Here is a 43995-nt window from a genome sequence, read left to right as displayed (position 1 = left end):
CGAATCATTCGACTCACGGTTCCGCAAACAAAAAAACACGCCAGATCACATAGATTCACAGCCTCTGAGGTGCGAGCCTTGCGGTGCACTTGCACCGCTCGGCGAGCCTCGAAGGATGGGCCACGGGCACTTCTCATCCTTCGAGGCGCGCAAGAGCGCGCACCTCAGGATGACGGAGACAGTGCAAGTGGATCGCCCAACCTAAACTCATCCACGCGTTAGTTGGTCAGCCGTATCGGCGACGCCGCCACAAAAAGCTTTGTGAACGCCGATTGGATCGAGGCGACGTCTGACGCCACCGTAAAATATTTGCCTGCGCACGCCGACAAGGCGATCGGAATATCGTCGACGCGGGTCGCGCCGCCGAGGCTGCCGGGCTGGCCGAGCGTCGCGTTGTAGCCCCAGTCCCAGGTCATCGGATAATAGGGCGTATTGATGATCGCAACGGTGACGCCCTTGCTCTTGAACGTGCTGCAGAAGGCGGTGTCGAACACCTTGACCTGCGACCGAAGCGATGGATTCGAGACCCAGGCACGCGTCGGATCGTTGACGCCGTCGGTGGCAATGATCACCATTTTCTGCGGACTGGACGCGGAGCTGCCGTCAACCGGCGGGGCCGACATCGCTGATGAATTTCGATATCAGGCTGTTGAAGGGCGTTGCCGCCGACTCGTCGGTGTTGGCGAGCGCAGGCGCCGGAAAATTGCTTGATACCAACGAATAGGTGTAGGTCGGAGCCGTCAGTTGCGTCAGGTTGTCGTCGAACGACCACAGCCCGACCTTGACGTGGGATTTCAGGCTGGAATTGCTGTTGAGGTGTGTCAGCAGATTCTGGACGCCCTGATTGACGACCTGGTAGCGCAGTTCGATTCCCTTCTTCTGCGCCCAGGCATATGAATCGGTGCCGTTGGCCTTGTCGTGACAGGCCAGCGCGCAGCCGCCCTGGCCGTTCATCATCTGCGTGATGCCCGCAGGGGTCGATGGCAACAGCATCGATGCGGAGATATCGATCAGGAGATAGACGTTCAGGTAAGGTTGGGCCGTCGAGCTCGACTGCGAGGCCGTTGACAATTGCGTGGTCGGATGGCCGGCCACCTTCAGGAAGGAGTTGGAAACGGTGCCTGTCGCCGTTCCCTTTCCTGCAAGCGTGAGGCCGTTCATCGTGAAGTTGGTACTGATGCTGGCCGAGATGCCCGATGTTATATTGGCGGAGAAGAAATTGGCGGCTGCGGCATTGGCTGCCGCAATCGCCGCGGTGCTGCTGGCGCCGGAATCGAGCGCTTGTTTGCCGGCGATCGAGCCGGCCAGGATCGCGGCATCGAGCGCCGATTGCATCTTGGTGCGCTGATTGTTCGCCACCGAATAGTCGACGGCGCAGCCGACGGCGGTCAGCAGGGGCACCAGGACAATCCCGAACAGCACGGCGATATTACCCGAGCTGTTTTTTCCAAAGCGGGCGACGCACTCGATCGCGCCGATCCTCGTCGAATTGGCAATGTTGGCCAGAGCCCGAAAAAATTGAACACGCACGGTTGGGCTCGCCTCGGATCTATGTCAGCCGGTAATGGTCGGTGCCGCGCTTGTTAGACGGCAAACACTAAAGTTCCATTGAACGATCCCCGCGATTTCCCGGAGGCGCTGCCTTTGGCGGCGCGCGATTTCCCGTACTTCTACTGAATTGATGCCGTTCTGCCTTCAATTTGGGCAGGCGGATCAGGCTGTCGTTAGTCCGTCCTGGTTGGCGTCCCCTGCGTGACGGCGGTCACAGTCCACGGGATCGTCACCCGGCATACTCGCTGGGTGAAGGCAAATGCCCACCCAACCATAACGGCGTCCGATAATTGACACTTCAGCTTGCAAGGCCGCCTTGGTTGGCGGCCTTTTTCATTGCCCGCGCGCTGGTTTCAATCATGAGAAACCTCACACAGTCCCCTCCGGATGGTGCATAAGGTCTCATGGCAAAAGCAAAAGTGACCTTCAAGACCGTCCGGATCGCAGATGACGACTGGACTATCCAGGCAGATTATCCGGGCAGCGAACAACGCGTGATCACCGGGCTGACCAGCAAGGCAGATGCCGACGACTGGATGAACGGAAACCGCAAGGTCGCGTGGCTCCGATCCCAGGGCTACGCCAAGTGACCCGGTAGGGCCGGGGGCCGGATCAGCCAACGGGTCCTGCGCAAGGCGCGGCCCGATATCCGAGATTCATCGACACGCAGGCGATTGCCGGCAACCAGCATGGTTTTTTGCGCACCAGCGGGGCCATCGGCTACTTGGCTGGAATGGCCGGCTCGACCGGTGCGGGGCCGGGCGGTGTCGGCTTGATCGCCGATTCAGGCCGTGTCGGACTGACCGTCGCGCCGGCGTCATTCACCGTGTTGAATGTCGTGCCGGGAGGTGTCTGGGGAGCCCGTCGGTCAACGATCAGGTTGGTGTGATCTACCAGGATGATGGTGGTAATCGAGATTGCCGCGACAATCGCGGCAATGATCACGGGTTTGCGCAGAACGGTTGCCATACATGTCAACGGCGGCCGGTACTGCGGAGTTCCGGCGCCGGAAGGCTGGGCGAGGCGCAAAACGTCGCAGCAGCGTTCAAGCTGCCGTCGTGCTTCATCCGGCTATGAAATGCTTCTGCGCAGAGCGGCATTGTCCCGTGCCGCAGTGGTCTGTTATCACCGGACAGGCCACCCGTTGAAAAGCCAGCCCAGCGAAAGATCATGAGTTTCTTCGAGCGATTGAAGACCGAAGCATCCGCCGAGTGGCGCGCCTATACCGGGCATGCCTTTACGAACGCCATGGCGGACGGCTCGCTCGCCGAGGCGGCGTTTCGTCACTATCTCGTTCAGGACTATCTGTTCCTGATCGAGTTTGCGCGCGCCTACGCGCTCGCGGTCTACAAGTCGCCTCAGCTGGCGGACATGCGCGAGGCGGCGGCCGGCCTCTCGGCGATTCTCGACGTCGAGATGGACCTGCACGTCAAACTCTGCGCCGGCTGGGGGCTGTCGCCCGGCGATCTCGAGAAAGCCGCTCCGGCGGTCGAGATGCTGGCCTATACCCGCTACGTGCTCGACGCCGGAATGCGCGGCGACCTGCTGTCGCTCAAGGTGGCGCTGGCGCCTTGCGTGATCGGCTACGCCGAGATCGCAACAAGGCTCGCCGCACACCCGAACGCGCTACTCGCAACCAACCCTTATCGCGTCTGGATCGCCGAATATGCCGGTGCGGCCTATCAGGAGGTCGCGGCGAACGCGCGGACGCATCTGGAATCCCTGGCCGATCGCTACGCGACGCCGGCCCGCGAGGCGGAGCTGATTGCGACCTTCAAGGAAGCCACAAGGCTCGAAGCCGATTTCTGGGAAATGGGCTGGCGCCTGAACAGGCGTTGAATGGTTGCTGGTTTACGATCGAACCAGCTGGCCATCGCGGGCCACGAGCTTTCCATTCTTGTAGACTGATCGCCCGCGAGGTATCGCCACCACCGCCTCCGGCACGTGCTGCGCATTCAAGGTCACGAAATCGGCCTTGTCGCCGACCTCAAGCCCATAGCCCTTAAGCCGCAGCGCTTTCGCGCCGGCCCTGGTCACGACGTCAAGGGCGATCCCCAATTCGTCGTCGGTGTTGAAGCCGGAGCGGTAGCCGATGATGTTGGCGCGGCCCAGCATGTCGCCATCGCCGTATGGCCACCAGGAGTCCCGGATATTGTCGCTGCCGCCGAATACGGTGACGCCGGCCTCACGCAGAAGCGCGACAGGCGGAAAGGGCCGGCGTCCGGGCGCGTTGGTCATGATCGCAACGTCGCTTTCCGCCAGAACGTCGGCCGTGCGTTTGGCGATGTCGAGGGCGATATCGCCAAGCGCATAGGCGTGGCTGATCGCGACAAGGCCGCCCATGCCGAGCGCGCGCGACCGCGCCGCAATCTGTTCGATCTCGAAGATTCCCAGCGTTCCGCTATCGTGCAGATGAATGTCGACGCCGACCCCGCGCTTATCCGCGATGCCGAACACGACATCGAGATGTTTTTCGACATCGCGATCGAAGCTCGCGGGATCGATGCCGCCGACGAGATCGGCGCCCATCGCCACCGCTGCATCGAGCAGTTCGGCCGTCCCGGAGCTTTGCAGGATACCGCTCTGCGGGAACGCGACGAGCTGGATATCGATGATACCCCGGTAGGCTTCGCGCACCGCCAGAATCTTCTCCAACGATCGCAGCCCGATGGTGCCGTCCACCGTGACATGGCTGCGCATATGCGTCGAACCATGGCCGATGCAAAGCTCGAGCTGATTTCGGGCGCGGACTTCCACGGGAGCCGCTTCGGCGAAATTCCGCGCCTGAAAGGCAACGCGTTCATGAACGTTGAAGCCGTTGGTATAGGGCTTGTGGGGCTTCCAGTCGTCGCCATAGAAGCTGGTGTCGAGGTGGATGTGTCCTTCGACAAATCCGGGAACGATCAGCGCGCCGCCGAGATCGCGTGTCGGCGCACCGGCCGAGATTTGGGTTCCCGCCCTCGAAACGGCGCTGATGCGTCCGTTCGCAACGGCGACATCATTGAGCGAACCGTCAGCGAATTTTGCGTTGGTGAACAGTGTATCGATCGGGCTCACGCGACGTCTCCCAGCCTGAGTAGCTACGGGAGTTCATATTGGCCCTGGGCCTTTGGCAAGGGCCTTGAACCTCGGCGCGCCCCTCCGGCACTAAAGGACTGGCACATCAGTGCCGCCGGATGAGAGGACGCTGTGACCATGAACGTGCGGGGCAAGACGGCAGGGTTTCTCGTCGCCTTCATGCTGGCGTCCGCCGCGTGTTCGGCCATAGCCGCCCCGCGCGCGACGTCCGATGACGCGCAAGCGGTCGACAAGATGCGCGCGGCGATTGCGGCCAATGCGGAGAAGGCGCTGGCCAGGCAAGGCGGCTCCAGGATTCAGTTCAAGGTCGATAGCGCCGCGTTGCGCGAAGCAGTCGTGACTGAGCTGCGCGATGATTTGTATCGGACCGTGCGGGAAGGGCGCATTCCGTTCTCCGGTCTGGCGATGCGCGACGGCGGCGTCGAGGTCCGGATTGCCGAACCCAAGGACCGGCAGCGCGTGCTTGCCAAGCTGGTGCCATCCACGAAAGACTCGCCTTCCGGCGCACAGACGATCAGCGTCACTGACAGCGGTGACGGGCTGATCCGGCTGATGCCGACGGAGGCCGGGTTCGCCGAGCGCCTGCGCGAACTGGTCAGGCAATCCGGCGAGATGATCGACCAACGCCTGCGCAACGCCGGCATCAGGGACGCCAGCGTGCAGCCCGACGGGGGCGACCGGCTTCGCGTGCTGCTGCCGGGCGTCAGGGATCCCGAGCGCGTGAGCGCGCTGCTCGGCAAGCGAGGGCGGGTGACGTTTCGCCTGGTCGATGTGTCCGTGATCGCCGCGCTGGCTCAGAAAGGTCCGGTGCCGCCGACATCCGAAATTCTTTACCACTTCAAGACCAGGGAGCCTTCTGTGGTCCTGAAGGAGGTCGCAATGGAGGGCGACGATATCATCGACGCGTCACCCTTGATCGACCCGCGGACCCAGCAGCCGATCGCGTCGTTCCGCCTGAATGCGCGCGGCGCCCGGCGCTTCGCCATCATCACGCAGGAAAATATCACAAAGCCGTTCGCGATCGTCGTTGACGACCAGGTGCTGTCGGAGTCGGTTATCAGCGAGCCGATCACGGGCGGCTCGGCGATCATATCGGGCAACTTTACGCTCGAAGACGCCAACAACGTCGCGATGCTGGTACGTTCGGGTGCGCTGCCGGGGCGCCTGAGCGTCGTCGATCAGCAGGTGGTCGAACCGGTCGCGACCGCCGGCAAACAGTAAGCCGCGTCAGGCAGCTTCGCGCCGCTTTCCGGATTCATCGAGCAGACCTGCCGCCACCAGCGCCTCGCGAATCCGCGCGATCTCCGGCTCGCTGATCTTGACCAATGGCGGCCGCACCACGGCGCGCGGCAGGCGGCCGAGAAGCACCAGCGCCTCCTTCATGCGATTATGCATATCGACAAAGGGATCGGCGTAGAACACGCCCATCAGCGGATGGATGCGATCGTTCAGCCGCCGCGCCTCGGCTAGGTCGTTGGCGGTAACCGCCCGGAACAGCCGGGCCTGCAGATCGGCGATCACGCTGCCGCTTCCCGACAGCAATCCGTTGCAGCCGAGCACCAGCGAACTCATGAGCCAGGCGCTGTTGGTAGAGAGCACGTTGACCGGCTGCTTTCGCGATTGCAGCATCCTTACATGCGCCTCGTGCTGAGGCACGCTTTGCGACCAGTCCTTGATGGCGCGGATGGTGGGGACTTCGTCGAGCAGGCGGGTCAGCGTCGCCGCGGGATAACCCTGCCCGGTCGCCAGTGGATACTGGAAAACGATCAGCGGCAGATCGGAGGCTGACGCGATCGCCTTGAAGTGCGCGAGCGCCATCTCCGCGGTCTGGCCGAGCGTGAAGGGCGCCGGCGGAAACACCAGCAGCGCCGAAGCGCCGCCGGCCTGCGCGCGCTTTGCTATCCGTCCCGCCTCGAGGCTGCCGTCCGCCCAGATGCCGTGGATCAACGGCAGGCGGTCGCCGATCTCGTCGACCGCGATGTCAAGCACCCGGCTCTGCTCATCTGAAGTGCACGAGGCCACTTCGGTCGAATGCGCATTGATCGTTACCGCCGACAGGCCCTCGACAGCCGCGACGTCACGCAGATGGCTGCGGAAGCTCGGCTCGTCGATGGTGAGATCGCCGTGGAACGGCAGCAGCACCGCGGGGATCACCCCCTGGGGTACAAAGTCCTTGAAGCGCGCCATGGCGATCTCCCGTTACGTTTCTTTTTCAAGCTTGGCCGTTTCGCCATGATTATCACGGCCGGGAGATGCGAACCAGCCGGGATCAACGACGCGGCCATGCGTCCGCGAAAGCGCCGCGGTTCTGACGCGCGATCATTGTCGCGGACGTAGAATCAGCGGGAGGTTAGGCCGCCAATGCTGGCAGCCTGTGCGTCATTTCACGTACCAGTAGGTGCCGGAGCAAGTGGAGGTCGCCCAAATCACCAGCACCTGGCCGCCGAACGGTATGCTCACTTCCATCCTGGGCGGAGCGTGGTTACAAGTCCGGCCGCCCGAGATCGTATCGAGTTCGGTTTCCCTGAGCGCGTTGGTTTCGATTTGCCCGGATTCCATATCCTTCTCCTGTCGTTGGACGAAGCGACCATCCGCATCGTCAGACAGGGCAGGCTAGGTTCGCGCGAGCGACGTGCCGTGAGGTAAGTCACGGTTTGAAGCATCGGCCTCATTCGCGCCGGTCATTCCAGCGCATGTGACGATCGTCACGGTAATCCGAGATCGGCGATCGTAGTGTCGGTCATGACAGGCAATAGCGCTCTTCACCTCATTCTCAACCGATGGAGAAATGTCATGACCAAGCGCAATACCGAAAACCGTGAACTGGCGATCGAGGAACTGGAGATCGTGGCCGGCGGCGTGATCGAAGGTGGCTGCATCCTTGACATCCTGAAGCTGTTCTTCCCGAAGCAGCCGCTGCCGAAGGTCGTCTTCCCGATCCGCTGATCGAACGTTGATTACCGAGACATCCAACTGGGGGAAAACGACATGAATAGCCGTGCGCACGAATTGGCAGAAACAGAACTCGACCAGGTTTGCGGTGGCGAGCTGTACATGATCCGTCTGCAAAGCCTGCTGTCGCAGCGGCAAATGGCCATCCAGCTGACCACCAACATGCTCCGGGCCATGAATGAATCGACAAGGACAATCGCCGGAAATATCGGCAAGTGATCGCGAGTAAGCTTGGCCCGCAGCCGGGTTCAATCGGCTGCAGGCTGGCCTCCATCGACGGCGCGGTGTAGCGTCGGGGTTTCCGGATCGGGCACGCGGGTTGTCCCAAAAGGGAACTGCGCCCGCGCAGGGTTAACCCGGCAGGGCGCAATTTTGCCGTCGAGGGAGTCCTGATGCGCATTCTGACGTTGGCGGTTTTGGCGATCGCGGCGGTTGTCGCAACACCGTCGGCGTACGCCCAGACCTACGATCCGAAATATCCCGTCTGCCTGCAGGTCTACACAGGCCGGAACGATTTTTACTTCGAATGCGGCTACACCTCGATCCCACAGTGCAACATGTCGGCATCGGGCCGCGCCGCACAATGCGTCGTCAATCCCTATTACGAGGGCGGAAAGCGACCCAGTAAAAAGCCTCGCCGCGACTATTGAGGACCGCTGGGCTCGATCCGCCCTGCGCGCGTTGAGACTCCGCTGACCAGCCATCCACGCGGCCGAAAAACAAAAGCCCGGCACACCTGCCGGGCCCTCGTAAAAATTGTTTGGTAATGAAACGCCGACATTAATATCGAACAGTGGTAAAGCGTCTGTTCAGTATAGCACACAGACGCCGCGATTTGCCCCCGTATGACTGCGGAGACCCCGTGCATGCGCATGGTCGCGCGCAACCGTGAGCATGCCCGAAATTGTTCGAGACAGGACTTCTCGAAACGAGACTGCATCGAGGGCTGTGCGGCATGAAAAAGCCGGCGGGTTGCGCCGGCTTCTCCCTTCGCTGTTTGGTGGCGGTGCCGAACGGCTCAGCCCGGGCCGGCGCCCTGGGTTGCGGTGTACACGGCGTAGAGCGACTGGCTGGCGGCCATGAACAGGCGGTTCCGCTTCGGCCCGCCGAAACAGACGTTGCCGCACACTTCGGGCAGGCGGATCCGGCCGATCAGCTTGCCGTCCGGTGACCAAATCGTCACGCCGCTGTAGCCGACGGCGCGGCCGGCATTGCTGGAAGACCAGACATTGCCGTTGACGTCGCAGCGCAGGCCGTCCGGTCCGCATTTCACGCCGTCGACCATGAAGTCGCTGAACCGCTTGTGGTTCGACAGTTTGTTGTCGGTGCCGACATCGAACACGAACATGTCGCCCTTGCCGCCCGGCCCGGTATCGCCGGGCCCCTTGCCGGTGCTGGCGACGTAGAGCTTCTTGTAATCGGGCGAGAAACAGAGGCCGTTCGGATCGGGCACCTGCTCCTCGGTCACGACCAGGTCGACGCGGCCCGAGGGGTCGATGCGGTAGCAATTGGTCGGCAGCTCGCGCTTGCCCGGCACGAAGCCGGCCGGCTGGCCGATCCGAGGGTTGAGCTTGCCGGCGGGATTGCTGGGGCCTCCCGCAACGTCCGGTTCGCCCTCATAGAGCTGGCCGCCATAGGGCGGGTCGGTGAACCAGTAGCTGCCATCGGGATGGGCGACGACGTCGTTCGGCGAGTTGAGTTTCTTGCCGCCGAAATTGTCGGCGAGCACGGTCGCGGTGCCGTCGTGCTCGTAGCGCACCACCCGGCGGGTGAGATGTTCGCAGGACAGCTGCCGGCCCTGGAAGTCGAACGAGTTGCCGTTGGAATTATTGGACGGGGTGCGGAATACGCTGACGCGGCCGTCATCCTCGGTCCATCGCATCTGGCGGTTGTTGGGAATGTCGCTCCACAGGAGATAGCGGCCCTGCGAGCTCCACGCCGGGCCTTCGGCCCACAGCAGTCCGGTATGGAGACGCTGGATTGGCGCATTGGGCTGGGCGAGGTCGTTGAACGACGGATCGACCGCGATGATATCGGGGTCCCAGAAATAGGTGGTCGGCGCGCCCCGGGGGCTGAAATCACGCGGCGGGGTGGTGACCACGGATGGCGGTCCCACCGCGCCCTGCTGGGCCAGCGCGGTGCCGGCCCCCGCCGCGGTGGCCCCGGCGGCGAGCGCCAGGCCGTGGACGAGCGTTCGTCGTGAAATCATGGACTGCGGATCGCGCTGCACGTCGCGTGTCATCACTTCCTCCCAGGATATGAGCCGGCCGGTTGATCCGGCCAAGCGGGGGCAAGGCTATGCCGGCCCGGCCTCGGTTGCGAGCATCTTTCGATGCAGCCCGGGGCTGAAGGATGCAGTGCAGGATGGCTTGAGGGCTCGATCCGCTGGAGGGTTCACTCAGGAGGTTTGGTTGCCGCGCGGTAGCGCTTCCAGTTTTCAATGGTCGCTTCGTAGCGGACCGGCTTCTTCGCCGCGGGGATCGGCTCCGGCTTTGCGGCTGCCAAACCCACGGTCTCGGCCTGTCCCGCTTTGGATACATGTGGCGCCGGCTTCGGATAATAGGCAACGAAGCCCAGCAGGACCGCGATCACCGCTCCGATTGGGATCGCGATCGCCCAATCGTAATGGGTACGTTGAGTGACATCGTGGCGCAGGACTCTTGGCATGTTTGGCTCCCACGTTGGATTGCTGTTTGTAAGTCGAGACGCGCGACGGCGATCGTGAGCTGGTTCACTATTGCTGCTCACGAAACCGTTAGAAGCGGCCGGGCGGTGGTCCCGAGCCCGCGCGCAGCCTGAACGATCGGCGCGTTTGAAAAAGTGATCCGGATCACGGAAATGCCGATGGAAATGCGCCTTTCCCGTTCGATCGCCGTTCAGCCTCCCGGCGCATTTTGCGATTGGACCGCGCCTGCTCGCATCGATCGCTTTTGAATCAATCGATTGGCGAAGCTCGTTGGTCCGCCGCGCAAGCCTCGACACGCGGCTTCACGGCCCATAACCTCCGCCGCGCAATTGGAGGAGAACCGAATTGGCCAAGAGAGTTGCGAAGAGAGTTGTGAAGCGCGCTTCGAAAAAGACGCCCGCGAAGAAATCGTCGAAAAAAACGTCTGTCCGCGCCAGCAAGGCCGCGAAGGCGGCCAGTAAGACCAGGAAAACAAAGGCCAAGAGCGCTCCTTCGCGCAAGCCGGCCACGCCCAAGGGGCCGGTTTGGCAATGGTCGGCGCTGGAGACCGCGGCCGCGATCCGGTCCGGCGCGATTTCTTCGGTCGAGGTGACGGAGGCTCACGTCGCGCGGATGCGCGCGGTCAATCCAAAGCTCAACGCAATTGTGGTCGACCTCTCCGACGAAGCGCTCAAGGCCGCCAAGGCGGCGGACCAGGCGCGGGCGAAGGGCGGCGAACTCGGCCTGCTGCATGGCGTGCCGATCACGATCAAGGAGAATGTCGACTACGAAGGCAGGCCCAATCCCAATGGCGTGCCTTCGCAAATGAACATCATCGCCCCGTCGGACGCGCCTGTGGTGCGCAACCTCCGGAAGGCCGGCGCTATTGTGCTGGGGCTGACCAATACGCCCGAATTCTCGTTCCGCGGCTTCACGGATAATCCACTGCACGGACTGACGCTCAACCCCTGGGACCCCGATATCACCTGCGGCGGGTCATCGGGCGGCGCCGGCTCGGCGGTCGCGGCCGGCATCGGCACGATCGCGCATGGCAACGACATCGGCGGCTCGCTGCGCTGGCCGGCGCATTGCAATGGCGTCGCCACCATCAAGCCGACGCAAGGCCGTATCCCGGCCTTCAATCAAAGCGCCACGGCCGAGCGGCCGATGCTCGCGCACCTGATGTCGGCGCAGGGACCGCTGGCGCGCAGCGTCGGCGACGTCAGGCTCGGCCTTGAAGTGATGTGCCAGCGCGATCCGCGCGATCCCTGGTGGGTGCCGGCGCCGCTGGCCGGTCCGAAACCGAAGGGGCCGATCAAGGTCGCGCTGGCCAAACTGCCCGCCGACATGAACGTCGATCCATCGGTGCGCGCGGCGCTGAAGCAGGCCGCCGACCATCTGGAGCGCGGCGGCTATCGCGTCAGCGAAGTCGAGGTCCCCGATATCAACGGCGTCTGGCAGACCTGGTGCGACATCATCGTCAATGAAGTCGCCGTGCTGCAGGAAGCCGGAATGCTGGCGGTGGCCTCGGAGCATTTCCACACGGCGTGGGGTGGCATCAAGCTAAAGGCGAACACGCTCGATTTAGCGGGCTGGATGCGCGCGACGGCCGCGCGCAGTGGTCATATTCGCGCCTGGCAAGCCTTCTTTGAGGATTATCCGGTCGTGCTGGCGCCGACCACGGTCATGCCGACGCCTGGGCCGCGCGCGGATACGACGAGCCTGGAGCGTGTGGCCGAGATGTTCTTCAACGATTTGCGGTTCATTTCCGCCATCAACGTGCTGGGCCTGCCGTCCGCGGTGGTGCCCGTCGCGCTGCACGAGGGCAAGCCGATCGGCGTGCAACTGATCGCGGGACGCTATCGCGAGGACCTGGCGCTCGATGCCGCGGCGTCGATCGAGAAACGCGCCGGCGTGCTGGTGCAAAAGTTGTGGCAGCAGATGGCGTGAGCAGGCGCCATTGCTCTGAGGGGTAGGCGCTAATGCTCTGAGGAGGAGGTGCTGGTCATATGGCGCGCACCCCCTCCACATCTGCATGCCCAATATCGCGCCATTGTGGCTTGACCTCTAGGCAATTGCGCTAGAAGTTGCGCCCGCCGTGGTAATTTCTTCTGAATTCATTCGAGATTCCGAACTGTTCGTTCCCGACTCGCGCCGAGCCTGGGCCCGGCTTGCCGTGGCCGTGCTGATCGGCTCGCTCGGCAGCGTCGGCATGTGGTCGGTGGTGGTCGCGCTGCCGGTGGTGCAACAGGATTTCGCCGCCACGCGAGGCACGGCGTCACTGGCCTTCACCATGATGATGCTCGGTTTCGGTTTGGGCCAGGTGATAACAGGCAAGATATCCGACCGTTACGGTATCGTCACGGCGATCGGGATTGGCATCGGACTTCTGGGCCTCGGCTATATCGTCGCCGGCATGTCATGGTCGATCTGGCCGTACATTCTCGTGCATTTTGCCATTGGGCTTTCTTCGGCGGCAACCTTCGGCCCGCTGATGGCGGAAGCCTCGCACTGGTTCGAGCGCTACCGCGGGCTGGCGGTCGCGATCGCCGCCAGCGGCAACTACATCGGCGGTGCGGTCTGGCCGTCACTGGTGAACTGGGGCATGCAGACCTATGGCTGGCGCACCACCCATATCGCGGTCGGCATCTTCACCGCCGTGGCGATGACGCTGGCGCTGATCGGCTTGCGCGTGCTGATGGGCGCAGGGGTGCGCCGCAGCCACGCCAACGCGCTGCCGCCGCGGCTTGACCTGAAGCTGTCAACCAATGCGCTCACCGTGATCCTGGGGCTCGCAAGCATCTCCTGCTGCGTGGCGATGTCGATGCCGCAGGTTCACATCGTCGCCTATTGCAACGATCTCGGCTATGGCGTGGCGCGCGGCGCCGAAATGCTGTCGCTGATGCTGGGCCTTGGCATCATCAGCCGCATCGGCTCTGGTTTCCTGGCCGACAAGATCGGCGCCATCCCGACGCTCCTGATCGGCTCGGTGGCGCAAGCTACCGCGCTGCTGTTCTATCTGTTCTTCGACGGCCTGACCTCGCTCTATTTGATCTCCGCGATGTTCGGGCTGTTCCAGGGCGGCATCGTGCCGAGCTACGCCATCATCGTCCGCGAGACGATGCCGGCTTCGGAGGCAGCGACGCGCGTCGGATTCGTGATCCTGGCCTCGGTGTTCGGCATGTCGTTCGGCGGCTGGATCTCCGGCGTGATCTTCGACGCCACCGGCTCCTACGCCGCCGCGTTCACTAACGGCGTCGCCTGGAACGTGGTCAACATCGCCATCATGGTGCTGCTGCTGATGCGCGCGCGGCAGCGGATGGCGATGGCCTAGATCGGGATGACGTTGCTTCGAACCGTCATCCCGCTCCATCTTTTTGTGTGAGCATGATCTCCGCGTTCCGGATCATGCTCGCGCCGATCATCCCTTTTCGACTTCGCCGCCGGCTTCCAGCCAGCCCTTGAAGCCGCCAAGGTTGCGGACGTTATTGTATCCCATGTCTTTCAGGGTCTTGCCGACCAGCGCCGAGCGCCCGCCGGATGCGCAGTAGGCGACCACCGTCTTGGATCGATCGAACGCCGCGTCGTGCAGCGCGGAAGCTGGATCGGCGCGAAATTCCACAAGTCCTCGCGGGATCGCGAGCGCGCCCGGGACCTTGCCGGATGCTGCGACCTCGGCCGGTTCACGGACGTCGAGAAACAGCACGTCGGCCCGGCCGACCAGTTTCTTCGCTTCATCCGGGCTGATACGCGGCACCTCGGCTTCGGCCTCGGCGAGCATCGTCTGTACTGTTTTCATTTTTGTTTCCTCCGGATCAAGACGCGGTCGCGTCCATTGGGGCGAGTAAGGCGTAAACCCCGGGCGGTTGCAATGGCAAAGGACTGCGTGCGAATTCTGATGTCGAGGCTTGGTGCGGCCCTCTGTCGCAACGTATTCTCACACCGCCTGGCCTGCCTTCAACAACGAGCAGCCCGTGATCTTGAAGCTGCCGTCGGGCTGCTGCTCCAGCGTATACAACGCCTCCCATGCCTCACCATTGGCATCGACGATGTGGACGCGCTGGGCGATCTGGCCACCCGCCGCGCGGGCTTCGCCGAATTCAAAACTCTTGTGGCGGTACACCGGCGGATAGGCCTGCCGGACCATCTGCATGAAGATATCGGCTTCCGGAAAAATCTGCTTGATCGCGGGCGCCGCGTGGAAATAGGCGGCGGCGGAATCGTCGCGGCCAAAGGCCTGCTCCTGGGCGCGGATCACGCGCTGCGCAGCGGCGACGTCGTCGGCGAAGGCCGGCGATCCAAATCCGATCAGGAAGACGACAAGCAGAGCAAGAGCGCGCATGCGGGCATTCCCTGGCTGATGCAGCAAGTTACGGCCAAGTCGGCCGAAAGTTGCATCCATCTCGCCAGCGGAGCAAGGGGCTCCAGGGGTTGAAGGGGCTACTGACCGCTCGCCAGGCGCCTCAGGCCGGACGCGGTCAAGCCGAGTTCGCCGAGCCGCCGCACTGCGTATCCGAGACCGACCAGCCGCTCCCAGTGCAGCTGTGGAATTTCACGCTGCGCATCGCCCTTGCTGACTTCGCGCAAGGAGGCGAATTCGTCGGCGCTGAGGGCAGGGTGTGGTTCGCTCACGCCGCGACCTCATCGGTCCACACCTTGAAACTCGCCAGCGTGTTCGGGCCGAAGGTCTGGGTGATCGGCACGTCGGAGGCATCGCGGCCCTGCGCAATCAGGACGCGGCCGATCCGCGGCACGTTGTTGCGCGGATCGAACATGTGCCAGCGCCCGCCGATATAGGCTTCGAACCAGCCGGCGAAGTCTCCGACGGCCCAGGGTTTAGGCGTACCGATGTCGCTGAGATAGCCGGTGCAATAGCGCGCCGGAATGTTCATGCAGCGGCAGAACGTGATGGCGAGATGAGCATAGTCGCGGCAGACGCCCTTGCCTTCGCTATAGGCCTCCCACGCCGTCTTGGTGGCGCGGGCGTGCTCGTAGCCGAACGCGATGTGGCGATGCACGAAATCGCAGATCGCCTGCACCCGCACCCAGCCCGGCGGCGTCTTCTCGAACAATTGCCAGGCGATTTCGGACAGCCGGTCGGTTTCGCAATAGCGGCTGCCGAGCAGATACACCAATGTGTCCGCAGGCAGATCCTCGACCGCATGCTGGACCGCCGAGGGGAACACCGGATCGGGCAGGCCGGAGTCGCGAACGACGCCATCGGCGGCAAGACGGAGGCGCCCCGCAGGCGCCACCATGCGGCTGCACCAATTGCCGAACATGTCGCGATAGGGCGTGATCTCGACCGCAGGCGTGGTGGTCAGGAAGTCGGGCACGATGACATCGGAGGCGCGCGTGAAATGCGTGCCCAGCACCATGATCATGGGGGTCGGCTGCGGGAAATCGTAGAGCATTTCGAATCCGACGCGCAGCTTCATTCGAAATACTTTCTTGGCTGAATACCTGCTTGAAATGGCTACGAAACCACCGAATACAAGGCTTTTGCTGCTTTATTCGACCAAATGCGCCTCTCGACAGAGAAAACGATAGCTAATTGCCGCAAAAGCGCGCACGCTGCGCCGATGTCCGAACAATCCGATGGTTCCGTGCACAGACGAGGTCTGTTGCCATGACGATGCGCTCGCGACGGGAAACGATTCATTTCAGGCACCCGTTCCGCATCAAGGGAATTGATCGCCAACTCGCGCCCGGCGCTTACGAAGTCGTCACCGATGAGGAGATGATCGAAGGGCTGTCGTTCCCGTGCTTCCGGCGTGTCGCCACCATGATCATGGTCCCTGCAGCGGCGCCGCACCGATCTTCAATGGAAATGATTTCGATTAGTTCGGTCGATCTGTCCGATGCGCAGCGCATCGACGCGAGCGCGCCTCGTGACTGAAACTCCGATCGAGCTCGACAAGCATCGCGGCATGGCGGCGCAGAAGGCAACCGATATCCGCCGCGTGCTGGCCGACGTCGAGGCCAACGCCAAGCTGCTGCGCGACAAGCAGGGCGAGCTCGAAATCCAGCTACTGGCCGTACCGGCCGCCTCGTGGTCCGAGGCGGTGGCCAAGGCGCGTTACGTGCTCAATCTCTATTCGGCCAGCCTCGCGCCATCGGACACGCATCACCGCGACCTCGTTAGCGCGGTGCTTGCCGATCTCACCCGGCTCGCCGGCGATGATGCCTGAACAAGACGAACAAGAGGCTTCGACCAACCAAGACTTTATCCAGCGTGTTCGATGCAAGATCGAACGGCCAAACTGAAAGTTCTTATCTGATGAAGAATCTCTCGCCCCGTCACGTCAAGACAGAAGAATCGCTTCGCCTCGGTGTCGTGTCCGGCTGGTACTCGACCAAGGTCAGCGGCACCTTCGTTTCGGGCCCGCATGATTCCGAAGCCGACTGCCTGCGCAGGATTGCCGAAATCAATCCCCCGCCGGCCAAGAAGAAGATGGTGGTGGGTTAAGTGGGAGAAATCGATGGTACGGTTGTTCCGGCCTTTGAGAACCGCCCGATGACGCTCGCGCGTGGCAGCATCGGGGGTTACGAATATGATCGCATGGTGCTGAAGTTTTCCATGATGGACGACGGCAGGGAAGTCCCCTGCGCCGTCAGCGCGTCGGCGATGGACGACCTTGAGCGTGTTTCGCGGACGGCGCCGGAACGGCGTGAAGAGCAGTTCGTCCGGTTGCGCGATCGGATCGAACAATGCGCCTCGCGCAAGTTTCAGGCGAGGGAGTTCGAGGGCACGCCTCCCGGCATCATCCTGCGCAGCATCGACTTTCGCGGCTGACGGCCGAGGCGGCGGCGCGGGCTATAATTGACAACGCCGCTGCGCGAGCCGGTATTGACACTTGCCTTCATTGGCAAGTGGCGATGCAAATATAAGTCGTCGTTGCGGAACTCTGCATCCGCAGCGCCGTTGCCAACTGATCCCCAAGCGCAGCGGGATTGGCGATCCGCCACAGTCAGCAGCCCAAAATGATCAAATCTATCTCGGCGTTCGCGATATTCGCGCTGCTAGGAGCGTCGGTAATTGCGCTGCCCGGCTTCGCACACGTCGTCAAAGCAGACGAGACCATTGCTTTTGCCAAGGCAGACCGGCTGGCCGTCCATGCGGTCGCTGGAAATTGCGCCAGCGAGAACTGGCCGAACATCTCCTCATCCTGCCTGCGCGACACAGAATCGGGTGCGGCCGTTCGCGAGGTGCGCGTGGTCACGGCGCGCCGTTGAGCCGTATATGATGCCCCTGGATCATTCCCTCCTTCCGCTCGTCGTGCTCGTCGTTGAAGACGAGATGATGTTGCGCATGCGCGTGGTCGATATGGTGGAAGACGCCGGCTACGTCCCGGTCGAGGCCGTGGACGCGGACGAAGCCATGACCATCCTCCGTTCCCGATCCGATATCGCGCTGATGCTTACCGACGTTCAGATGCCCGGCAGCATGAACGGGCTGCAACTGGCGCACGCGGTCCGCGAGAACTGGCCGCCCATCAAGATCATCTTGGCGTCCGGACAGCTGAATTTGTCCGACAGCGACATTCCGCTGGACAGCCGATTTTTCGGGAAACCGCTGCAATCCGACGAAATCATCGCGGAAATGCGCGAAATGCTCGGCCCGGCCTGAAATTGGCAGGAGACGGACATCCGATGGCTCTGCACCGTAAAGGTCAGACGGCTGAATCATTGGCATAAAGAAATGTCCGGAACCGGACAGATGGTGGTACTCGTTGTCGATGTTCAGAACAGCTCCTGATCCGTATGCCTCCCTCGATGCGTCGGATCCGACGTCACCGCAGGAGGAGCTGGCGGCCGAAAACGTCAGCCTCCGGCTGCTGCTGACACAGGCCAAGCTCAGCGCCGAGACGCTGCTTGAGCAGGCCGGCATCGACGCCAAGGAGCGCGAAGCCGCCGACAAGCTGCAAAAACTGATCCTCGAAGAGCTTCATCACCGCATCAAGAACACGCTGGCAACCGTTGGCGCCATCGCTTCGCAAAGTCTTCGCAACGCGCCGAGCACGCAGCATGCGCAGCAAGCGATCGAAGGCCGTCTGCTGGCGCTCGGGCGGGCCCATGATCTGCTGTTGCAGGCTCGCTGGACCGGTGCGGAGCTGCGAAAGATTGTCCAGGGGGCGACCGAGCCGTTCGACAATCCGGACAAGCCCCGGTTTTCGATTGCCGGATCCGACGTGCAGATCGCATCGGGCGCGGTTATTGCGATCGCGATGACCCTCAACGAGCTCTGCACCAACACCACGAAATTTGGCGCATTGTCGGTGCCCGCCGGTCACGTGGCAATCAGCTGGGCGATGGATGCGCCGGCATCGCGGCTGTATTTCACCTGGAAAGAACAGGATGGCCCGGCGGTTGCGGCCCCGACGCGTCAGAGTTTTGGCACGCGCCTGATCGAGACGCTCGGCCGGCAACTCAAAGGCAATGTCAAATTGACCTATGAGCCGAGCGGGTTCGTCTATTTTCTCGATATCCCGTTGCTCTCGCTTGAGTCCTGAGCGGCTAAATTAGCTCATCGGATCGAGCTGCTCATGTTGCCGATGTCGGGTGAGGGGCGGGCGGGAAAGAGCCGCGCGGACGATCCAGACTTTTCGCACGACAGCGTTTCTTTCGATTGTCGCGTTACGCCTCCGCGACCGCCTCACTCCATGGCTGGAACACCTCGGTGGCGCCGCTGTTGGTGGCGCCGTCGCGCAGCACGACGCTCGGGCAGGCGAACTTCATCGGCGTGGTCTGGATCCGCGCTTCCTCGTAATCGAACCGCGCACGCAGACTCTCCCGCGTCGATTTCGGCAAGCGCACGTCGCCTATCACGATGGCGCCTTCGCTGGCGTCGATGCGCGGCTGGTGGATCGCTGCGTCCAGATCCATGCCGTAATCCATCACGAACGACAGAAGCTGCGTCACCGCGGGCAGGATGCGCCGGCCGCCGGAGGCGCCGATGGCGGTGCGGCGGCCGTCGGACGGTTGCGCCACCACCGGCGTGTAATTGGTGAGGCAGCGCTTGCCGGGCGCCAGCGAATTTGGCGTGCCCGGCGTCGGGTCGAACCACATGATGCCGTTGTTCATGGTGATGCCGGTTTGCGGGCAGACGAATTTGGAGCCGAACGATGACAGCAGGGTTTGCGTCACGGCGGCCATGTTTCCGTCGCGGTCGACGGCCGAGAAATGCGTGGTGCAGGCCGGCGCCAGCGTTTCGGCGCCGAGCGCGCGGCGGCCGTCGGCGTCGCCCATGTCCTTCAGGCGTTCGCGGTAGGCCGTTTGCAGCGCTTCGGCATAGGCCGTGTAGGTCGCGGCGTCAGGTCCGCTTTTCGCGGGCTGCAGGTTTCGCTGCAGCAGGTCCAGCGTACGCGCCAGTGTCGGCCCGGCGGTCAGTTCCGGCGTCGCAAACACCTTGCCGCCGCGATAGGGGATCGCCAGCGGTTCGCGCAGAAAAGCCTTGAACGGGATGAGATCTTCGACCGACAGCGCGCCGCCGGCGCTCCGCACATCGGCGGCGAGGCTGCGCGCCAGATCGCCTTCGTAGAAGTCGCGCGGGCCTTGGGCGGCGAGATGCGCCATCGTGGCCTTGAGCTTGTCCTGCGGCAGGCGAACCCTGGTCTTGATCCCCCATGGTGCATTCGGCGGCAATCCATCGACGAGATAGGCGGCGGCGCTGGCGGGATAGCGCCTGAGATCAAGCGCCGCACTCGCAATCATCAGCGTGGTCCACCAGTCCACCGCAAGGCCTTCACCGGCGAGCGCGACGCTGGGCGCGAGCAATTCCTGCCACGGCATTTTGGCGTGGCGGCGATGCGCTTCCTCCATGCCGGCGACCACGCCGGGCACCGCGATCGAGCCGGGGCCATGGATGTTGCGGTCGTCCTTGACCCGCGCCCATGGAAACAGATCGGATGCCGCACCGCCGCTCAGCGGATAATCCTCCAGACGAAGGCTGAGCGGCGCCCGCATGCCGTAGTCGATCACTTCATAACGGTCCTCGCGGGCGCGGTAGAGCACCATCGCGCCGCCGCCGCCGAGCCCGCTCATCCAGGGCTCCAGCACGCCCAGCGCAAACGTGGTCGCGATCACGGCATCGACGCAATCGCCGCCCGCCGCCAGCACCTCGGCGCCGACGGCTGCCGCCTTGCCCGATTGCGCGGCGACGATGCCGCCCTTGGCGGTGACCGCGGGTTTGCGGATCTGCTGGGTGTTGGTGAACTGGTCGCGCATGCTGCTGCCTTTGCTACTTGTCTGGATTAATTGTCACACGATCGCGGCTGCTATTTCCACCAGGGATACTGGCTCGGCATATCCTGCGAAACTTTCCCTGGAAATTCCGGCGGCCGCTTTTCGAGGAAGGCCTTGACGCCTTCGCGCACGTCGGCGTGGCCACCGCGTTCGATCGACATCGGCTTGTCGATGTCGAGCAGCTCGAAGGGAGCGGGGGCGCCGGAGAAGCGCCACAACATCTGCCGCGTCAATGCGACCGAGACGGCTGATGTCCCTTCGGTCATTTCGCGCGCGATTTCCCTGGCGCGCGGCAGCAATTCTGCGGGATCGACCACCTCACTGACGAGGCCGCCTTGTAGCGCTTCATCCGCGTCGAACATCCGGCCCGACAGGCACCAGCGCAGCGCCTGCGGCAGGCCGACGAGCTTTGGCAGGAACCAGGCGCTGCCGGCTTCCGGGACGAGACCGCGGCGCGCAAAGATGAAACCGATTTTCGCGCCCCTGGCCGCAATCCTGACATCCATCGGCAACGTCATCGTGATGCCGACACCCACCGCAGGTCCGTTGATGACAGCGATCGAGGGCTTTCGGCAATTGAAGATCGCCTCGACAAAGCGGCCGCCGCCGGGATTCGGACTGGCAAACACACCGGCGCCGTGGCTGCCGGAGGTGTCGAAACTCGCCGCACCTCCCGACACGTCGGCGCCGGCGCAGAAGGCGCGGCCGGCGCCCGTGACGATGATGGCCCGAACACCGTCATCGGTGTCGGCGCGCTCAAAGGCGTCGGCGATTTCGGCGCCCATCTGGCCGGTATAGGCGTTCAACTTTTCCGGCCGGTTGAGGGTGACGATCATCAAGGGACCGTCGAGGTCGCATGTGATGTGCTGGTAGCTCATGGGCCCCCTCGACTGTTCCCGCCAGACGCAACCATCCCAGATGCATTTTGGTTGTGCAATCAGGCTTCGTGCATGGGTGGAAGATGATTGCAGGGCGAAACTGCAGGGCACGGGAAATCGCAGCAACCGCAAATAGCGGTTCGATTTCAAACAATGTTTCACGGCGGAATCCCGCGGCGCAACACCGGCATCCTGACGCAAGTGCGTTGCCGCGGATTATTGCTATAGTGACGGACAAAAGCGCCGTCATTGCCAAGAACAACAAAGACCGGGTGGAAAATGACCGAAGGGACCAAGGCTCCCCGCGACAAGTCGCATTACGAAGTGATCGTGATTGGCGCGGGTGTGGCCGGCATCTATCAGATCAAGCGTCTGGCCGATCTCGGGGTGGATGCCACGGTGCTGGACGGCTCCCCCGACCTCGGCGGGACCTGGTACCGGAACCGCTATCCGGGCGCACGTTTCGACTCCGAGAGCTACACCTATGGTTATTCCTTCTCGCGGGAATTGCTCGACGAGTGGCACTGGAAGGAACGCTTCTCGGGTCAGCCCGAAAATCTGCGTTACCTCAACCACGTCGCCGACAAGTTCGATTTGCGCAAATACATGCAGTTCAACGCCAAGGTGGAGGCGGCCGCGTTCGACGAGGCGCAGCACATCTGGCGGCTCAGGATCGACGATGGCCGCGAGTTGACCTGCCGGTTCGTCATTCTGGCGATCGGCCTGCTCTCGACGCCGACCTTGCCGCGGCTGGAGGGCGTGGAATCCTTCAAGGGCCGCTCGTTCCACACCTTCTACTGGCCGCACGAGCCGGTCGAGATGGCGGGCAAGAAGGTCGCGATCATCGGCACCGGCGCCACCGCGATCCAGATCATCGGCGAGATTGCCGACAAGGTCGGCGAACTGACCGTGTTCCAGCGGCGGCCGAACTGGGCGGCACCCCTCAACAACGGACCGATCTCGGACGAGGAGATGGCCGATATCAGGTCGCGCTATGACGACATCTTCGCGGCCTGTGCCCGCAGCCCTGGCGGGTTCGAGCACGAGCCCGACCGGCGCGGCTTCTACGAGGTGACACGCGAGGAACGGCTGGCGCTGTGGGACAAGCTCTACGATGAGCCGGGATTCGGGATCTGGCTCAGCAATTTCCGCGAGATCTTTACCGACGAGGTGGCGAACGCCGAGTTCTCAGCCTACATCGCCGACCGTATCCGCCGGCGCGTCAAGGATCCGGTCACTGCGGAGAAACTGATCCCGAAGGACCACGGCTTTGGTGTGCAGCGCGTGCCGCTGGAGACGAATTATTTCGAGGCTTATAACCGCGACAACGTACATCTCGTCGATATCAGCGAGACGCCGCTCGAACGCGTGACCGAAACCGGCCTGCGCACGTCGGCGCGCGAATACGATTTCGACATCATCATCTATTCGACCGGCTTCGACGCCATCACCGGCGCGTATGACCAGATCGACATCACCGGCATCGATGGCGAGAAGCTATACGACAAATGGAAGGACGGCCCGTCGACCTTCCTCGGCATGCTCGTCCACGGTTTTCCAAATTTGTTGATGCCGACCGGGCCACAGAGCGGCTCGGCTTCGACCAATTTTCCGCGCGGCATCGAGACCGGCGTCAACTGGTGCATGGGCTTGCTCGAGCACATCTGGGATCGCGGCTACACCAGCGCCGATCCAACTTTGGCGGCGCAGGAGCGCTGGAGCGCGCATGTGAATAAGATGTACGCGATCATGCTGATGCGAGAGGCCAAGTCGTGGTTCACCGGCTACAATTCCAACGTGCCCGGCCACGAGCACGGCAAGTACCGCTACTTCGTCTACAATGGCGGCACGCCGAAATACGTCGCCGCCATCAGCGATGCCGTCGCCAAGGGCTATGAAGACATTGTCTTCGCATCCGGCGCGCGGCCTTCTGTGCGGCCAAGCGTCAGATCGATCGCTGCGGAGTAAGCAAAGAGAGTGTGGCTTTCGTTCAACACCACAAGCGCGCATGCAGCGAGGGTTGACGTTGATGAAATCTGATCGCTAGAGAAAAATGTTCCAAATCGCGACGCGTGCTTCGCGCAGCTGTTCATTAGTATCGAATTCCAAGCTTACCATCCACTGCTTGTATCCGAGTACGTTGGGAGACATCGTCCCACATGTGATCGGACCGGCCATGCCCTGACAACCAAGCTTTTCCCTGCGAAGCACGGCAATCGCTGCCTCCCTGCTTGTTCCCAGCGGGACCATCGTCAACAGTGCTTCGCGTGCCAGCGCTGAATCGTTCGTGCTGTCCTGTTGTACAGCACGAAGTTCGCCGAGAAGTCGATTCTCTCGATAAAAACTCTCAACTTCAGCGGTCTTGTACCAGAACCAGAGCGATAGCGATGCGAACAGGGCGGCGGGAACAGCCGCTATCGCCAAGCAGACAATCAGTACTCTTCTGAGGAATTTGCGCATAGGGCTACCAAGTCCAAGGCCGCGCGTTGCCAGCAATGGCTAACATGCATCGGCTGGTTGCTGCGGAAAATTGCCTGCTGTGGCTAAGAAAGTGTTTCGAGCATTTCGGCTCGCGCGCGAACGCGGCCGTCGATACGGCCAAGCGTCAGATCGAGCGCTGCGGAGTAAAGCGCACCGGCAGTTTGCGGATGGCATGAACAAAGTTGTTCGGCGCCATTTCGATGCCGCCGGCATACTCGATATCCGGCAGGCGGGTCAGCAGCTGGCGGTAGACTTCCTCGAGCTGCAGTTGCGCCACGCGCTTGCCGATGCAGACGTGCGGGCCGAAGCCGAAGGCGATGTTCTTCGACGCATTGGCGCGGCGGATGTCGAGCCTGTCAGGATCCGGAAAGATCGCGGGATCGCGATTGGCGGCGCCGTAATACATGATGACCTTCTCGCCGGCCGCGATCTTCTGTGCCCCGATCTCGGTATCTTCCGTTGCCGTGCGGCGCATATAGATGACAGGGCTGATCATGCGGATCAGCTCATCCACGGCGTTGGGCAGCAGCGAGAGATCATTCATCAGCGCGCGCTTCTGATCCGGGAACTCCGTCAGCAGCTTCATCGAGCCGGAAATCGAATTGCGCGTGGTGTCGTTGCCGGCGAACACGATCAGCAGCCATGAGCCGTCAAGATATTCGTCGCGCAGCAGCTCGCCGTCGATGGTGGCGCGCGCGATCGCGCTCATCAGATCGGGCTTCGGATCGGCGCGGCGCTTCTGCAGCATGTGCTGGCCATAGGCGAACATCTCGGCGACGTTCTCGTTGAACGCCTTGACGAACGCTGTGAATTCGGGCGTCGGCTGCGGGTTCTTGCGCTGCTGCGCCGAAACATGGCCGGCCACTTCGAGATAGTGCATCCAGTCGAGGAATTTCGGCCGGTCGGCTTCGGGCACGCCGAGGATTTCGCACAGCGTGAACAGCGGCAGCCGCGACGACAGCGTCTCGACCAGGTCGCATTCGCCAAGGCCGGCCATGTCGTCGATCAGCCGCGTGGTCTCGGCAGCCACTTTCTCCCGGATGCCCGTGAGATAGCCAGGTGTGAAATAGGGCATGTGCTCCTTGCGGAGCTGCAGATGCCAGGGCGCATCCATGTTGATCATGGCGTCGACGGAGGCGCGGAACAGCAGCGGATGCCGCGTTTCGGGGGGACCATAGGCCATCAGGATGCCGCCCTTCTGCGACGAGAAGGTTTTGGGATCGCCATCGACGCGCATCACGTCGTTATATTGGGTCAGTGCCCAGAAGCCCGGGCCGTTACTGCCCTCGCGCTGCCACGCTACCGGGGCCTCAGTGCGCAGCCGGGCATAAATGTCGAACGGCTGACCCTGCAGGAACAGTTCGACATTGGACAGCGCGTCGGGCTCGACCTCGGGCCAGGCTCTTGGGAATACGGGTCCGGCGGGCAAGCCCAAGGGGAAGTCTTCACTCAGGAGACGCATCGGCTGAATTCTCCGGTCAGATCGCCGACTTTACAAGGACGCGTGCGCGCCGTCTTGCGCCATCAGGCTATGCCGCCGAGATAGAGCCGCTTGACGATGTCGTTACCCTTCAATTCGTCGACGGAACCGGCCGCGACGACGATCTCGCCGTGGACGATGATGTAGCCGCGGTTGGCGATGCGGATCGCCTGGTTGAAGTTCTGCTCGGCCATCAGCACAGTGAGGCCGAGGCGCTGATTGAGGTCGCCAATCTTGGTGATGGTTTGCGACACCAATAGGGGCGACAGCCCGACCGACGGCTCGTCGACCAAGAGCAGGCGCGGCGAGGACATCAGCGCGCGCGCGATCGCGAGCATCTGCTGCTGGCCGCCGGACATGGTGCCGGCGAGCTGCTTCTGCAGGTCCTTCAGCACCGGAAAGGTTTCGAAGGCCTGTGCCAGATTCCTGTCGATGTCGCGCCGGGCCGCCTTGCGGAAGGCGCCGAGCATCAGGTTTTCCAGCACCGTCAGTTTGGGAAACAACCGCCGGCCCTCCGGCACCATCGCGACGCCGAGATCGACGATGGCTTCCGGCGACAGTTTGGTGAGGTCATGCGCGGTGCCGTCGATCGTCAGCTGCATGGTTCCGCGTTGCGGCCGCACCAGTCCGGCGACGCACTTCATCAGCGTGCTCTTGCCGTTGCCGTTGGTGCCGAGCAGGGCGACGGTTTCGCCGGCCTGGACATCGAGCGAGACGCCGCGCAGCGCCTTGACGGCACCGTAACCGGCATCGAGGCCAGAGATCGCGAGGCTAAGTGCCAAGATAGGCCTCCTGCACCCGCTGGTTGGCCATGACTTCGTTCGGCGCGCCGATCGCGATGATCTTGCCGGCGTCGAGGCACATCACACGCTGCGAAAAACGCATCACCGCCTGCATGATGTGCTCGATCATGATGACGGTGATGTCCTGGTCCGCAAGGCTCATCAGGAGATCGAGCACCTCGTCGACTTCCGAAGAGGAAAGACCGGCCATCGCCTCGTCTGATATCAGCAGCTTCGGCCGCGTCGCCATCGCGCGGGCGAGCTCCATCTTGCGCAGTTCGACCTGACTCAGCGTGGTCGCCGATGCGTCGGCCTTGGAGGCGAGACCCATCCCCGACAGGATCGACATCGCGGTCTCGTGCCGGTGCGCAGCCGAGACCAGCGGATCCGTGGCCACCGCGAAATCAAGCGCCACCATCAGGTTCTCGACCACCGTCATGCTTCTGAAGGGCCGCGGGATCTGGAAGCTGCGGGCGATGCCGCGGCGGGTGCGGACATGCGCCGGCAATTGCGTGATGTCCTCGCCGCGGAACACCACCGTGCGGGCCTCGGTGCGGAACGCGCCGGAGATACAGTTGATCAGCGTGGTCTTGCCCGAGCCGTTCGGGCCGATCAGGCCGAACCGCTCGCCGGGGCGGATGTCGACGCTGACATTGTCGAGCGCGGTAAAGCCGCCGAAGCGCTTTGTAAGCCCCGATATCTGCAGCAGGGGTGCGCTGGTATCGGGGGGCGTCATTGCTTGCCCTCCCTGCGCTTGTCGCGAACCCGGCGCAACAGGCCGATCAGCCCTTCGGGGGCAGCCACCACGAACAGCACCAGCATGACGCCGAGCACCAGCACGTTCACTTCCGACGAGATGGTCACGGTCAGCAATTGCTGCGTGGTGCCCAGCAGGATGGCGCCGACGATCGGGCCGGCCCAATGCGCGGTACCGCCGATCAGCGACATCGCGAGCGTCGAGACCGAATAGTTGAGGTTGAACGCGGAGGAGGGGTCGGCATATTGCAGATACATCGCGGCGGGCGCGCCGGCCGCGCACATCAGCGCGCCGGAGACGACGCAGGCCAGCACTTTCAGCCGCAAGGTCGGCACACCCGTGCATTCCGCGGCGAGTTCGTCGTCCCGCAGCGCCTGCAAGCCGCGGCCGATCCACGAATTCTGGATGTAGCGCGAAACCACAACCGCCAGCACCACGAGCACCGCCTGGACAAAGAACAGCATCTGGACATAGCCGGAGAACGGCCACGTCACCGGCGGGCGTTGCAACTGGATGCCGGCCGCGCCGCCGACATAGCGCCAGTTGGTGATCGAGGTCTCGATCACGATGGTCAGAGCGATCGTTGCAATCGAGAAGAAGATGCCCTGCATGCGCAGGGTCAACAGGCCCAGCGCGAAGCCCATCAGTGCGCCGACGGCAGCGGCGGCGGCGATCTGCACGAGGAGCGGCGCGCCGGCCACCTTGAACAGGAATACCGCCGTGTAGACGCCCATGCCGAAAAACGCGCTGGTGCCGAAATTCACGTAGCCGGCATGGCCGCCGAGGATGCTCCAGGCCACCGCGAGCACGATGAATTGCAGGATCACATAGCCGGCGAAGAACGGGTATTCGTTGGTGATGAGCTTTGTCATCAGCGCAATGGCGATCAGAAAGACCGCCGCGCCAACCCAGAAAAAGACGCCGTTGCGCTTCATGATCGCCTGCCAAACAGGCCCTGCGGCCGCACGGCGAGAACGCCGAGCAGCATCGCGAAGGAAATCGCCGGCGCCCAGGAGGCGCCGAACAGGGTCAGGACAATGGTCTCGGCGATGCCGAGGATGATGGCGGCGACCAGCGTGCCGCTCATACTGCCGAGTCCGGCCATGACGACGACGCAGAAGGTCCGCCCGATATAGGTCCGGTCAAGCGTCGGCTCGACGGGTGCCACGATGATGAGCAGGGCGCCGGTGATTCCGAGCACCGCGGTCGCAATACCGAACGCCCATTGCTTGATCCTGATCGGGTCGGCGCCCATCAGCCGCAGCGCCTCCTGGTCCTGCGCGACCGCGCGGATCGCGCGTCCCATAAAGGTTCGCGACAGGTACAGGGTTAGCAGGATCGTCAGCGCGGCGGCAACCATGAACGCCACAATCAGGCGGAACGGAATTCTCATGTCGCCGATCCGCCAGGCTTTGCCGACATAGGTCGCGGTGACCGAGCGCTGGTCGACGCCGAACTGCAGGATGATCAGCACTTCGATGATGAAGGCAATGCCGAAGAAAAACGCGATGCCGCGCACGCCGGCATCGCTGCCGCGCTTTTCGAAGGTTTCGTAGTACAGGCGGTAAGCGAGCAGGCCGAACAGAAAAAACAGCGGCGTGATCAGGAGGCCCGCCACCAGCGGATCGATTCCGTAATGTTCGTTGAGGAAGAACACCGCGTAGGCCGCGAGCACCAGAAAGGCCGGGTGCGCGACGTGGGGTACGTCGAGCAGGCCGAACGAAATCGACAGCCCAAGACTGACCGCCGCATAGAAACAGCCGAGCAATACGCCGATCACCACCGCATCGAGCAGCAGTTCAAATGAAAACACCTAGCATCCCCCTTGGCCCGTCCTTGAGCCGCCGCCCGGTTCGCGCACGCCGTCCATCCCATTCCGCTTTTTGAAGAGGCAGGTGCGCTGATCCCCTGTCAGCGCACCATGATCCGGTGAAAAGCCGGGAAGCTTACTTTCGGGCGGCCTCAAAGGGAGTGACGAGAGTGCCCGACTTCATTTTGTCCGGGAAAAGGACCACCTGTTTGCCTGAGCTGCGGAACTGTTCCATGTTCTTGTCAGCGATCCCGCGGAACTGGGCCTGCACGACGCCGCTTTCCTTCCACTCGCCGTCCGCCGCGAACGTAATCGGCCCGACGATGGTCTTGTGGGTGTTCTCTCGCAGATACTTCGCCAGCGCCTTCTGGTCGAGCGAACCCACGGCCTTGATGGCCTGCTCGATCATTTGACCGCTGGCGTAGCCGTAGGGCGCCAGATAATAGCCGAGCGGATCGACCTTGGCTTCCACGGCGCGTTTCGTATAGGTCTCGAAGAACGCCTTGGTGCCCTCGTGGTACATGCTCGGTTCCGGCAGCCATGTATTGTAGTTGACGACGCCGTTAAGCAGCGAGCCCAGGTTTTCCATGACCGCGCCGAATTGCAGGCCGACCATGCCGCCGCCGAAAAGCTTGACGTTGTCGCCGATCCCGATCTCGTTCACGCCACGCAGAATACCGGCCGAATCCGGCGGATAGGACGCCACATAGACGATGTCGGGCTTGGCAGCTTTCAGCGCGCGAAGAATGCCGGAGAACTCCACGGTGCTCGGCGGGTAGGCCTGATCGAACACGATCTTCATGCCGAGCTTGGTCGCGACCTCCCTGGCGGTCTTGGCCAGATTTTGGGCGAATTCCTGGTCCGCCGCGAGCAGTGCAATGGTCTTGCCGCCGGCCTTCTGGCCAAGATCGAGGAAGGACGACGCCCAGCTGTCGGCCGGTCCCCACGGCGCATTGTTGAACCACATGTCGTGGCCAACCTTGCTGTTCACCTGGAACGAGAAGTTGCCCATCAGCAACATGCCGCGCTGCTTGACCAATGGCATCAAGGGCGCTGTCGGCACGGTCGCATAGGGGGCGAACAGGATATCGACCTTGTCGACGTCCAGCAGTTTCGAGTAAATCGCAGGCGTTTCCGAAGCGCTCGATTTGTCGTCATAGACGATGAGTTCGACCTTGCGGCCGAGCAGGCCGCCTCTGGCGTTGACGTCGTCTCGCCAGACCTCGATGCCGAGCTGCGAGGCCTTGCCGCCGCCGGCGAGACCGCCGGTTTGCGCCATCGACATACCGATCTTGATGGGGGGTTGTTGGGCGAATGCGGCTGAGGTGAGCCCAAAAGTTAGGCCAAGCACGGCGGCGGTGATCGTTCCGCCGAGAAGCGTCCTGCGTTCCATTGATCCTCCCAAAGATACTGTTTTTGTTTGGTTCTTGTTGCCTGTCCGCGCTCTATGGCGCCCTTGCTGCAAGGTTAGAACTAAAGCCCGCCCGGCCACAAGCCACAATGGAACGCGGATGCAACCTTTGGGACCGTACGTTCGGGGGATCATCCGAAAATGACGCGGCCGCAACCGCTGGTGGCGCAGGCCCGCCGCCGGCGCAGATAGGGGAGATCGCCCATTCCCGGCGGCCGGTTGGAGGGCGGTTGGGGATTTGCCAGCAATGTTATTTCGCTAAGCGCCTTTGCCTCGCTCGGCCGAGCGGCTCTCCGCACCGGCGGCCGGCCGTCGGGGCGAAATCCAACGTGAAGCGAAGGAAGCTCGTCCGGCGTGGTGTGAGCATCTTCCAGGGCCTACTATTGGGCGCAAAAAGGAAAGCTGCTACACGACAACCATCGCGAGCCGAAAATCACGTCGCTCATGTCAGGCTCATTCCGCAGCAGCCACGTTACCCGTCACGGGAGCAGGGCCCGTTCTTGACCGACCACTGGAGGTATCCGCCATGGCAAAGATCAGGGTCGGTCTGGCCGGCTGCGGCTTTGTGTCCGAGCTGCATATGTATGCGTACAAGCGCGTCTACGGCCTGGATGTCGAGGTCCGGGCCGTCGCGGCGAGGGGCGATCATGTCCTTGAGTTCGCCCGCCGGCACCAGATCCCGACGGCGTATCGCAGTTTTCGCGATTTGATCGCCGATGGCGAGCTCGATGTCATCGACATCTGCACGCCGCCCAATCTGCACGCCTCGATGATTGTCGAGGCGATGCAGGCCGGCAAACATGTCGTCTGCGAAAAGCCGTTCGCGGGCTATTTCGGGCAGGACGGCGACAAGGCGCCCATCGGCAAGCATGTGCCGAAAGCGTTGATGTACAAGCGCGTGCTGGAGGAAATGGAGCGCACGCGCGCGGCGATCGAGAAGACCGGCAAGCTCTTCATGTATGCGGAGGATTGGATCTATGCGCCCGCGGTGACCAAGACCGTGGAGATCCTCCGTGCCACAGGGGATAAGATCCTGTTCATGAAAGGCGAGGAGAGCCACTCTGGCTCGCATGCGGCGCATGCCGCGCAATGGGCGATGACCGGAGGCGGTTCGCTGATCCGGATGGGATGTCACCCGCTTTCGGCGGTGCTCTATCTGAAGCAGGTCGAGGCGAAGGCACGGGGTGAGGTAGTCAGCGTCGCCAGCGTGACCTGCGACGTCGGCAACGTCGCGGCATGCCTGCGGTCGAACGAACGCGGCGTCATCAAGTCCAATCCGGTCGACGTCGAGGACTGGGGTACGCTGACCACTACTTTTTCCGACGGCACCAAGGCGACGATATTTTCCGGCGACATGATCGCGGGCGGCGTGCGCAATTTGATCGAGACCTATACCAGCGGCGGCGCCCTGTTCGCCAACATCACGCCGAACAACCACATGATGAGCTACCAGACATCCGAGGAAAAGCTCGCCAGCGTCTACATCACCGAAAAGGTCGATCGCAAGACCGGCTGGCAATATGTCTGCCTCGAGGAAGAATGGACGCGCGGCTACCTGCAGGAAATCCAGGATTTCATGGAATGCGTCGCGACGGGAAGGCAGCCACTGTCAGATCTCGCGCTGGCCTTTGAGACGATCAAGGTCAACTACGCCGGCTATTGGGCCGCCGAAGAGGGCCGGAGAGTGACGCTGTAGGCTGATCTCCCACGCCCCGCTTCCTGCGGGCTGCCAGGAGGTTCCGATGACGAATCTGATGAGGCTGCTGGTCCTGTTTATCTCTTGGATGTGGGGCGCGGGCGCTGCATATGCATGTTCCTGCGATCCCGTCTCTCCCGAAGCCGGCTTCGACCGCGCCCAATATGTGTTTGCCGGCAAGGTCGTCCGCGCGGACCAGCACGCATGGCTCATCGAGGTCGAGCGCGCGTGGAAAGGCGGTGAAAGGCTCGCTCGCACCATCAAGTTGATGGACGTCTACGCAACGCTGGAGTGCGAGTTCTTTTTTCAGCCTGGGCAGCGCTATGTTTTCTTCGCCATCCTGGCGAAGGGTGGTCGCGAGGTGTTCTATCACCCGCAAGCCTGCAACTGGACGAGACCCCTGCAGTCGACGCGCGTTCCCGTCGAGGGCAATGAACCGCTATGGCTCGAGGATTTCATCGCGCGCGAGCACGGCCCGGGACAGCAACCCCGCGCCGACGCCCTTGATCGGACAAGCCCCCGATAGAATACGCTACGAAGCGTAGACCGACGATTTCGGCAGCGGGAACACCGGGTCCTGCGTCCTGATATTGGTCGGCCAAACCACCGAGATGTGCTCACCGGCATTCTGCATCACGACCGGGGTCGAACGCTCGTTCTGTCCGGACATCGGCGTGCCCGGCTTGAAGAATTTCACGCCATAGCCCTGGATCGTGCCGCCTGGCGGGATGTCGACGTCGAGCGCCGCCTTGCGAATCGCATCGGGATCGAAGCCGCCGTATTTGTCCTTGGCGACGGGCAGCACGCTGTTGAGCAGGATCCAGGTCTGGTTGAAGCCCATCGAGCAGTGCGGCGGCACGTCGGTCGCGTTGGTCTTCTCTTTATAGCGTGTCACCATTGTCTTGGTGAGATCACCGATGCCGGGCGCCAGTTTGGTGGCGTCGAGCAGTTGCGCCGGCACCGGATCGATGTTGCAGAAATTGTCGATGTCCGCGGCGAAGGTAGCGCGCAGCTTGTCGAGCTGGCTGTAGCCCGCGCCGGCGCCGAACAGCATCTTGAACTTGAGGCCGCTCTCGCGCGCCTGGCGCAGGAACAGCGTGATATCAGGATTGTATCCCGCGTGAGAGATCACGTCGGGCCTCGCACGCTTGAGTTTGGTCACCAGCACCGAAAGGTCGGGCGCGGATGCCGAATAACCCTCGCGGAGCACGATCTGAAGGCCGGCCTCCTTGGAATAGGCCTCGTCGGCGGCGGCGACCCCGACACCATAGGGGCCATCCTCGTGGATCAGCGCGACCTTGACGTCCTTGGGCTCCATCCCGAGCTTTGCTTTGGCATGCTCGGCGATGAAGCCGGCGAAGGCCTGGCCGTACTGATCGGAATGAATCTGGGCGCGGAAGACGTATTGCAGGTTCTTGTCCTTGAACACAGCGGTCGAGACCGCGGTCGTGATCCAGAGGATCTTTTTCTGCTGCTCGACCTTGGCCGAGAGCGGCACCGCATGCGAGCTCGCATAGACGCCGTTGATGATGTCGATCTTCTCCTGGTCGATCAGGCGCACCGCCTCATTGATCGCGACCTCCGGCTTGCTCTGGGAATCGGCGGCGACGGCGGCGACCTTGTACTTGCCGCCGATGCCGCCCTTTTCGTTGACGAGATCGATGGCGATCTGCGCGCCGATCGAGGAGGCAACCGATCCACCGGCTGCAAAGGGGCCGGTCAAGTCGTAGATCAGGCCGATGCGTACCGTTTCGGCTTGCGCCTGGGCACGTGTCCAATCGAAGCTGAATGCGGCGGCCGCAGCCGCAGAAGTCTTCAGCAGTGTTCTGCGTGAAGTGGGCATCGTGTCCTCCCATCGATTTTTCTTTATTATAGCCGAGTATTTTGACAATGCGCTGGAATGTCAACGGCTTTGCCGGGCGGTTGATCGCGATAGCAGCGTTCGCGGCCGCAATTGCTGCGTCGCCGCGTGATGTTCGCAGCTCGAGCCCGCCTCCCTTGACGCGTCGCAGGGAGCGGGCCGGGAAAGGCATCAGTGCCGATAGCTGTGCCCGCACTTTAGATGCAGGCGGCCAGATGACTTTGCTTTCCCCGCCTTGTTGATGTTGGGACCTCGAAACCGGCATTCACGAGCATGCTCGCAAGTTGCTTGCGCGCGTAAAACATTCGGCTCTTCACGGTGGCAAGAGGAATATCGAGCATCTCGCTCACTTCGGCAGGCGAATTCTCGCGCTCGTAGACCATGTCGATGATTTCGCGATGGGCAGGAGACAGCCTGGCGATGCATGCGCGCAAAATGCTGTTGGTTTGCTTTCGATCGAGCGCGATTTCCGGCGTGTCACCGGCATCTGCGATTCCGTGCACATCGTCCTGATCGATGCTCTCGTGAATGCGCTCTCGGAGCGAGTTGATCGCCTTGAACCGGGCTATCGAGAGCAGCCATGTGGAAACCCGCGCGCGATATTCGAACCTATTTGCGGAGCGCCAGACGTCGAGGAATACCTGGCTGACGAGATCCTCGGCAATGCCCGGATTACGGACCGTCCGCTTGATGAAGTGAAGTACTCTGGCGCGGTGACGGGCGAACATGATGTGCATCGCGGTCTTGTCACCCTCCGCAACGCTCTTGAGAAGCATCTCGTCGGAGATGCTTTCCTCCGCCTCCGTCGCATGGCAGGTGGCATAGGCCAGCCTGCCATCGTTGATCGCATCGGATTGCCCGGCCAGGCACTTGCGGTTCTTGCCGATGAAGTCAGGCAGGATCGCGGCCGGAGAAGTCGGCAGGGAGCCGTGAAAAGGGACTTCGTCCCGGCACCGATCAGGCAATGAAACAGGCTTCTCCGCTGCTTGCCGCCACTCGCTTACCTGCATCGTCCTCTCCATTTTCTTGACGCGATGGCGCTGAGGATGCGTCGCATGGAGTCGTTTGCGCTACCCTACGAGGGGTGCGTGCTTCTAATCCCCTGGTCTAGGGTGAATGAGCCTGTGCAGTGGGGATGGGGCGCAGGATCGGACAATAGATGGTCGCTTTGGGAAAGACGCCCGATATGCACAGCGCCTAAAATGCGCTCCGAGTGCTCAAACCCAGGGTCCCGCCGTGGTCCAGTTCCCAGCCGGCGCGGCCACACCCGCGTCCATCGTCGACGCCCTGAACGCGCTAGCCGGTCATCCGCCAAGGGTACGCTCAAGGGTACGCGCGAGCTTTGGTGAGGGCCGATGCGTTCGCGGCACCTATATTCCGTCGGACCATGCGCCGGAAGTAACGAGATCGCAAAGCTTCACAAAGCCATCACGCGTGCTGGCGCGCTTCTCGGTGAGCGGCGGCGATCCCAAAGTAGCGGAACTCGACAGCGGCGTGCTGCGCGGCTTCAGCTTCAGGCTCGGCGGCCAAGATCATCGCTCGGACATGCTCCTGCAAAGCGCTCCGGTGCATTTTGCGAGGACGCTCGACCAGATGCTGGCTTACCTCAAGGCGCGCATGCCGGGACCAAGCGGCAAGCCGAACATGAGGAAGCTCAAGGCATTCTCCGCCGCCAATCCCGAAACGCTGCATCAGGCCAACTACATCGCCGCGCTTCCGCTGTCCGGAAGTTTTTCCGGCACGACCTATTGGGGCGTGCACGCCTTTCCCGCGACGAGTTCGAGCGGCGAGACGCGGTTTATCAAGTTCAAGGTCGCGCCAGTCGGCGGAGACGTCACGCTGACCGGGGACGAGGCGAGGGTGAAGTCGGCCGATTTCCTTTACGACGATCTCAAGAACCGGATCGCCAAAGGCGGTGTCCGGCTCAATGTGATGGCGCTGCTCGACCGTCCCGGCGATCCCGTCATGGACGTGACCAGCCGATGGCCGAATGAGGATGCCCGCGAATCGGTGCGGCTGGGTACGATCGTTATCACCGGTGTTGAAGCCGACGAGGCGTGCGACGCCTCCGTCTTCAATCCGGCAACTCTCGCCGAAGGCATCGCTCATCCGCCCGACGAGATCTTTGCGGCGCGCCGCGCCGCCTACGTCATCTCACTGGGGAAGCGTCGCTGATCCGCTACGCCTGGCATTGGCCTGGATCAATTCTCGCTTTCCGGGGCATTTTGCGCTTCGCGGCGCCACGCTCCCGGGCTGACGCCGACCACGTCGGAAAACACCCGCGTAAAGTGGCTCTGATTGGCAAACCCGGCCGATATCGCAATCTCGGACAGCGACAGGTCGGGGACGGTCATCAACTGCTTGGCCGCCTTCACCCGTTGGCGAAGCAGCCATTGGTGCGGCGGCAGGCCGGTGGAACTGCGAAAAGCCCGTGAAAAATGGCTGACCGACAGATCGAACTCGGCCGCGATTTGCTGCAATGAAATCTTCCCGCCAAGATCGGACTCGATCCTTTCGCAGGCGCGCCTCATTTGCCACGGCGCCAGACCGCCGCGGGTCGGCTTGGCGTCGGGACGCAGTCCGCCATACGCCTGCGCGACGTGTGCGGCGAGGGCGAGCATCATGTGATCGACGAAAAGCTGATTGGTCTCGCCCGGCCGGCGCAAGCCTTCCTGCAGCGTGGCGCCGATGTGACGGACGACCACGTCATCATGGGCGACACCAAGATCGCAGGCGAGCTCACCGACGCGGGGCGTGCGGGCCTGTTCGGTGAGGCTGTCGAGCGCGGAGCGCGGCAGATAGAAAAACAGGGAGTGGAATGGCTTGTCGATCACATAGCGGGGATCGCGCTTGAGATCGTAAAGATATGTCGTCCCCGCCGGGACATCCGCCTTCATCACGCACTTGCCATTCTCCCAGAGTTCGCAGTCCGGGAAATCGTGAAGTTTCAGGCTGACGAGAAAAGCATCCTCAAGCGCGAACGAGCCGGAAAGACCCGGCACGGGGTCGTCATTTCGGGTTTCGGTGAATGCGAGCTGCACACCGCGCAGTGACCGCGTCATCAGCGACGGCGGCGCATCCTGCAAATGCAGGATCTGCCCGAGCCTTTGCCCGAAGGCGCCCGTCTGTATCATCTGGTTTGGTCTCATGCGCGGAATTGGACCAGGCAGGTCATCATCGTATCGCGAGGTCGCGCCGGATTATCTGACATCAGCGAACGACCGTCTAGACGTGCTCGTAAAACGCGAAGCTGCTGCGACATCAACCGGCTCGATCGCGGGAAGACGATTTCCGGAGCGAATTCAATGATTTTCCGGCTTGATCACCAGGTCGCGTGTCTGCGGCGTCTCAGCCATTAGTATCACGATTGCGCGCTTGGAGCAGGTTCCGACAAAGGACGGCGGCTTTAGGAAAGACGCCGTACTTGTACGGAGTTTAGAACACGGCCCGAACGGTCGACTCAAGTTGAACGACCGCGACAGGCAACGGGGCAGTAGCGATTAGGAGACTAAGCAATGCTTGCCACCACCGCACTTGCCCGCTCATCCGCCCTACCAACCTTACCCCGATTACCCATGAGCATGGCTGCCGAAAAGACGGATCGTCCACTCGTCCTGATCGTGGACGACGACGAGGACGTCCGGTTCGCAATTCGAGAACTTCTGCTGTCGGTGGGAATCGACGCATGTTGCTTCGGATCGACACAGGAACTGTTGCAGGCGGACCTTCCGGAGCGGCCGGGCTGCCTGATCCTCGATGTTCGCATGCCTGGCGCAAGCGGCCTCGATCTACAACATCATCTCGCCTTGAACGGTCATACGAGACCGATCATTTTCCTCACCGGTCATGGCGACATCGCGATGACCGTGCAGGCGATGAAGGCGGGAGCCATGGACTTCCTTACAAAGCCCGTCCGGGACCAGACGCTGCTCGACGCCGTCACGGCCGGAATCGAGAAGGATATTTCGCTACGGACCGCCGCCCGGCACGTCAAGCTGCACGTCGACCGCTACGCGAAGTTGACGCCGCGCGAACGCGAGGTCATGCGCGAAGTGGCAAAGGGCCGCCTCAACAAACAGATCGCGTTCGATCTCGGCATCAGTGAGATCACCGTCAAGCTCCACCGCGGCAACGTGACGAAGAAGATGCAGGCCGCGTCCGTCGGGCAGCTCATTCGCATCTGGGAATTGCTGCCTGCGGAGATCCGGGAGCAAAAATCACCCTAGACCAAAGGATGGTTACGACCCGGCCAGCAATGGGCGAGACGAGAGCGTGGTCAGCTGGCCACGCTAGCGAAGGTTATCGGCTTGCCCAAAGCGCCCCTGGTCGCAATCGTAGATGACGACGAAGCTGTTCGGGAGGCCCTTTCCGACCTCCTGATGGTGCTGGATCTATCGTGTCGCACTTTCGATCGAGCGGAGGCCTTCATGGCGGAATATGTCCCGGACCGGTTCGCTTGCCTGATGACCGACGTGAGCATGCCGGGCCATAGCGGGCTTGACCTGCTGCAGCATTTGCGGAGTCTCGGTTCCGCGATGCCGGTCATCATCGTCACGGCTGACACCAATCCGGCGACCCGCTCTCGCGCCATGAGAGGTGGCGCCTATGCATACCTCACCAAGCCGGTAAGCAGCGACGTCCTCTTTCGTCACCTGCAGTCCGCCCTGAGGCACGTGGGCTCTAGCCCTGACGGCGATGGACAGGGGCTTTCCGATGGCTAGTCCTGTCCACAACGCCGCCCCGGGCGGCCGCGAACAATCCTTCACATCCCCGCCGGGGATGGCGTTGTCCGGTCTCGCATCTGAAAGCGTGGGATCGCGTTCGGAGGATTTGCGCGCAGCGGACATGCGTGTCGAGCTGGACCGGCTCCACAACATGCAGGTACCCGCGGACATCATGCGGAAATGGCAGGAGATCGCAGACCTTCTGGCCGATATTGTAAACGTTCCCTCCGCCTTGATCATGCGGGTAGAGCCGCCAAATATCAAAGTCCTGGTTTCCAGCGAGTCCAAGGAAAATCCTTACGAACGGGACGAACTCGCATGTCTCAATACAGGGCTTTATTGCGAGACCGTAATGAGCACCCGTCGACCGCTGATCGTCCCGGATGCTCTGCAGGACGAGGCGTGGAAATCAAACCCTGACATCAAGCTGGGCATGATCTCGTACCTCGGCGTGCCGATCAGTTGGCCCGATGGCGAGATATTCGGAACGATTTGTGTTCTCGACAGGAAAAGCAACGGATACAGCGATCTCTATCTCAGACTGCTGTTGCAGTGGCGTGACGTGCTGCAGGCGGATTTGAGATCCATTGCAACCACGCAGCGGGAGATTGAACAACGTGAAGCGAAAATTCGCCGCCTCGTCGATGCCAACATCATCGGTATCGTCATCTGGAATGACGAGGGGCGGATTCTTGATGCCAATAGCGAGTATTTGCGCATCGTTGGGTATGATCAGTACGATCTCCTGTCCGGCCGCGTGAGCTGGGCTGACATGACGCCCCCCGAATGGCGTGATCGCGATGCGTTGATGATGTCCGAGGTAAAAAACAAGGGAGCCGTGCAGCCCTTTGAAAAAGAGTATATCCGGAAGGATGGCAGCCGTATTCCGGTGTTGATCGGCATCGCGACCCTTGAAGGGACAGACAGTCAGGGTGTCGCGTTTGTGCTCGATCTAACCGAGCGCAGACGGGCAGAAGTGGAAGCGCGGGAGAGCGAGCGGCGATTCCGCAGCATGCAGACGGAATTGGCCCACGCCAACCGGCTGGCAACTTTGGGCCAGCTTACGGCGTCCATTACGCATGAGGTCAAGCAGCCGATCACGGCCGCGCTCCTGAATACCCAAACCGCTCAGCGTTTCCTCGCTCGCGAGCAGCCGGATGTCGAGAGGGCGAAGAAGGCAATAGACCGGGCCGTGCTGAACGGCATGCGTGTCACTGAAGTTGTCGACCGGACGCACGCGTTGGTCAGGAAGGAGCCGACGCGAAAGGATAGCCTGGAGATCAATGAAACGATTTCGGAAGTTATCGGATTGACGCGCGGTGAGGTGTCGAAAAACAGCGTTCAATTGCGGACTCAGTTTGCGGAGAGTCTTCCTCTCATTCGAGGCAGTCGGGTCCAAATTCAACAGGTGATGCTGAACCTGATCGTCAATGCAGTCGAAGCGATGAGCCAGATGAGCGACGAGCCTCGGGAGTTGCTGATCAGCACCCAGGCTGAAGCTGACTGTATTCTCATTGCGGTGCGAGACTCCGGCCCGGGGCTGTCGGAGGGGGCGATCGATCGAGCCTTCGAGGCATTTTATACGACGAAGTCGAGCGGTCTGGGGATGGGACTTTCCATTTGCCGTTCGATCGTCGAGGACCACGGAGGACGGTTGTGGGCGGCAGCAAACGTCCCAAGCGGTGCGGCGTTTCAATTCACGATTCCGATCAGCTCGGATGCCGGGACTGACGACGAATTGTGCCTCCCGACCTCAGCATTGTCGAGCACGGCGGCCGCATGACGCGATTGTCTGCGGCTTAACACACGGCCCGCCAACCCTATCCCAAGGTACAGGTTGATCTATCCGCCGGGCCAGCGGGATCAGCCTCGCCGCACGATACCGTCACCCGGCGTTTGCCATCACCCTGTAGGCCTACAAGAAACAATGGCTGACGCGAGCACGAGACATGACTAAGCCGAACTTGCGTGAACCTTCGGAGGATCTGCCGGCCGCGTCTGAAGCGCGCCGGATCGACTTGCCGAGTGCCGATGGGCGTCCTGCCGATGTGGAGATGGCGCGCGTACTCGGGACCACACCCTTTCACATGGCTCTGGATTCCTCGGGTGCCGGGATCGCGCACTGGAAGCATGAACCGTTGCACGACGTCGTCGAGCCCATGACCCATCACGTCATCATGGCTTACAACGGCATGACGCAGCGCATGGAGCGGCGGACAGGAAAATCAGTTGCGATCGGAACGTTTCGTCCCGGCGTCGTGATCATCATTCCGGAAGGATCGAGCTCTCGATGGGATATCCCGAAACCCGTCGATGTCGTTCAGCTCTATCTTCCGCACACAATGCTGGAGCGCGTTGCCCGCGAAGCCGACACGGCCGCACCAACCGATCTCCTGGAGCGCACGGCACATCCCGACCCCATCACGTCCCGGCTGCTCCTGACCGCTGCCGATGCCATGGAGGGCAATGGGGCCCTGGATACGCTGTTCAGGCATCAGCTGACGGATCTGCTGACCACGCGCCTGTTGGCTGCGCATACCGGCTCGCCGACCACGTTCCAGCCGACCCTGGGTGGGCTGCCGCCGTCGGCGTTGCGCCGCGCCATCGAACGCCTGCGCTCGGACAGCGATGCGGACGTCTCGCTCGCGGCGCTGGCTTCGGATGCCGGACTGTCGCGCTTCCACTTCTGCCGGTCCTTCAAGGAGAGCACCGGGCTTTCACCCCATGCCTGGCTGCGTCAGCACCGGCTCGAGCAGGCCATGAACATGCTGCGCGACACTGACGATTCCGTCGTCTCGATCGCGGCCGCGCTTGGTTATTCCTCCCAGACCGCGTTCGCCGCCGCATTCCGGAAGCTGACCAACGAAACGCCGGGCGAGTGGAGACGGCGGACGCGATAACAGCGAACGCTCTGCGATTAACCGACCGCCCTCAATGGCGAGGACAAGTCATGAGCTGCAAGTCATGAGCTGCAAGCCAATTTTGCGCGATTTCTCGCAGAAGAATCAGGAGGACGCTTCCAAGGCGCACCAACTTGATTCGCCGAATGCCGACCGGCGTCCTGCCGGTGTGGAGATGGCGCGCGTGCTCAAGACCGCTCCGCTGCGCCAGGCTTCCGATCCGTCCAGTGGAGTGATCGCGCATTGGAAGCACAATGCGCTGCACGACGTCGTCGAGCCCATGGCTGATCACGTCATCATGACTTACCCGACCGGCCTGCAACAGCTGGAGCGACGGTCGGGAAGATCAGTGGCGATCGGAACGGCGCGTTCCGGGGTTGTGACGATCATTCCCGCCGGCTCAAGCGCCCGATGGGATATTCCCGGCCCCGTCAATGTCGTTCAGCTTTATCTTCCGCCCACAACGCTGCAACGCGTCGCCGGCGAAGCTAATATGGCCGCTCCCGGTGATCTCTTGGAAAGGACGGGACATCCCGATCTCACGGCGTCCCGATTGCTTTTGAGCGCGGCGGATATGATTGGAGGCAGTGCCGCACTGGATGCCCTGTTCAGGCATCAGCTGACAGACGTCCTGGCCACTCATCTCCTGGCTGCGCACATTGGCTCGCCAACCGCGTTCCAGCCGACCATAGGTGGCCTCGCGCCCACGGTACTGCGCCGCGCCATCGAACGCCTGCGCTCGGACAGCGATGCGGACGTATCTCTTGCGGCGCTGGCGTCCGATGCCGGGCTGTCGCGCTTCCACTTCTGCCGTGCCTTCAAGGAAAGCACCGGGCTTTCCCCACACGCATGGCTGCGCCAGCACCGGCTCGAGCAGGCCATGAACATGCTGCGCGACACCGACACGTCGGTCGTCTCGATCGCAGCGACGCTTGGCTACGCCTCCCAAAACGCCTTCGCCGCGGCATTCAGGAAGCTGACCGGCGAGACCCCGAGCGACTGGCGCAGGCGCATGCGTTAGCAGCAATCTCTCTACAGGTACGTCAATCGCTCTGGGGCAGTCAGAGGTTTGGTCCGCTAGATAGAGACCATGCGATGGTCACGCCGAGAACTAGGGAGACAAACAATGGCCTGGAAGAACTTCGTCGGCCCAAATGCGGTCACGTCACGACGAAGGGTGGTCGCGAGCGCCCTCATGTACGGCCTTTCGTTGACGGTGCGCTTCACCTCACCGACCGGTGAGGAAGCGGAAAATTCGGCGCAAGCTACCCAAGGCAAGAATCCGGTGAGCTCCATCGTGATCAACGACGGCGCCCAAATCTTCAAGAGCTGGCCACCGAATCCCGTTCACTCGATCGTCTTTCAACGCAGCTCACGCAGTTCCAGAAGCTGCCGCGCGGTATGTGAACGGCCCATGCCGCTAATGCTGGACTGCTCGCCTCCATAGGGGGCCGGCACCTTCGTTTCACGTCTTCGCGTCATGGTCGATCGCTGCCGTCAACGAAGTGCAGCGGCGGTAACGCGCGGAATTTTGAGAAGATCAAACCACAGGAGAAGATCACATGAGAATCCTCATCATAGGCGCCGGCTTCGCCGGCATGTACGCTGCACTTTCCGCCGCCCGCCTGCGCGACATCCAGGGCGTGTCGCCCGAACAGCTCGAGATCGCGCTCATTGCACCAGAGCCGACGCTGGTGGTTCGTCCTCGGCTTTACGAACCGAAGCCCGAAACGCTGACCGCGCCGCTGCTGGATGTGCTCAAGGCGGTCGATGTTGTCTACGTGCAGGGCAGCGCCGAGACCATCGATACCAAGGCCCGCACGGTGAACATCGTCGGCGCCAAGGGCGCGAAGAAGAGCCTCTCCTACGATCGGCTGGTCGTGGCTACCGGCAGCCGGCTGTTCCGTCCGAATATTCCCGGCCTTGCCGAACACGGCTTCAGCGTCGACCAGCTCGACGATGCGATCGCCCTCGACCGGCATCTGCACGGCCTGGCCGATCGGCCGGCAAAGAACGGGCGCGACACGGTCGTCGTTGCCGGCGGCGGGTTCACCGGCATCGAGGCGGCGACGGAGATGCCTACACGGCTTCGTGCGATCCTCGGCAAGGATACCAAGACGCGCGTCATCATCGTTGACCGGAACAGCGCGATCGCTCCGGATATGGGCGCAGGTCCGCGCCCCGTCATTGAGGATGCCCTGCGCAAGGTCGGCGTGGAGACCCGGCTCGGCGCCGGCGTCGCGTCGCTGGACAAATCCGGCGTCACGCTTTCCAACGGCGAACACATCGAAACCGAAACCGTGATCTGGGCGGCCGGCATTCGCGCCGCTCCGTTGACCCAGCAGATCCCGGCCGAGCGCGACAATTTCGGCCGGCTGCTGGTCGACCGCGACTTGCGCGTGCCGTCGGTGCCCGGCGTCTTCGCCACCGGCGATGCCGCGAGGGCCGCCAGCGACGATGTCGGCAATTACGCTCTGATGTCGTGCCAGCACGCCACGCGGATGGGCGCCTTCGCCGGCAACAATGCCGCCGCCGAATTGCTCGGCGTTCCGACCAAGCCCTATCACCAGAAGGGATACGTCACCTGTCTCGATCTCGGAGAGGCCGGCGCGCTGTTCACGATCGGTTGGGAGCGCAAGGTCGGGATGGTCGGCGATGTCGGCAAGAAGACCAAGCAGGAAATCAACACCGTCTGGATCTATCCGCCGAAGGCCGAGCGTGCTG

General features: G+C 62.4%; 50 protein-coding genes (1 of these 50 only partly in view). 26 read left to right on the top strand and 24 right to left on the bottom strand.

What is annotated here, in order from left to right:
• Window positions 1-218: 218 nt before the first annotated feature.
• Both JQ641_RS38220 and JQ641_RS38215 read right to left on the bottom strand, forming a co-directional pair.
• Window positions 219-623 carry a hypothetical protein gene (locus JQ641_RS38220; protein WP_249150992.1) on the bottom strand — a complete coding sequence of 135 codons (405 nt, stop codon included), beginning with the start codon at window positions 621-623 and terminating at the stop codon, window positions 219-221.
• Entirely contained in the window at window positions 604-1530 is a 927-nt protein-coding gene (locus tag JQ641_RS38215) for a TadE/TadG family type IV pilus assembly protein (protein ID WP_349628663.1), read from the bottom strand. Before JQ641_RS38215 ends, JQ641_RS38220 begins: the two co-directional genes overlap by 20 nt.
• A 425-nt stretch (window positions 1531-1955) precedes the next feature.
• On the opposite strand from JQ641_RS38215, the gene JQ641_RS33165 reads away from it, so the two are divergent.
• Window positions 1956-2141: a hypothetical protein gene (locus tag JQ641_RS33165; RefSeq protein ID WP_212000504.1), complete on the top strand. Its 186-nt coding sequence runs from the start codon at window positions 1956-1958 to the stop codon at window positions 2139-2141.
• A 130-nt stretch (window positions 2142-2271) separates the two neighbouring features.
• On the opposite strand, the gene JQ641_RS33160 is transcribed toward JQ641_RS33165, so the two are convergent.
• Window positions 2272-2520: a hypothetical protein gene (locus tag JQ641_RS33160; protein ID WP_212000502.1), complete on the bottom strand. Its 249-nt coding sequence runs from the start codon at window positions 2518-2520 to the stop codon at window positions 2272-2274.
• Window positions 2521-2721: 201 nt separating this feature from the next.
• Here JQ641_RS33160 and tenA point away from each other — a divergent pair, with 201 nt between their 5' ends.
• Window positions 2722-3390 (top strand): thiaminase II, encoded by a 669-nt coding sequence (gene tenA, locus JQ641_RS33155; protein ID WP_212000500.1) that lies wholly within the window; start codon window positions 2722-2724, stop codon window positions 3388-3390.
• 12 nt (window positions 3391-3402) lie between these two features.
• Here tenA and JQ641_RS33150 read toward each other — a convergent pair whose 3' ends face one another.
• Window positions 3403-4608 (bottom strand): amidohydrolase family protein, encoded by a 1206-nt coding sequence (locus tag JQ641_RS33150; RefSeq protein WP_212000499.1) that lies wholly within the window; start codon window positions 4606-4608, stop codon window positions 3403-3405.
• Between the two features lie 138 nt (window positions 4609-4746).
• Between JQ641_RS33150 and JQ641_RS33145 the strand changes: the two genes are divergently transcribed.
• Window positions 4747-5850 (top strand): SecDF P1 head subdomain-containing protein, encoded by a 1104-nt coding sequence (locus JQ641_RS33145; RefSeq protein ID WP_249151007.1) that lies wholly within the window; start codon window positions 4747-4749, stop codon window positions 5848-5850.
• Window positions 5851-5856: 6 nt separating this feature from the next.
• Here the strand turns inward: JQ641_RS33145 and JQ641_RS33140 are convergent, their stop codons facing one another.
• On the bottom strand, window positions 5857-6816 hold the full coding sequence (locus JQ641_RS33140) for a dihydrodipicolinate synthase family protein (RefSeq protein WP_212000498.1): 960 nt from the start codon (window positions 6814-6816) through the stop codon (window positions 5857-5859).
• A gap of 192 nt (window positions 6817-7008) precedes the next feature.
• Window positions 7009-7188, bottom strand: coding sequence for a hypothetical protein (locus JQ641_RS33135; RefSeq protein ID WP_212000497.1), 180 nt, complete (start codon window positions 7186-7188; stop codon window positions 7009-7011).
• 234 nt (window positions 7189-7422) lie between these two features.
• Between JQ641_RS33135 and JQ641_RS33130 the strand changes: the two genes are divergently transcribed.
• The 3 genes from JQ641_RS33130 to JQ641_RS33120 all read left to right on the top strand — a co-directional run bounded on the left by JQ641_RS33130 (window position 7423) and on the right by JQ641_RS33120 (window position 8231).
• Window positions 7423-7575 (top strand): hypothetical protein, encoded by a 153-nt coding sequence (locus tag JQ641_RS33130; protein WP_212000496.1) that lies wholly within the window; start codon window positions 7423-7425, stop codon window positions 7573-7575.
• Between the two features lie 42 nt (window positions 7576-7617).
• A complete protein-coding gene (locus JQ641_RS33125) occupies window positions 7618-7800 on the top strand; it encodes a hypothetical protein (RefSeq protein ID WP_212000494.1) in 183 nt (60 codons plus the stop codon).
• Window positions 7801-7973: 173 nt separating this feature from the next.
• Window positions 7974-8231, top strand: coding sequence for a DUF3551 domain-containing protein (locus JQ641_RS33120; RefSeq protein WP_212000492.1), 258 nt, complete (start codon window positions 7974-7976; stop codon window positions 8229-8231).
• A 368-nt stretch (window positions 8232-8599) separates the two neighbouring features.
• On the opposite strand, the gene JQ641_RS33115 is transcribed toward JQ641_RS33120, so the two are convergent.
• Window positions 8600-9823 carry an SMP-30/gluconolactonase/LRE family protein gene (locus JQ641_RS33115; protein WP_212000490.1) on the bottom strand — a complete coding sequence of 408 codons (1224 nt, stop codon included), beginning with the start codon at window positions 9821-9823 and terminating at the stop codon, window positions 8600-8602.
• 152 nt (window positions 9824-9975) lie between these two features.
• Window positions 9976-10248 (bottom strand): hypothetical protein, encoded by a 273-nt coding sequence (locus tag JQ641_RS33110; protein ID WP_212000488.1) that lies wholly within the window; start codon window positions 10246-10248, stop codon window positions 9976-9978.
• A 364-nt stretch (window positions 10249-10612) separates the two neighbouring features.
• On the opposite strand from JQ641_RS33110, the gene JQ641_RS33105 reads away from it, so the two are divergent.
• A complete protein-coding gene (locus JQ641_RS33105; RefSeq protein WP_212000486.1) occupies window positions 10613-12196 on the top strand; it encodes an amidase family protein in 1584 nt (527 codons plus the stop codon).
• Window positions 12197-12344: 148 nt separating this feature from the next.
• Window positions 12345-13580 (top strand): MFS transporter, encoded by a 1236-nt coding sequence (locus JQ641_RS33100; RefSeq protein WP_349628662.1) that lies wholly within the window; start codon window positions 12345-12347, stop codon window positions 13578-13580.
• An 87-nt stretch (window positions 13581-13667) separates the two neighbouring features.
• On the opposite strand, the gene JQ641_RS33095 is transcribed toward JQ641_RS33100, so the two are convergent.
• The 4 genes from JQ641_RS33095 to JQ641_RS33080 form a co-directional block, all read right to left on the bottom strand.
• Complete coding sequence (locus tag JQ641_RS33095; protein ID WP_212000484.1) at window positions 13668-14045, bottom strand: rhodanese-like domain-containing protein; 378 nt, start codon at window positions 14043-14045, stop codon at window positions 13668-13670.
• Window positions 14046-14183: 138 nt separating this feature from the next.
• On the bottom strand, window positions 14184-14588 hold the full coding sequence (locus JQ641_RS33090; protein WP_212000482.1) for a DUF4864 domain-containing protein: 405 nt from the start codon (window positions 14586-14588) through the stop codon (window positions 14184-14186).
• Window positions 14589-14686: 98 nt separating this feature from the next.
• Window positions 14687-14878, bottom strand: a complete 192-nt coding sequence (locus JQ641_RS33085; RefSeq protein WP_192739931.1) for a hypothetical protein — start codon at window positions 14876-14878, stop codon at window positions 14687-14689.
• The gene (locus JQ641_RS33080; RefSeq protein WP_212000480.1) at window positions 14875-15684 is read right to left on the bottom strand and encodes a transglutaminase-like domain-containing protein; all 810 of its coding nucleotides are present in this window, start codon (window positions 15682-15684) and stop codon (window positions 14875-14877) included. The genes JQ641_RS33085 and JQ641_RS33080 overlap by 4 nt, the downstream gene beginning before the upstream one ends.
• Before the next feature lie 191 nt (window positions 15685-15875).
• Here JQ641_RS33080 and JQ641_RS33075 point away from each other — a divergent pair, with 191 nt between their 5' ends.
• From JQ641_RS33075 to JQ641_RS33045, 7 genes are all read left to right on the top strand, one after another.
• A complete protein-coding gene (locus JQ641_RS33075) occupies window positions 15876-16145 on the top strand; it encodes a hypothetical protein (RefSeq protein WP_209842810.1) in 270 nt (89 codons plus the stop codon).
• Entirely contained in the window at window positions 16138-16437 is a 300-nt protein-coding gene (locus tag JQ641_RS33070) for a hypothetical protein (protein WP_212000476.1), read from the top strand. Before JQ641_RS33075 ends, JQ641_RS33070 begins: the two co-directional genes overlap by 8 nt.
• A gap of 89 nt (window positions 16438-16526) precedes the next feature.
• A complete protein-coding gene (locus JQ641_RS33065) occupies window positions 16527-16715 on the top strand; it encodes a hypothetical protein (RefSeq protein ID WP_212000474.1) in 189 nt (62 codons plus the stop codon).
• Window positions 16716-16763: 48 nt separating this feature from the next.
• The gene (locus tag JQ641_RS33060) at window positions 16764-17042 is read left to right on the top strand and encodes a DUF1488 family protein (RefSeq protein ID WP_192740012.1); all 279 of its coding nucleotides are present in this window, start codon (window positions 16764-16766) and stop codon (window positions 17040-17042) included.
• 158 nt (window positions 17043-17200) lie between these two features.
• Complete coding sequence (locus JQ641_RS33055) at window positions 17201-17482, top strand: hypothetical protein (protein ID WP_249150990.1); 282 nt, start codon at window positions 17201-17203, stop codon at window positions 17480-17482.
• Entirely contained in the window at window positions 17439-17876 is a 438-nt protein-coding gene (locus JQ641_RS33050) for a response regulator (protein ID WP_349628661.1), read from the top strand. Before JQ641_RS33055 ends, JQ641_RS33050 begins: the two co-directional genes overlap by 44 nt.
• A gap of 109 nt (window positions 17877-17985) precedes the next feature.
• Window positions 17986-18759 carry a sensor histidine kinase gene (locus JQ641_RS33045; protein ID WP_212000472.1) on the top strand — a complete coding sequence of 258 codons (774 nt, stop codon included), beginning with the start codon at window positions 17986-17988 and terminating at the stop codon, window positions 18757-18759.
• A 124-nt stretch (window positions 18760-18883) separates the two neighbouring features.
• On the opposite strand, the gene JQ641_RS33040 is transcribed toward JQ641_RS33045, so the two are convergent.
• Both JQ641_RS33040 and JQ641_RS33035 read right to left on the bottom strand, forming a co-directional pair.
• Window positions 18884-20473, bottom strand: a complete 1590-nt coding sequence (locus tag JQ641_RS33040; RefSeq protein WP_212000470.1) for a gamma-glutamyltransferase family protein — start codon at window positions 20471-20473, stop codon at window positions 18884-18886.
• Window positions 20474-20523: 50 nt separating this feature from the next.
• The gene (locus tag JQ641_RS33035; protein ID WP_212000468.1) at window positions 20524-21369 is read right to left on the bottom strand and encodes an enoyl-CoA hydratase-related protein; all 846 of its coding nucleotides are present in this window, start codon (window positions 21367-21369) and stop codon (window positions 20524-20526) included.
• A 279-nt stretch (window positions 21370-21648) separates the two neighbouring features.
• On the opposite strand from JQ641_RS33035, the gene JQ641_RS33030 reads away from it, so the two are divergent.
• On the top strand, window positions 21649-23337 hold the full coding sequence (locus JQ641_RS33030; protein ID WP_212000462.1) for a flavin-containing monooxygenase: 1689 nt from the start codon (window positions 21649-21651) through the stop codon (window positions 23335-23337).
• 75 nt (window positions 23338-23412) lie between these two features.
• Here JQ641_RS33030 and JQ641_RS33025 read toward each other — a convergent pair whose 3' ends face one another.
• The 7 genes from JQ641_RS33025 to JQ641_RS32995 form a co-directional block, all read right to left on the bottom strand.
• Window positions 23413-23829 (bottom strand): hypothetical protein, encoded by a 417-nt coding sequence (locus tag JQ641_RS33025; protein ID WP_212000461.1) that lies wholly within the window; start codon window positions 23827-23829, stop codon window positions 23413-23415.
• A gap of 145 nt (window positions 23830-23974) precedes the next feature.
• Window positions 23975-25312, bottom strand: coding sequence for a cytochrome P450 (locus JQ641_RS33020; RefSeq protein WP_212000460.1), 1338 nt, complete (start codon window positions 25310-25312; stop codon window positions 23975-23977).
• A gap of 62 nt (window positions 25313-25374) precedes the next feature.
• Window positions 25375-26112 carry an ABC transporter ATP-binding protein gene (locus JQ641_RS33015; protein ID WP_212000459.1) on the bottom strand — a complete coding sequence of 246 codons (738 nt, stop codon included), beginning with the start codon at window positions 26110-26112 and terminating at the stop codon, window positions 25375-25377.
• A complete protein-coding gene (locus tag JQ641_RS33010) occupies window positions 26102-26848 on the bottom strand; it encodes an ABC transporter ATP-binding protein (protein ID WP_212000458.1) in 747 nt (248 codons plus the stop codon). The genes JQ641_RS33015 and JQ641_RS33010 overlap by 11 nt, the downstream gene beginning before the upstream one ends.
• Complete coding sequence (locus JQ641_RS33005; RefSeq protein WP_212000457.1) at window positions 26845-27804, bottom strand: branched-chain amino acid ABC transporter permease; 960 nt, start codon at window positions 27802-27804, stop codon at window positions 26845-26847. The genes JQ641_RS33010 and JQ641_RS33005 overlap by 4 nt, the downstream gene beginning before the upstream one ends.
• Window positions 27801-28682, bottom strand: coding sequence for a branched-chain amino acid ABC transporter permease (locus JQ641_RS33000; protein WP_212000456.1), 882 nt, complete (start codon window positions 28680-28682; stop codon window positions 27801-27803). The genes JQ641_RS33005 and JQ641_RS33000 overlap by 4 nt, the downstream gene beginning before the upstream one ends.
• Window positions 28683-28815: 133 nt before the next feature.
• Window positions 28816-30072: an amino acid ABC transporter substrate-binding protein gene (locus tag JQ641_RS32995; protein ID WP_212000455.1), complete on the bottom strand. Its 1257-nt coding sequence runs from the start codon at window positions 30070-30072 to the stop codon at window positions 28816-28818.
• A gap of 544 nt (window positions 30073-30616) precedes the next feature.
• On the opposite strand from JQ641_RS32995, the gene JQ641_RS32990 reads away from it, so the two are divergent.
• Both JQ641_RS32990 and JQ641_RS32985 read left to right on the top strand, forming a co-directional pair.
• Window positions 30617-31786 carry a Gfo/Idh/MocA family protein gene (locus tag JQ641_RS32990; RefSeq protein ID WP_212000450.1) on the top strand — a complete coding sequence of 390 codons (1170 nt, stop codon included), beginning with the start codon at window positions 30617-30619 and terminating at the stop codon, window positions 31784-31786.
• 46 nt (window positions 31787-31832) lie between these two features.
• Complete coding sequence (locus tag JQ641_RS32985; protein WP_212000448.1) at window positions 31833-32312, top strand: hypothetical protein; 480 nt, start codon at window positions 31833-31835, stop codon at window positions 32310-32312.
• Between the two features lie 6 nt (window positions 32313-32318).
• On the opposite strand, the gene JQ641_RS32980 is transcribed toward JQ641_RS32985, so the two are convergent.
• Window positions 32319-33629, bottom strand: coding sequence for an ABC transporter substrate-binding protein (locus tag JQ641_RS32980; protein WP_212000443.1), 1311 nt, complete (start codon window positions 33627-33629; stop codon window positions 32319-32321).
• A gap of 215 nt (window positions 33630-33844) precedes the next feature.
• A complete protein-coding gene (locus tag JQ641_RS32975) occupies window positions 33845-34492 on the bottom strand; it encodes a sigma-70 family RNA polymerase sigma factor (RefSeq protein ID WP_349628664.1) in 648 nt (215 codons plus the stop codon).
• Window positions 34493-34883: 391 nt separating this feature from the next.
• Between JQ641_RS32975 and JQ641_RS32970 the strand changes: the two genes are divergently transcribed.
• Window positions 34884-35822: a catalase gene (locus JQ641_RS32970; RefSeq protein WP_349628660.1), complete on the top strand. Its 939-nt coding sequence runs from the start codon at window positions 34884-34886 to the stop codon at window positions 35820-35822.
• Window positions 35823-35848: 26 nt separating this feature from the next.
• Here the strand turns inward: JQ641_RS32970 and JQ641_RS32965 are convergent, their stop codons facing one another.
• The gene (locus JQ641_RS32965; protein ID WP_212000438.1) at window positions 35849-36781 is read right to left on the bottom strand and encodes a helix-turn-helix domain-containing protein; all 933 of its coding nucleotides are present in this window, start codon (window positions 36779-36781) and stop codon (window positions 35849-35851) included.
• Window positions 36782-37162: 381 nt separating this feature from the next.
• Between JQ641_RS32965 and JQ641_RS32960 the strand changes: the two genes are divergently transcribed.
• The 7 genes from JQ641_RS32960 to JQ641_RS32930 form a co-directional block, all read left to right on the top strand.
• Window positions 37163-37873, top strand: a complete 711-nt coding sequence (locus tag JQ641_RS32960) for a response regulator transcription factor (RefSeq protein WP_502755020.1) — start codon at window positions 37163-37165, stop codon at window positions 37871-37873.
• A gap of 81 nt (window positions 37874-37954) precedes the next feature.
• Complete coding sequence (locus JQ641_RS32955; protein ID WP_212000437.1) at window positions 37955-38368, top strand: response regulator transcription factor; 414 nt, start codon at window positions 37955-37957, stop codon at window positions 38366-38368.
• Complete coding sequence (locus JQ641_RS32950; protein WP_249150984.1) at window positions 38361-40154, top strand: GAF domain-containing sensor histidine kinase; 1794 nt, start codon at window positions 38361-38363, stop codon at window positions 40152-40154. The genes JQ641_RS32955 and JQ641_RS32950 overlap by 8 nt, the downstream gene beginning before the upstream one ends.
• 166 nt (window positions 40155-40320) lie before the next feature.
• The gene (locus tag JQ641_RS32945; RefSeq protein ID WP_212000435.1) at window positions 40321-41271 is read left to right on the top strand and encodes a helix-turn-helix transcriptional regulator; all 951 of its coding nucleotides are present in this window, start codon (window positions 40321-40323) and stop codon (window positions 41269-41271) included.
• A gap of 64 nt (window positions 41272-41335) precedes the next feature.
• Entirely contained in the window at window positions 41336-42292 is a 957-nt protein-coding gene (locus JQ641_RS32940) for a helix-turn-helix transcriptional regulator (protein WP_212000433.1), read from the top strand.
• Window positions 42293-42397: 105 nt separating this feature from the next.
• The gene (locus JQ641_RS32935; protein ID WP_212000431.1) at window positions 42398-42718 is read left to right on the top strand and encodes a hypothetical protein; all 321 of its coding nucleotides are present in this window, start codon (window positions 42398-42400) and stop codon (window positions 42716-42718) included.
• Between the two features lie 115 nt (window positions 42719-42833).
• Window positions 42834-43995, top strand: partial view of an NAD(P)/FAD-dependent oxidoreductase gene (locus tag JQ641_RS32930; protein ID WP_212000429.1) — the 5' portion only. Its footprint extends 56 nt past the window's final position; only the first 1162 of its 1218 coding nucleotides appear in the window; the start codon lies at window positions 42834-42836; its stop codon lies off the right edge, out of view.

The sequence above is a fragment of the Bradyrhizobium sp. JYMT SZCCT0180 genome (genome assembly GCF_018130165.1).
Classification (GTDB): domain Bacteria; phylum Pseudomonadota; class Alphaproteobacteria; order Rhizobiales; family Xanthobacteraceae; genus Bradyrhizobium.
Note: the sequence above shows the minus strand (reverse complement) of the source record. Positions and strands in the feature narration are given on the sequence as shown.

Bases quoted from the DNA above. Each gene is read 5' to 3' on its own strand.
- JQ641_RS33005 (WP_212000457.1), bottom strand. From the start codon at position 27,804: ATGAAGCGCAACGGCGTCTTTTTCTGGGTTGGCGCGGCGGTCTTTCTG.
- JQ641_RS33030 (WP_212000462.1), top strand. From the start codon at position 21,649: ATGACCGAAGGGACCAAGGCTCCCCGCGACAAGTCGCATTACGAAGTG.
- JQ641_RS33135 (WP_212000497.1), bottom strand. From the start codon at position 7,188: ATGGAATCCGGGCAAATCGAAACCAACGCGCTCAGGGAAACCGAACTC.
- JQ641_RS33145 (WP_249151007.1), top strand. From the start codon at position 4,747: ATGAACGTGCGGGGCAAGACGGCAGGGTTTCTCGTCGCCTTCATGCTG.
- JQ641_RS32980 (WP_212000443.1), bottom strand. From the start codon at position 33,629: ATGCCCACTTCACGCAGAACACTGCTGAAGACTTCTGCGGCTGCGGCC.
- JQ641_RS32940 (WP_212000433.1), top strand. From the start codon at position 41,336: ATGAGCTGCAAGCCAATTTTGCGCGATTTCTCGCAGAAGAATCAGGAG.
- JQ641_RS33095 (WP_212000484.1), bottom strand. From the start codon at position 14,045: ATGAAAACAGTACAGACGATGCTCGCCGAGGCCGAAGCCGAGGTGCCG.
- JQ641_RS32995 (WP_212000455.1), bottom strand. From the start codon at position 30,072: ATGGAACGCAGGACGCTTCTCGGCGGAACGATCACCGCCGCCGTGCTT.
- JQ641_RS32935 (WP_212000431.1), top strand. From the start codon at position 42,398: ATGGCCTGGAAGAACTTCGTCGGCCCAAATGCGGTCACGTCACGACGA.
- JQ641_RS33125 (WP_212000494.1), top strand. From the start codon at position 7,618: ATGAATAGCCGTGCGCACGAATTGGCAGAAACAGAACTCGACCAGGTT.
- JQ641_RS33040 (WP_212000470.1), bottom strand. From the start codon at position 20,473: ATGCGCGACCAGTTCACCAACACCCAGCAGATCCGCAAACCCGCGGTC.
- JQ641_RS32990 (WP_212000450.1), top strand. From the start codon at position 30,617: ATGGCAAAGATCAGGGTCGGTCTGGCCGGCTGCGGCTTTGTGTCCGAG.
- JQ641_RS38220 (WP_249150992.1), bottom strand. From the start codon at position 623: ATGTCGGCCCCGCCGGTTGACGGCAGCTCCGCGTCCAGTCCGCAGAAA.
- JQ641_RS33115 (WP_212000490.1), bottom strand. From the start codon at position 9,823: ATGACACGCGACGTGCAGCGCGATCCGCAGTCCATGATTTCACGACGA.
- JQ641_RS33020 (WP_212000460.1), bottom strand. From the start codon at position 25,312: ATGCGTCTCCTGAGTGAAGACTTCCCCTTGGGCTTGCCCGCCGGACCC.
- JQ641_RS33130 (WP_212000496.1), top strand. From the start codon at position 7,423: ATGACCAAGCGCAATACCGAAAACCGTGAACTGGCGATCGAGGAACTG.
- JQ641_RS33010 (WP_212000458.1), bottom strand. From the start codon at position 26,848: ATGACGCCCCCCGATACCAGCGCACCCCTGCTGCAGATATCGGGGCTT.
- JQ641_RS32945 (WP_212000435.1), top strand. From the start codon at position 40,321: ATGACTAAGCCGAACTTGCGTGAACCTTCGGAGGATCTGCCGGCCGCG.
- JQ641_RS33065 (WP_212000474.1), top strand. From the start codon at position 16,527: ATGAAGAATCTCTCGCCCCGTCACGTCAAGACAGAAGAATCGCTTCGC.
- JQ641_RS33090 (WP_212000482.1), bottom strand. From the start codon at position 14,588: ATGCGCGCTCTTGCTCTGCTTGTCGTCTTCCTGATCGGATTTGGATCG.
- JQ641_RS33120 (WP_212000492.1), top strand. From the start codon at position 7,974: ATGCGCATTCTGACGTTGGCGGTTTTGGCGATCGCGGCGGTTGTCGCA.
- JQ641_RS32965 (WP_212000438.1), bottom strand. From the start codon at position 36,781: ATGATACAGACGGGCGCCTTCGGGCAAAGGCTCGGGCAGATCCTGCAT.
- JQ641_RS32960 (WP_502755020.1), top strand. From the start codon at position 37,163: ATGCTTGCCACCACCGCACTTGCCCGCTCATCCGCCCTACCAACCTTA.
- JQ641_RS33140 (WP_212000498.1), bottom strand. From the start codon at position 6,816: ATGGCGCGCTTCAAGGACTTTGTACCCCAGGGGGTGATCCCCGCGGTG.
- JQ641_RS33045 (WP_212000472.1), top strand. From the start codon at position 17,986: ATGTTCAGAACAGCTCCTGATCCGTATGCCTCCCTCGATGCGTCGGAT.
- tenA (WP_212000500.1), top strand. From the start codon at position 2,722: ATGAGTTTCTTCGAGCGATTGAAGACCGAAGCATCCGCCGAGTGGCGC.
- JQ641_RS33060 (WP_192740012.1), top strand. From the start codon at position 16,764: ATGACGCTCGCGCGTGGCAGCATCGGGGGTTACGAATATGATCGCATG.
- JQ641_RS33035 (WP_212000468.1), bottom strand. From the start codon at position 21,369: ATGAGCTACCAGCACATCACATGCGACCTCGACGGTCCCTTGATGATC.
- JQ641_RS33025 (WP_212000461.1), bottom strand. From the start codon at position 23,829: ATGCGCAAATTCCTCAGAAGAGTACTGATTGTCTGCTTGGCGATAGCG.
- JQ641_RS33075 (WP_209842810.1), top strand. From the start codon at position 15,876: ATGACGATGCGCTCGCGACGGGAAACGATTCATTTCAGGCACCCGTTC.
- JQ641_RS33160 (WP_212000502.1), bottom strand. From the start codon at position 2,520: ATGGCAACCGTTCTGCGCAAACCCGTGATCATTGCCGCGATTGTCGCG.
- JQ641_RS33080 (WP_212000480.1), bottom strand. From the start codon at position 15,684: ATGAAGCTGCGCGTCGGATTCGAAATGCTCTACGATTTCCCGCAGCCG.
- JQ641_RS32950 (WP_249150984.1), top strand. From the start codon at position 38,361: ATGGCTAGTCCTGTCCACAACGCCGCCCCGGGCGGCCGCGAACAATCC.
- JQ641_RS32985 (WP_212000448.1), top strand. From the start codon at position 31,833: ATGACGAATCTGATGAGGCTGCTGGTCCTGTTTATCTCTTGGATGTGG.
- JQ641_RS33165 (WP_212000504.1), top strand. From the start codon at position 1,956: ATGGCAAAAGCAAAAGTGACCTTCAAGACCGTCCGGATCGCAGATGAC.
- JQ641_RS33110 (WP_212000488.1), bottom strand. From the start codon at position 10,248: ATGCCAAGAGTCCTGCGCCACGATGTCACTCAACGTACCCATTACGAT.